The following is a 57,671-nucleotide window of genomic DNA, read 5'->3' on the forward strand; positions in this document are numbered from 1 at the left end:
TCGTCTTCCCGGACCTTGAACCAGGCGGCATACAGGGCCGGCAGGAACAGCAGCGTCAGCGCCGTGGCGACGATCAGGCCACCCATGATCGCCACCGCCATTGGCCCGAAGAAGATACTGCGCGACAACGGAATCATCGCCAACACCGACGCCAGCGCGGTCAGCACGATGGGCCGGAAGCGGCGCACCGTGGCATCGACGATAGCGGTGAAGCGCGCCTGACCGGCACCGATGTCCTGCTCGATCTGATCCACCAGAATCACCGAGTTACGCATGATCATCCCCGACAGCGCGATGGTGCCGAGCATCGCCACAAAGCCGAACGGCTGCCCGAACAGCAGCAGGAACAGTGCAACACCGATGATGCCCAGCGGCGCGGTGAGGAACACCATGGCCGAGCGCGAGAAACTCTTGAGCTGCGCCATCAACAGGGTCAGCACGACGATGACGAACAGCGGCATGCCGGCATTCACCGAACGCTGGCCGCGCTCGGAGTCCTCCACCGTTCCGCCGACCTCGAGCAGATAGCCGCCGGGCAACTGATCCCGGATGTCGGCCAGGGTCGGCTCGATCTCACGCACCAGTGCCGCCGGCTGCTGCTCTCCGTACACATCGGCGCGCACGGTGACCGTCGGCAGGCGGTTGCGATGCCAGATCACGCCCTCCTCGAATCCGTACTCGAGCGTCGCCACCTGCGACAGCGGCACGCTGCGCCCGCTCTCGGTGGGAATCGCCAGGCTCGGCAGCATCGACAGCTCGAGCCGCTCGCGCTCGGTGCCGCGCAGGAGGATCTCGATCAGCTCATTGTCCTCGCGGAACTGGCTGACGCTGCTGCCGGTGAAGGTGCGCCGCAGGAAGCCGGACAGCTCGGCGGTGGTCACGCCCAACGCACGGGCACGATCCTGATCGACGTTGAGCCGGACCATCTTGCTCGGCTCCTGCCAGTCCAGATGGACGTTGGCCACGTGCGGGTTCTCATTGACCTTGGCAGCGACCTGGCGAGCCAGCCCACGCACCACGTCGATATGCTCGCCGGTGACACGGAACTGCACCGGATAGCCCACCGGCGGGCCATTCTCCAGCCGCGTCACGCGACCGCGCAGGCTCGGGAAATCTTCGCGCATGCGTTCGATCAGCCAGGCGCGCAGGGACTCGCGGGACTCGATGCTGTCGGCCAGCACGACGAACTGGGCGAAGCTGGTCGCCGGCAGCTGCTGGTCCAGCGGCAGGTAGAAACGCGGCGAGCCGGTGCCGACGTAGGCCACATAGTTGTCGATGCCGGCCCGTTCCTTGAGCAGCTGTTCCAGCCGCGCCACCTCTGCTTCGGTCGCCTTCAACGAGGCGCCTTCGGCCAGTTTGAGATCGACCATCAGCTCCAAACGGCCGGAAGCGGGGAAGAACTGTTGCGGCACCAGACGGAACAGCACCACCGCGGCGACGAAGATCGCCAGGGTGAGCAGGATAACGGTCTTGCGCCGGCGCACGCAGAAGGTCACCACGCGCCGTACGCGCTGGTAGAACGGCGTTGCGTAAGGATCGTGGCCTTCACTGCTTGCGCCGTGCTTGTGTGCCGATTTTTTGGCCAGGTCCGGCAGCAGCTTTTCGCCGATCAGCGGCACGAACATCACCGCGGCGATCCAGGACGCGATGAGCGAAATGGCGACCACCTGGAAGATCGAACGGGTGTATTCGCCGGTACTGGAATTGGCAGTGGCGATCGGCAGGAAACCCGCCGCGGTGATCAGCGTGCCGGTCAGCATCGGGAATGCCGTGCTGGTCCAGGCGAAGCTGGCGGCCTTGAGGCGGTCGTAGCCTTGCTCCATCTTGATCGCCATCATCTCCACCGCAATGATCGCGTCGTCCACCATCAGCCCGAGAGCCAGGACCAGGGCGCCAAGGGAGATCTTGTGCAGGCCGATGTCCAGATAGCTCATGGCGGCGAAAGTCATCGCCAGCACCAGCGGAATCGACAGCGCGACCACCAGCCCGGTACGCACGCCTAGCGAGAAGAAACTCACCAGCAATACGATCACCAGCGCTTCGATCAACACCTTGACGAACTCACCTACGCTGGTCTTCACCGCAGCGGGCTGATCCGAGACCTTGCGCAGCTGCATCCCCGCCGGCAGCTCCTGCTGCAGGCGGGCGAACTCCTGCTCCAGTGCCTCGCCCAGCACCAGGATGTCGCCACCGCTTTTCATCGAAACCGCCAGCCCCAGTGCCGGCTCGCCCATGAAGCGCATGCGCGGCGCGGGCGGGTCGTTGAAGCCGCGATGTACCTCGGCAACATCACCGATACGGAAGGTGCGGCCAGCAACGCGGATGGGGAAATCACGAATCTCCTTGACCGTCTCGAAGCTGCCGGTGACGCGCAGCTGCACCCGATCGCTGATGGTCTCGACGAAACCGGCAGCCGTTACCGCGTTCTGCGCCTCCAGCGCCTGGCGCACGGCTTCCAGCGGGACGCCAAGCGTGGCCAGTTTGACGTTGGAGAGCTCGATCCAGATCTTCTCGTCCTGCAGGCCGATCAGCTCGACCTTGCCGACGTTCTTGACCCGCTGCAGCTGCAGCTGGATGCGGTCGGCGTAGTCCTTGAGGATCGCGTAGTCGAAACCGTCGCCGGTCAGGGCGTAGATGTTGCCGAAGGTGGTGCCGAACTCGTCGTTGAAGAAGGGCCCCTGCACACCGGGCGGAAAGGTGTGCTGGATGTCGCCGATCTTCTTGCGAATCTGGTACCAGAGGTCGGGAATGTCCTTCGAGCGCATCGAGTCGCGTGCCATGAAGGTGACATTGGATTCGCCCGGTCGGGAGAACGAGACGATGCGCTCGTACTCGCCGGTTTCCATCAGCTTCTTCTCGATGCGCTCGGTGACCTGGCGCGACACTTCCTCGGCGGTAGCGCCCGGCCATTGCGTCTGGATGACCATGGCCTTGAAGGTGAATGGCGGGTCCTCGCTCTGGCCGAGCTTGCTGTACGACAGCGCGCCGACGATCGCCAGCAGCAGCATCAGGTAGACGACGATCTGCCGGTTCTGCAGCGCCCAGGCGGAGAGATTGAAGCGCATCGCGATTACTCCTGGGCGGCCAGCTCGACGGGGCGATTGTGGCGATCCACCGGGCGAACCGGCTGGTTATCGCTGAGCATCTGCACCCCGGCCAGGACAATCCAGTCGTCGGCGCCCAGCCCTTCGAGGACCGGCACCAGCTGTTCGCCGAAGGGCCCGGTCCGAACCTCGACCCGCTCGACGGTGGAATCGGCTCTGAGCCGCCAGACATGCGCCCGGCCCTTTTCCGCACTCAGCGCTGACAGCGGCACCGCCAGCGACACTTCGCCATCGCGGCGAATGCTCACCAGCGCGCTCTGTCCCAGCTCGGCTGGCACCTCCTGTTCGCTGAAGGCAACACGCGCGGAATAGGTCCGCGACTGCGCATCGGCGGCTGGCGAGAGTTCGCGGATCTTGCCGAGATAGTGGCGCCCCGGTTGCGACCAGAGTTCGACCTCGACTTCCTGGCCAACCCGGTAGCGCTCCAGCGACTGCTCCGGCAGATCGATGGCCACTTCCCGCTCGCCATCGGCCGCCAGCACGAACGCGGTCTGCCCCGCGGCGACCACCTGCCCCACCTCGACTCGGCGCTGCGCGATCAGGCCGTCGCTGGTGGCGCGCAGTGCCGCGTAATCGACCTGATTGCTGGCCACATCGAATTCGGCGCGTGCCTGCTGCAGACGGGCAGCCGCGGCGCGATAGGCGTTGTCGGCGTTATCGAACTGCGACTGACTGACCAGCTGGCGACCGAGCAGCGCCTTGTAGCGGTCATGTTCCGCTTTGGCAACGCGCAGATTGGCTTCTGCGGCCGCCACCTGCGCGCGCATGCCGTCCAGTTGCAGCCGCACGTCCTGCGGATCTAGACGTGCCAGGGGCTGGTCCTTGCGTACGCGGTCGCCCGCTTCGACCAGCCGCTCGACGACCTTGCCGCCGATGCGGAAGGCCAGCTCAGGCTCGTAGCGCGCGTGCACTTCGCCGGGATAGCTCTCGCGTGCTTCGCTGGCCGGCTGCGGCTGCACCACCATGACCGGACGAGGCAGTTGCTGCGGCGGCTCGCCATTGCCGCAGGCGACTAGAACAAGTGCACAACCGAACATAGAGGCAAGGGACAAGGCATGTCGGAACACGATGAAGTCTCTCTGTCGCGAAGCGGATTGGAATACTTATACTGCGCGGTATAGTAAAAATACCGTACCAGCCAGTCCACTATTAAAACGCCCATGACAGAAATCCATTCCGTATCGCCTGGCCCCGGTCGCCCGAAGGACCCCGCCAAGCGCGAGGCGATCCTCACTGCCGCGCAGGTGTTGTTCCTCGGCAACGGCTACGAAGGCAGCAGCATGGAGGCCATCGCCGCCGAAGCTGGCGTTTCCAAGCTCACGCTGTACAGCCATTTCAAGGACAAGGAAGCGCTATTCAGCGCAGCCGTGAAGACCACCTGCGAGACACGCTTGCCGAGGCGGCTGTTTCAGGTGGAGGAAGATTGCGATATCGAAGAGCTGCTGCTGGCGATTGGCGGCGCCTTCAATGAACTGGTCAACAGCCCCGAGTCCATCGGCCTGCATCGGGTGATGGTGGCAATGGCGACGCAGAATCCGGGGCTGGTGAAGATGTTCTTCGATGCCGGCCCGCAACAGCTACTGTGCGATCTGCAACAGCTGTTCAGCAGGGCCGACGCGCTGGGCTTGTTGGAGATCGACGACCCACTGCGCGCCGCCGAGCATTTCTGCTCGCTGATCAAGGGTGCCCAGCATTTCCGCCTGCTGGTCGGCTATGCCGAAGCGCCAACCGATGAGGAAGGCAACCTGCACGTGCGGGACGCGGTGAGTGTATTTCTGCGCGCCTACCGCCGCTGAACTGAGCAAGCGAAAGGTTCGCGGACTGCGGAATCAGCCCTGAAGCTTCTTCTTCGGATAGATATCGTAGCGGCTGGATTTTCCTTCCAGACTGTAGCCGGGCTTGGCGCCTTCGATTGCCGGCGCCTTGCGCGGACGCTTGACCACCACACGATGGCTGGCCAGCTCCAGGGCCGCGGCCAGCAGTGCCGGCGCGTCCATATCGTCGCCGACGAAGGGCCGGAACAGGCGCATCTCCTTCTTCACCAGCGCACTCTTGTCGCGATGGGGAAACATCGGGTCGAGGTAGATGACCTGCGGCGCCTCCCCCTGCCACTGCGTCATCAGCTCGATGGCATTGCCCTTGAGCAGGGTCATCCGCGCGGCGATAGCACCCACCTCGGCGTCCCCGGTCGCGCGACCCAGACCATCCTCCAGCAGCGCGGCAATCAGCGGCTGGCGTTCGATCAGGCTCACTTCACAGCCCAGCGTCGCCAGCACGAAGGCATCGCGCCCGAGCCCCGCTGTAGCATCCAGCACCCGTGGCCGGATACCGGGCTGGACGCCCACGGCCTTGGCGATCATCTGCCCACTGCCACCACCGAACTGACGCCGGTGCGCTGCGGCCCCCTCGACGAAATCCACCCGTACCGGCCCCGGTGCCTGCGCCTCGAGCAACTGCAGCTGCAAGCCGTCCGCGCCAATCTGCAAAGCGAATTCGGCCGCGTCCTGAATTTCCGGCAAGTCGAGACGCTGCGCCCATTGATGGGCGGCAGCGGCGAACTGAGGAGTCAGCGGTTCGACTCGAACCACAGGGTTGCATGCGGACATGGGGCATCCAGCGGTGATGGAAAGCCGCGCATTGTGCCAGAGCATTCCAGGCTGCGCGCGAGCGTTCAGCGGCACATGCCGAAGCCGCCCATGTCGACGTGAAAGTGGTCGTGGTGGGCCGCGTTGTATTCCGGCCCGAGCGTCACGTTGAACGCATCGCAGGCCGCATCGCGAACCAGCCGCAGGAAACGCGCCTTGTCGCCCTCGCCCTGCCAGTCCCGAGCCACGGTGATGCGGGTGCCATCCTCAAGGCGAAAGCCCGCCATATCCAGCGCATTGGCGCTGGCGTGCTGGCTGCGGCGGTTGCTGCGGGCGATGTTGCGACAGGCAAAGCTGCCGAAGTGATCAATGCGCACCACCGGCTGCTCGAATACTGCCTGGGCCGCCGGCTGAAGCCCGTGCAACTCGAACATCGCATATGCCGCCGCCAGCGGACAGGTGGCGAGAAAAGGTCCGTTGAACCGCACGTCCGAGCCCTGCACCCGAACGCTGTTCTCGACCGGACAGCCGGGCTCCGGCGTGCTGTCCGGCACGGATGAATAACGCAGCGGCGCCGTGGCGAGCGCCTGTTCGCAGAGCGTTCGGTCCTGCTGCAGGCGCCGTAGCTTGAGTGGCGTCAACAGGTTTGGCGGCTCACGGATATCCAGCGGCGCCCAGGGGTTCCAGCGCGGCGGGATGTCGATCAGATCCTGCCGCACCGCCAGGGCGAAGCCGGCAAGCAGCAGCAACAGGAGAAGAAAGAAGCGGCCAAAGGTCATTCCTTATGGGCAACAGCCAACCCGCGAAGTTGAAAGGGATGTTTTACAAAACTGGTCGAAACCGCTCGCTCAGTCGGTCAGCAAGGACATCTGCGGCGCAGGGCGCAATGCAGGCAGGGCCGGCAGGCCGGGCAAGCGTTCGCTCAACAAGCCGTGAAAACGCATCGCCAGCTCGGGCGCACGATGATTGTCGGGGGTATGCAGATAGACGTGCGGCGTCTTGCCGGCCTCGATCCAACCAGCCACCTTGTCCAGCCAGGGCGCCATGAATGCGTCGTTCGTCTCCAGCTCGGGGTGACCGACGAAGCGCACCTGCGGCGAATCGCTGAATGCCACCGGGCGTACCGGCAGACGCGGCTTCTTGCTCTGCGCATGCAACACGGCGGGGTCGTGAGAGTGGCAGCTGAACAGCGCGCGGGTATCTAGGCAGATGCGCTCGATGCCGCGATCACGCAGCAATCGGTTCAACGCGCGCTCGCCATCCCCTCGGTCGAAGAATCCGGGATGCCGCACCTCGATCGCCAGCGCTGCGTCGAAGCCATCGATGAACGCCGCAAGCTCGCTCAATCTGGATGGCCCAACGCTGGCGGGCAGTTGCAGCCAGAACGGCGTTACCCTTCGCCCCAATGGCAGCAACAGCCGCTGGAAGGCATGTGCCTGCTCCAGCGCCGCACGCAGATCGCCGGCCTGGCTGACATCGCGGGGAAATTTGGCACAGAAGCGGAAGCTCTCGGGCATCTCGCCGGCCCAACGCTGGACCTTCTGCTCCGATGGCCAGGCGTACAGCGTGGTATTGCCCTCGACTGTATTGAAGGTGGAACAGTAGGCGGCAAGGAAATCGGAAGCCGGCGTAGCCGTCTGGTACAACGAGCCGAGCCAGGCACTCTCGTTCCAAGAGGGACAACCGATGTAATAGGGAAGCTCTGGCAGATCGAACCGCCTCAGGCGTAGAGGTCGAGCCCGAGCACCTCTGCGCCGTCGAACTCGACGCTCATGCTGGCGGTGCTGGCGTAGCTGGCCAGCGCCTGGGCCACGCGACTGGTCAGTGGGCGCTCGGGCTGCGGCTCGTCATAGCGGAATGCGGAGTAGCGTTCGACCAGCGCGCTGGAATTGACCCGCTGCTGCGGACGATCAGCCTGGGGCTGGTAATCCTGACCGGAGCGGCTGTCGACCCCGCGCTGCGCCTGCGCGACCCGCTGCGTTTCCCCATAGCTATCCGCCGCCCTGCCGGTACGGGCAGAACGATCCGTTGAATAGGGAACGGGAAAGGAGCTTTCGACGCGCATCATTGGACTCGATCAGAGGCCCGGCGACTCTAACGGGCAGCCAGGAGTTTGGCAACGTTCCTCGTCATTTGATCCCTTTAGGCGTCGCAACATTGTCCCGCAGGTAGACCGGCTGGGCCTGATCGGCCTCCAGCGCCTCGCCTCGGCGCCAGGCGAAACTAGCCAGACTCAGCAGATCTTCGGCATGCGGCAGCATCCCGGCGTCGTGCGCACGTACGGCCGCGGTTATCCGCTCGGCGTAACCCCAGCCGGTACCGGCGCCGAACCAGTCGTCACCTGCATCGCGCGGCAGCACGGCCTGCTCGGGCGGTAGCACGGCCTCACTGCCGACCAGCTGCATCTCCCCGGCCTGCTCGCGATAACAGCCCCAGTAGACCTCGTCCATGCGCGCATCGATGGCCGCCGCGACCTGCGCTGCGCCGTGCTCACGCCAGGCCCGTTGGGCAATGGTCGCGAGGGTCGAAACCGGCAGCACCGGCCGCTGCAACGCGAACGCCAGGCCCTGCACCACACCGATGGCAATCCGCACGCCGGTAAAGGCACCTGGCCCCCGCCCGAAAGCGATGGCATCCACCGCGGACAGCGCAACCCCGGCCTCGCCGAGCAGCGTCTGCACCATCGGCAGCAGCCGCTGGGCATGCAGGCGCGGAATCACCTCGTAGTGACTCAGCACCTTGCCGTCGTGCAACAGCGCGACTGAGCAGGCTTCGGTGGCAGTATCCAGGGCCAGCAGAGTGGTCATCGGGTCGGTCCGGTCGGTAAAAAGGCGCCGATTCTAACGTATTCGCGGAGCGGGTTCTTTCGCGCCTGTCCTGATCTCCGGGCAAAAAAATGCCCGTATCTTTCGATACGGGCATTTCTATCGCTCGTGCCAGGCAGCTTCGATCAGCTCAGTGCAGCGAACACCTTGGCCGTAATCTCGTCCACCGAACCGACACCTTCGATGCAGCTGTACTTCGGCGTGCCTTCCGCGGCTGCCAGGCTCTGGTAAAAGTCCACCAGCGGCTTGGTCTGCGCATGGTAGACGGACAGGCGATGACGCACGGTCTCTTCCTTGTCGTCTTCGCGCTGGATCAGCTCATCGCCGGTTTCGTCGTCCTTGCCAGCAACCTTCGGTGGGTTGTGCTCGGTGTGATAGACGCGGCCGGAAGCCGGATGCACACGGCGACCCGCGATGCGGCCGACGATCTCCTCGTCGTCCACGGCGATCTCGATCACGTTATCGATGCGCACGCCTGCTTCCTTCAAAGCTTCGGCCTGCGGAATGGTGCGCGGGAAGCCGTCGAAGAGGAAGCCATTGGCGCAATCCGGCTGCGCGATGCGCTCCTTGACCAGGTTGATGATCAGGTCATCGGAAACCAGGCCACCGGCATCCATCACGCTCTTGGCCTTGAGGCCCAGCTCGGTGCCCGCCTTGACTGCGGCACGCAGCATGTCGCCCGTGGAGATCTGCGGAATACCGAATTTTTTGGTAATGAAGCCAGCCTGGGTACCTTTTCCGGCACCGGGCGCTCCCAGCAGAATCACACGCATGATGAGTCCTCGAGTTTCTTAGAAGGGGGGCGATCCTGCCAGCGGGCCGGAGTGGCTCTTCGCTGACGAATCAAAAATTCTGGTTTGCCGCCATGCGACAAAAGGTTGAACACGATACACAGCGCACCGAGGCGGCACAAGCCGTCCCGAAAGCGTCTATCGACCCGCATAAATGTCGCGATTCGACGCGAGTTGCGCTCAACGACTACGCATCGCGCAGCCGTTGAGCGCCGGGAACCGCCACTTCAGCCCGTGTTGCGCAAGCCCGCCGCGATACCCGCCACACTGACCAGCAGCGCCTGCTCGAGCGGGCTGTCTGCCGGGTTCTGCTGCTGCCTTGAGCGAGCCAGCAGTTCTATCTGCAGCAGGTGCAACGGATCAAGATAGGTGTTGCGCAGACTGAACGCCTCCTGGGTCTTCGGGCTGTGGTCGAGCAGATCGGCCTGGCCGGTCACGCTCAGCACAGCGCCGACCACCTGCGACAATCGGTCACGCAAATCGCTACCAAGGGAAAGCAGTTCCGGCTGCACCAGGCGCTCATCGTAACGCCTTGCGATATCGGCATCGGCCTTGGCCAGCACCATTTCCAGCATGTCGATGCGCGTAGTGAAGAACGGCCATCGCGCACGCATTTCGGCCAGCCGCTCGCCCTCGCCGCGCGTCAGTGCGCTCTGCAGCGCCTGCTCCCACCCAAGCCAGGCGGGCAGCATCAGCCGCGTTTGCGTCCAGGCGAAAATCCAGGGAATCGCCCGCAGGCTTTCCACCCCACCCTCGCGACGTTTGGAGGGGCGACTGCCCAACGGCAAACGGCCCAGTTCCAGCTCGGGTGTCGCCTGGCGGAAGTAATCGACGAACTGCGGATGCTCGCGTACCACGCCACGATAGGCCGCCACCCCTTCGGTGGACAGGCGATCCATGGTCTCACGCCAGTCGGCCTCGGGCATCGGCGGCGGCAACAGAGTCGCCTCGAGCACCGCGGCGAGGTACAGGTTGAGGTTCTGCTCGGCGATGTCCGGCAAGCCGAATTTGAAGCGAATCATTTCGCCCTGTTCGGTGGTACGGAAGCGCCCGACAACCGAGCCCGGCGGCTGCGACAGAATCGCCGCATGCGCCGGGCCACCGCCACGCCCCACGGTGCCGCCGCGGCCATGGAACAGCAACAGTTCGACGTCGTGCTCCCGGCATACGTCCACCAGCCGTTCCTGAGCGCGGTACTGGGCCCAGGCGGCGGCAGTGGTGCCAGCATCCTTGGCCGAGTCGGAGTAGCCGATCATCACCTCCTGCGGGCCATGCAGACGCTGGCGATACCCGGGCAGCGCGAGCAGGCGGTCGATGATCGGCGCGGCGTTGTTCAGGTCATCCAGGGTTTCGAACAGCGGCACCACACGCATCGGTCGCTGCAGGCCGGCTTCCTTGAGCAGCAACTGCACGGCGAGTACATCGGAGGCCGCATGGGCCATGGAAATGACATAGGAGCCAAGTGACGCCGCTGGCGCCTCGGCGATCACCGCGCAGGTGGCGAGCACCTCGGCGGTATCGGCCGACGGATGATAATGCGCCGGCAGCAGCGGGCGGCGATTGCCCAGTTCAAGCTGCAGCCAGTCCAGTCGCCGCTGCTCGTCCCACGCCTGATAGTCGCCCAGCCCGAGGTAATCGGTGATTTCCGCCAGCGCTGCGGCATGCCGTGCCGCGTCCTGGCGAATGTCCAGCCGTACCAGGAACAGCCCGAACACGGCCAGTCGCCGCAGGCAGTCAAGCAGCGCGCCATCGGCGATCATGCCCATCCCGCGGGCATGCAACGAGCGGTAGCAGAGTTCCAGCGGCCGACGCAGCTCGGCGCAGTCCTGCAGCACTTCCGCCGGAGCCGGCTGGCCATGCTCGATGGCTGCTCGCGCCCACTCCCGGGTCGCCCGCAGGCGTTGACGCAGGGGCTTGAGCAGGACCCGGTACGGCTCGGCCGAATCACCGGTCAGACGCAGCAGTTCCTCACTGGCTTCGCTCATCGACAATGCGGTGATCAACCCTTCGATCTCCCGCAGGTACAGATCGGCAGCCACCCAGCGCGCAGTCAGCAACACTTCGCGGGATACCATCGCGGTCACGTTCGGGTTGCCGTCGCGGTCGCCGCCCATCCAGGAGGCGAAGCGGATCGGCGCGGCCTCCAGTGGCAGGTGCAGCCCGGTCGTCCGCCTGAGCGTCGCATCGGTCTGGCGCAATACATTGGGTACGGCCTTCCACAGCGAGTTCTCGATGGCGGCGAAGCCCCACCGCGCCTCTTCCACCGGCGTCGGTCGGTTGCGACGGATTTCCTCGGTGTGCCAGACCTCGGCGATCAGGCGCTGCAGCTGCAGCTCGATCTTCGCCTGCTCGGCGCCGGAGAGGTCGGTGTGGTCCCGTGCGGCCAGCTGTTCGGCGATGGCGTCGTACTTCTGGATCAACGTGCGCCGTGAAACTTCGGTGGGGTGCGCTGTCAGCACCAGTTCGATTTCCAGGCGGCTGACCTGCCGTGCAATGAACTCGTCGCCGTGTCCGGCGGCCTTGAGGCGTTCGATCAGATCGGCGAACACGCTGGTTTCGAACGGTACCGGCTCGCCTGCCGTACGGCGACGAACCTGATGGTACTGCTCGGCGATATTGGCTAGGTTGAGGAACTGGTTGAACGCCCGTGTCATCGGCAGCAGTTCATTCTCGTCAAGGCTGTCGAGCGTCTCGGACAGCAGTTGCGCACCCTCGGCCGAGCCTTTGCGTGCCGCCTTGGCGCCTTTGCGGATGCGTTCGATCTTGTCGAAGAACTGGTCGCCATGCTGGGCGCGAATGGTGTTGCCGAGCAGTTCGCCAAGCAGGTGTACGTTGTCGCGCAGGCGCGCGTCGATGATTTTCGCCATGACCTTCTTGCTCCTCCTGGGCTGCCGCCTTCACATGAGCGACTCGCCGCTGCTTATCAGACGCGCCGCGGAGAAAACGATCCTGAACGGCTACGCTGAAATTACCTCCAACCAGAGTGCCCACCGCATCCGGTCATGACAAGGCGTCAACGCCGACGACCCTGTTGCGGACAGCACGATTGCACATGTCATCACCGCTCGTAAGCGCGGGCAAAGGAGTAATCATGAGAATTTCCGAGCTGGTCAGCCATTGGGAACGCGACGCCAAGGGTCACATGAGCCAGACAACCTACAGCATTCCGCTGGACGTCGAGAGCGCGGCGCGGCTCGCGGCCCTCGCCGAGATGTACCCCAAGCGCAGCACCGAAGCGCTGCTCGGCGAGCTGGTTGGTGCGGCCCTCGAAGCCGTCGAAACCAGCCTTCCGTATGAGCGCGGCACCCAGGTCATCGCCACTGACGAACAGGGCGACCCGGTCTACGAAGACATCGGGCCCACCCCGCGCTTTCTCGAGCTCTCGCGCAAACATCTCAAGCGCATGCTCGACGAGGAAGCGTCTTCTACCCCACCGGCCTGACCCGAAAGCGCACCCTGTACGCTCGGCGCCCGCTCAGGGCGCCATCACACAGGTCACCCTTGTTGCATACGCCCGCCCTGCCCGCGCAGGCCAGTCCCCACCCCGTTAATACCGCGCTGGTAGCGGATTCCCCGATGACAACCGCTCTAGCCCGCCAACTTTCACTGAACGATTAGCGCCATTTGGCCTCACAAAGATATGTCCCGACATCGGTAGTGCCCTATTCAGCACACTGCCCGGCCAGGGACGGTAGCTATTCGTTGAGCAATTCGAACTGGAGACTGACCATGAACAAAGCTGTCGCAACCCACGCTTCGAGATTTCAGCTACCCAAGCTGGCGGCCATTGCACTTGGTGGCCTGCTGCTGACCGCATGCGCCGGCAACCCACCGACCGAGCAGTTCGCCGTGACTGAATCGGCCGTGCGCAGCGCCGTAAGCGCTGGTGGTACCGAGTATGCCGCAGTGGAAATGCGCGCCGCGCAGGAAAAGTGGAAAGAGGCCGAACTGGCCATGCAGAAAGAAAACTACGAACAAGCCCGCAAGCTGGCCGAACAGGCCGAATGGGATGCCCGCGTAGCCCAACGCAAGGCTGAAGCGGCGAAGGCTCAGAAGGCCGTCGAAGATGCGCAGCAGGGGATTCAGGAATTGCGCGAAGAAGGCATGCGCAACGTTCGCTGATTCCTCGCCACGCCCGCCATTCCGTTTATAGCCAATAGGATGAACTCGTCATGCACAAGCTTGTAACCCTACCTACCATGCTGGCCCTGAGCATCGGCCTAGTGGCCTGCGCCAACCAGCCCAATCAGAACCTTGAAGAGGCGCGCAGCAGCTTCTCCGCTCTGCAGAGCGACGCCCGCTCAAGCAAGGTCGCAGCCCTGGAAACCCAGGACGCCAGCAACATGCTGGACAAGGCCAACAAGGCATATCTGAACGATGCCGACGAAGAAACGGTGGATCAGCTGGCCTACCTGACCAAGCGCCGCATCGAACTGGCCGAGCAGACTATTGCCCTGCGCGCGGCCGAAAAGGATCTCGGCAAGGCCTCCGCGCAGCGCGCCGAAGCCCGCCTCGAAGCCCGGGACGCGCAGATCCGCAAGCTGCAGGAGGACATGCAGGCCAAGCAGACCGAGCGCGGCACCCTGGTGACCTTCGGTGACGTTCTGTTCGACCTGGACAAGGCCGAACTTAAACCGGCCGGTATGCGCGGCATCCAGAAGCTCGCTGAGTTCCTGAACGAGAATCCGGAGCGCAAGGTGGTAGTCGAGGGTTATACCGACAGCACCGGCTCCGACTCTTACAACCAGCAGCTTTCCGAGCGCCGCGCCCAATCCGTGCGCCGCGCATTGACCCACGCGGGCGTCGATCCACAGCGCATCCAGGCGGTGGGCTATGGCGAGCAATACCCGGTTGCGAGCAACGACTCGCCGTCCAGCCGCGCGATGAATCGCCGCGTCGAGGTGACTATCTCCAACGACAGCCAGCGCGTCGCGCCACGTTCGTCGATGGAGTGACCACGGACCGTGGGCATGGCGAGCTGATGCCCTGCCCCTTTAGCAGCCCGTCGCCCTGACGGGCTGTTTTATTTGCTCTCCTGCGGCGCATCCTGACCCATGCAGCGCACGGCGCGCTTCTTCCTGTCGACCAGCACGCCTGTCAGGCCCTTCTGTTCGGTATCGAACAGCACCAGCACACCATCGATGCACTGAGCCACCTGCGACGCCGGCTTCAGCGATACCCGGTAATCCTCGCCGGGAACGGTCTTGAGCATGGTGTAGTCAGCCAGCAGCAACGCATCCTCTGGCTTGGCGATATGCACGTAGCCGTAATAGGACAGCACCGCAACCGTGCCAAGCACGCTGCCGATGGCGGTCAGGATCAGGGGAATGGGATTGCGTTCGGACATGGACGGTCTCATCGAGGCAAAGAGGCGCATTGTGACAAATTCGAAGGTCGCCTGCGGCTCATTTACCGCCGGCGCGGGTTTCACCGCGGGCCTGTGAGGTCGCCTCGTAGACCCGCTCGGCCAGGCGCGAGAAGGGCAGGCTCTGGATCCAGACGCTGCCGGTGCCCTTGAGGGTGGTGAGCAGCAGCCCTTCGCCACCGAACAGCATGCTCCGGAGGCCGCCGGCAAGCTGGATGTCGTAGTCGATGCCCTGCGTGAAGGCCACCAGGCAGCCGGTATCCAGCCGCAGGGTTTCGTTGTTCAGCTCCTTGCGAATCACGGTGCCGCCGGCATGCACGAACGCCAGTCCATCGCCTTCCAGGCGCTGCAGGATGAATCCCTCACCACCGAAAAAGCCTGCGCCGATGCGCTTGCTGAAGCTTATGCCGATGCGCGTGCCATAAGCCGCGCAGAGAAAGGCATCCTTCTGACAAAACAGCTTGCCGCCCACGGCAGCAAGATCAATCGGTACCACTGTGCCCGGATAAGGCGCGGCGAAGGCCACGCGTGCCTTGGCCTTGCTTTCATTGGTGAAGTGAGTGAGGAACAGTGACTCGCCGGTGAACATGCGCTTGCCCGCGCCCCACAACTTGCCGAGCACGCCGCTCGCCGAACCGTCGCCCATGCGCGCTTCGAAACGCACGCCGTCGGTCATGTAGTTCATTGCTCCGGCTTCGGCGATCACCGTCTCGTCTGGATCGAGGATGATTTCCACGCTTTGCGCGGACTGACCGAGGATTTCGTATTCGAGTTCGTGGCTGGACACGGCGAGCTCCTGAAGCGATCGGGTTGCGGCGCTGCAAGGATGCGGCAGCGTCCCGCCGTTGCCTATTTGCGCCCGAGAATGCGCAGGATACGCAGGAACAGGTTGATGATGTCCATATAGAGCGCGGCTGCGCTGTCAATCGCATTGTCCAGCGTCTTGGGGATCTGATTCGCCCGGCCCCAGTCCACGCCGACATAGCCGCAGAAGATCAGCACGACGATCCAGTCGATCACGCCGTGATGAATGCCGAGGATGAACACCTCGACCAACTCGACGACGATCACCAGCAACAACGCCACTGTCAGCGCACCGGCGATGCTGGCGAAGAACTTCGGAAACAGCGTGCCGAGCAGCATCATGCCCAGGGTAACCAGCGCGGTGATGCGTATCGCCTCATGCACCAGAGAGGCGTCGTAGCGGCTCACCACCAGGTTGACGATGAGTCCGAACGGCACCACGACCAGGTTGTAGCCGACAAAACTCACCCAGGGCTGGTTCGAACGATGAAACAGCCAGGCGCCGGTGAGGCAGCTGGCGAAGTAGCCGCCAAAGAACAGCCAGGGATGGATGCTGCGAATGGACTCGACCGGGATGTTGCCGACCATCCACCAGTTGACCCAGAAGCCCCAACAGAGCGTGAGGCCAATGACGAGGTTATACGCAGCGGGGGAGAGTGTGCGATCCATCGGGTTCGCACGCCGGGCAAAGACGGAGTTTTCCATATCGTTACGCTTCCTTGCGTGAGTGATGTCGGATATTCGGGATCAGAGAATGTTCGCGTAGTCGGCTTCGATGCGATCCAGGCTCAGGTGATTGAGAAAGTTGGAGAAGCACATCCAGGCCGACAGCGCATTGAGGTCCTGAAATTGCTGCGGCAGATACTTGGGCGGGACGACCATGCCCTCGTCCACCAGCTGGCGCAGCGTGCGCATGTCCTCAAGCGTGGTCTTGCCGCAGAACAGCAGCGGGATCTGCTCCAGCCGGCCTTTGCGCACGGCTAGCTGGATGTAGTTGTAGATCATGATGAAGCCCTTCAGGTAGGACAGGTCCTTGGTGAAGGGCAAACCATCGGGGGTCGAGCCGCGGAACACCCGGCTGGCATTGCTGTAGCAGTCGTCGTCGCCATATCCCTGCTCGCGGAAGAAGGCGAACACGTCGAGGAAATCCGCGCCCTCCTCGGCCATGTGGATGGCGCGGGTGCGGTTGGTCAGCTTGCGCAGGCGCGTCGGGTAGGAGGCGAAGGCAATCACCTCCATCAGGATTGCCAGGCCTTCCTGGGTAACCGTTGAAGACGGCGGCCCCTTGGCGAGGAAGGTGCAGATCGGCTGGTTCTGCCCGTTGAGCGTGGTGCCGACGTGCACCAGGCCTTCGTGAACCTCCAGCGCGCGCACGTCACGCTCGTTGAACAGCGCGTCGCTGCGGATCTTGATGTAGTCGGCGCCCGCTGCCGCATCGGCGAGGATGCCGTCGGACTCGAAAACACGGATCACGCCCTCGCCTTCGCCGAACACCACATCCAGCCGCTTCTGCAGCAGCTCGACGGCCTGCGGCGCGGTGAGATTCTTCGGCTCGTCACGCAGATCGCCACGGTCGGCGATGTTGTTCAGGTAGTCGGAGAGCATAAGGCCGAGGTCGGCCAGGGTTGGATCGCCAGCATGGAAGGCGTCGGATGCCGCGCCGTAGAGCTCCTGGGAGATCATGCCGAAGTCCGGTGTGCCACGCGCCTCGAGCATGCGGATAACCATGCGGTATTCCTTACACATGCGCCGCATGATCTGCCCGACCGGGTTGAACTGACCGAGCTGACGGGTGATGTCGCGCTCGATGTCCTGGAATTCCTGCTTCTTGGCGCTGGAATCGAAGGCCAGTGGCCGGCCCTCGTAGTAGCCGCGATCGATCTTCGGCAGCTCGCGGCCCTTGGCGGCGAAAAAACCCTGGCGGGTATTCTCGTCCCACTTCACCGCGTCCAGTACGCGCACTGGCGTCTGCGCCTCGACGATGCGGTCGGACAGCCCGCGCACGATGGTCTGATACTCATCCAGGTTGTTACGGCTGTTCATCAGTCCCTCTTCACGGATGACCCGTACCCTTGAGGTTATACCCGCAGCCGCCGAGGCCGGCACACTGCGGTGTCAGTCGACGCTCAGTGGATCAGAGTTCCGGACGCATGTGCGGGAAGAGGATCACGTCGCGGATCGAAGGCGAGTTGGTCAGCAGCATCACCAGGCGATCGATGCCGATACCCTCGCCCGCGGTCGGCGGCATGCCGTATTCCAGCGCACGCACGAAGTCGGCGTCGAAGTGCATGGCTTCGTCATCGCCGGCATCCTTGTCGGCTACCTGCGCGTGGAAACGTTCGGCCTGATCCTCGGCATCGTTGAGCTCGGAATAGGCGTTGGCGATCTCGCGGCCACCAATGAACAGTTCGAAGCGGTCGGTGACGTTGGGGTTGCGATCATTGCGTCGGGCCAGCGGCGAGACCTCGAACGGGTACTCGGTGATGAAGGTCGGCTGTTCCAGCTTGTGCTCGACCAGCTCCTCGAAAATCATCACCTGCAGCTTACCCAGCCCTTCGTGGCCGAGCAGCTTGGCGCCGGCCTTCTTGGCGATGGCGCGAGCCTTCTCGACGTCGTTCAGGTCATCCGCGGAGATTTCCGGGTTGAACTTGAGGATCGAGTCGAACACCGACAGCCGCGCGAAGGGCTCGCCGAAGTGGAACACCTTGTCGCCGTAGGGCACGTCGGTGCTGCCAAGCACGGCCTGGGCCAGCTCGCGGAACAGCTCCTCGGTGAGATCCATATTGTCTTCGTAGTCGGCGTAAGCCTGGTAGAACTCGAGCATGGTGAACTCGGGGTTATGCCGGGTCGAGACGCCTTCGTTGCGGAAGTTGCGGTTGATCTCGAACACGCGCTCGAAGCCACCGACCACCAGACGCTTGAGGTAGAGCTCCGGCGCGATGCGCAGGAACATCGGCATGTCCAGCGCGTTGTGATGGGTCTCGAACGGTTTGGCCGCAGCGCCGCCGGGAATGGTCTGCAGCATCGGCGTTTCGACTTCGAGGAAGTCACGCTCGGCGAGGAACTTGCGGATATGCGAGATGACCTGGGAGCGCACGCGGAACGTTTCGCGCACCTCCTCGTTGACCATCAGGTCGACGTAGCGCTGGCGGTAGCGCTGCTCGGTGTCGGTCAGGCCGTGGAACTTGTCCGGCAGCGGGCGCAGCGACTTGGTCAGCAGGCGCACGCTGTTCATGTAGACGTACAGGTCGCCCTTGCCGGAGCGCGCCAGTGTGCCCTCGGCGGCAATGATGTCGCCCAGGTCGAAGTGCTTGACCGCGTCGACCTGCTCGGCCGGCAGCGTCTTGCGATCGACATAGACCTGGATGCGCCCGCTCATATCCTGCAGCACCATGAATGGCCCGCGGTTGAGCATGATGCGCCCGGCGACCTTGACCGGAATGGCGGCCGCCTCCAGCTCCTCCTTGGTCTTCTCGGCGTACTGTTTCTGCAGGTCGCCTGCATAGCGGTCGCGACGGAAGTCATTGGGGAAGGCATTGCCCTGCTCGCGCACGGCAGCAAGCTTTTCCTTGCGCTGGGCAATCAGCTTGTTTTCTTCCTCTTGGATGGCGTGCTGGTTCAGCGGTTGTTCGCTCATTGCGGGTCGTCCCGGTCAAATCGTTTCAATGGAGGTGCTTGCGGCTTGAGGCTTGCAGCTGCTCTCAGAGCCCCTGTTTCAGGCTGGCTTCGAGGTATCCGTCGAGGTCGCCGTCGAGCACCTTCTGGCAATCGCTGCGCTCCACACCGGTACGCAGATCCTTGATGCGCGAGTCGTCGAGCACGTAGGAACGGATCTGGTGCCCCCAGCCAATGTCCGACTTGCTGTCTTCCAGCGCCTGAGAGGCGGCGTTGCGCTTCTGCATTTCCAGTTCGTACAACTTGGCCCGCAGCATCTTCATGGCGGTGTCCTTGTTGGCGTGCTGGGAACGTTCGTTCTGGCAGGCCACCACGGTATTGGTCGGGACGTGGGTGATACGCACGGCCGAATCGGTGGTGTTTACGTGCTGACCACCGGCGCCGGAGGAACGGTAGGTATCGATGCGCAGGTCGGCCGGGTTGATCTCGATCTCGACCCTGTCGTCGATCTCGGGTGAGGCGAACACTGCCGAGAACGAGGTGTGGCGGCGCGCGCCGGAGTCGAACGGGCTCTTGCGAACCAGGCGGTGCACACCGATCTCGGTGCGCAACCAGCCAAAAGCATATTCACCCTTGATGTGCACCGTGGCACCCTTGATGCCGGCGACTTCGCCCTCGGACAGCTCGACGATCTCGGCAGTGAAACCGCGCTTGTCGGCCCAGCGCAGGTACATGCGCAGCAGGATGTTCGCCCAGTCCTGCGCCTCGGTGCCGCCGGAACCGGCCTGGATGTCCAGGTAGCAGTTATTCGGGTCCATCTCATGGCTGAACATGCGGCGGAATTCGAGCTTTTCGAGGATTCCGCGCAGACGGTCCAGCTCGGCGGCCACATCATCAACGGCGCCTTGATCATCTTCTTCGACCGCCATGTCGAGCAGGTCGCGAGAGTCGGCAAGTCCGCCATCGAGGTCATCGATGGTTTCGACAATCTGCGCCAGGGTGGCGCGTTCACGGCCCAGGCTCTGGGCGTATTCGGGCTTGTTCCAGACGTTGGGGTCTTCGAGTTCGCGGTTTACTTCGACGAGACGATCATGCTTCTGATCGTAGTCAAAGATACCCCCGAATTGACAGGGTGCGCTCGGACAGGTCCTTGATGCTGTTGAGGATCGGGTTGATTTCCATAGGTAGGCAGCTCTCAATCGGACGGTGCAAAAGCCGGCGATTATAACTCAGCCAACCCGCGCTGACAGCCCGCCGGACGTGCCGGCGGACGGTCAGGAAACGGATTTGCCCTCATGACGGTCGATCAGGCACTCACACCGCGTACCTGGCTTTCCAGCTCGGCTTTGAGTTGCGGATCGAGCTGCAGACAGCGGGCAAGTTCATCCAGATAGGCACGCTCCATGAAATGCTCCTCGTCGACCATCAGCACGCTGGCCAGATACATCTCCGCAGCCATCTCGGGGGTACTGGCGGCACTGGCCACGTCAGCCGGGTCCAGCGGCTTGTTCAGTTCGGCCTCGAGCCAGTGCTGCAGATCAGCATCGGCCAGCTTGCCCAGCTCCGCCTCGATCAGCTGACGCTCTCGGGCATCGACATGGCCGTCGGCCTTGGCCGCTGCCACCAGTGCCTTGAGAATGCCCTGGCTGTGCACCTCGACCTCTGCCGGCGGCAGGCGATCGATGGTCTGTGGCGTCTGCTGTTGCGCCCCGCCCTGCTGCGCCTGCCAGTTGCTGTAGGCCTTGTAGGCCAGCACGCCGAGCGCCGCCAGACCGCCGTAGGTCACCGCCTTGCCGCCCATCTTGCGCACCTTGCGGTTGCCCAGCAGCAACCCCATGGCACCGGCCGCCAGCGCGCCGCCACCGGCACCCGACAGGGCATTGCCGAGCGAACCGCCGCCAACGCCGGAAAGCAGGTCGCTCAAACCGCCTTTGCCAGGTTTGCCACCTGCACTGGATTGCTGCTTCTGCAGCAGGTCCTGACCGGACCTGAGCAGTTGATCGAGAAGGCCACTGGTTTTCATCGAAGTCCCCAAACGGATTGAATCAGGATTTGAACAGCAGTGCTCAGTCAAACGACTCGGGCACCTGACGAATCGGCGTGTCGCGATGGGCAGCACGCACGTACTGCGCCGGCCAGGCCACGGAACTGTCACGCAGGTCCTCGGCAGCATGCAGCGGCCAGTACGGATCACGCAGCAGTTCGCGGGCGAGCAGAATCAGGTCGGCCTGGCCGGTGCGCAGGATGTGCTCGGCCTGCACCGCCTCGGTGATCATGCCGACCGTGCCGGTGGCGATACCCGCCTCCTTGCGCACGCGCTCGGCGAACTGGGTCTGGTAGCCGGGCCCGACCGGGATATCGGCGTTGGCAGCAGTGCCACCGGACGACACATCGATCAGGTCGACGCCAATCTCCCTGAGCCGCCGCGCGAGTTCGACGGTTTCGTCGGCATTCCAGCCATCATCGACCCAGTCTGTTGCCGAGAGGCGGACGAACAGCGGCAATTCCTCGGGCCAGACCTGGCGAACAGCTGCCGTAACCTCCAGCAGCAGGCGGATACGGTTGTCGAACGAGCCGCCGTAGCGATCCTGCCGCTGGTTGGATAGCGGCGAAAGGAACTGATGCAGCAGGTAGCCGTGGGCCGCATGTACCTCGGAAACCTTGAAGCCGGCCGCCAATGAGCGCTCGGCCGCCTCGACGAAGGCCTGCACGACGCCCGCGATGCCGGCGTCGTCCAGCGCCGTCGGCACGGCATGTTCAGGCGAGAAAGCAATGGTCGAAGGACCGACCGGGGTCCAGCCGCCAGCGGCGATCGGCACGCTGCCGTGCTTGCCGAGCCAGGGCCGCCAGGTGCTCGCCTTGCGCCCGGCATGGGCCAGCTGCACGCCGGCGAATGCGCCCTGCGCCTCGATGAAGCGGGTGATCCGCCGCAATGGCTCGACATGCTCGTCGGACCAGATACCCAGGTCGTCCGGCGAAATACGCCCCTCAGGGCTGATCGCCGTCGCTTCGATGATCACCAGCCCGGCGCCACCGACGGCCCGACTGCCCAGATGCACCAGATGCCAGTCGTTGGCCATCCCGGCCTTCGCCGAGTACTGGCACATGGGCGATACGGCAATCCGGTTGGGCAGTTTGAGCTGGCGCAGGGTAAGCGGCTGAAAAAGCTGGGACATGTCGGCCTCTACTGTCGGTGATGCGGATTTGACACCCGTCAGTAGAGACCGTTTCGCCGCTCATGCCCAGCCCGACATCGGTGGAACTGTCAGCCTCAGGCAGCGCTGACCTGCACCGGCACACCGTTGAGCGCGGCATTGCCGGATACATCCAACTGGCGCTCGTCAGTCAGGTCGTTACTGCTGGCGCCCGGTTGCTGCCGGGCGATATCCATTTGCACGCCAGGACGGGCGTGGCCCCAGCCATGCGGCAGGCTGACCACGCCGGGCATCATCTCCTCGCTGGCCAGCGCCTCCACCTCGACCACGCCGACCCGGGAATGCACGCGCACCCGCTGGCCATCCTGCAAAGTCCGAGCAGCCATGTCCGCAGGGTGCATCAGCAGCTGATGACGAGGTTTGCCCTTCACCAGGCGCTGGTAGTTGTGCATCCAGGAATTGTTGCTGCGTACATGCCGGCGGCCGATCAGCAACAGCTCGTCGGCACCTGCCTGAGGCTGCGCGGCGAAACGCTGCAGATCGTCCAGCATCAGCGCCGGCGCGGTCTGGATGCGCTTGTTCGGCGTTTTCAGGCGCCGCGCCAGGTTTGGCTTGAGCGGCCCGAGATCCAGCCCGTGGGGATGATCCTCCAGTGCTGCCAGGCGCAGCTTGCGCTCGGACTTGTCGCCGTATGGCCCATGGCGTAGCGCCAGGTCCATCATTTGCTGCGGCGGCATGGTGGGCTTCAGCTCGACGCCGACCCGCGCTGCGTACGCCTTAGCCAGCCCGATGAAGATTTCCCAGTCGTGCAGCGCACCCTCGGGTTTGGGCAGTACCGGCTGGTTGAAGCGGGTAACGTTGCGCACGGCGAGCAGGTTGAAGGTGGCGTCGTAATGGTCGTGCTCCAGCGGCGCGGTCGGCGGCAGGATCACGTCGGCATAGCGAGTGGTTTCGTTGATGTAGAAATCCACACTGAGCATGAACTCCAGCCCATCCAGCGCCTGCTCCAGCTTGCGCCCGTTGGGCGTGGAGAGCACCGGGTTTCCGGCCACGGTGATCAGTGCACGCACCTGCCCTTCCCCGGGTTCAAGCATCTCCTCGGCCAGTGCCGCTACCGGTAGTTCGCCGCCGTATTCAGGCAACTGCGAAACCCGGCTATGCCAGGCGGCGAAGTGGCCGCCGGAGGTGGTCTCCACCAGATCCACCGCAGGCTCGGTACACAGCGCGCCGCCGACCCGATCGAGGTTACCGGTGACCAGGTTGATCAGCTGCACCAACCACTGGCAGAGCGTGCCGAAGGCCTGGGTCGAGACGCCCATCCGCCCGTAGCAGACTGCCTTGTCCGCCGCCGCGAAATCCCGCGCCAGCTGGCGGATCTGCTCGGCCGGAATCCCACAACGGGCGCTCATCGCCTCGGCGGTAAAGGCGGCGATCGCCGTGCGCACCTCCTCGATGCCGTCCAGCGGGAGCTCGCTGGTGCGCGTCAGGCCTTCCTCGAACAGAGTATTGAGCAGGCCAAACAGCAGCGCCGCGTCTTGTCCCGGCCGCACGAACATATGTTGATCGGCGATCGCTGCGGTCTCGCTGCGACGCGGGTCGACCACCACCAGCTTGCCGCCGCGGGCACGGATCGCCTTCAACCGCTTCTCTACGTCGGGCACGGTCATGATGCTGCCATTGGAGGCCAGCGGGTTGCCGCCGAGGATCAGCATGAAATCGGTGTGATCGATGTCCGGCACGGGTAATAGCAGGCCGTGGCCGTACATCAGATGGCTGGTCAGGTGATGCGGCAGCTGATCGACCGAGGTCGCGGAAAAGCGATTGCGCGTCTTCAGCAGCCCGAGGAAGTAGTTGCTGTGGGTCATCAGCCCGTAGTTGTGCACACTCGGGTTGCCCTGGTAGATGGCCACGGCATTGGCGCCGTGGCGCTCGCGGATCTCAGCCAGGCGCTCGGCGACCAGTTCGTAGGCCTCCTCCCAGCTGATCGCCTGCCACTCATCGCCGCAGCGCCGCATCGGGTGGCGCAGCCGGTCACGGTCGTTCTGGATGTCCCGCAGGGCGACAGCCTTGGGACAGATATGGCCGCGGCTGAAGCTGTCGAGGGGGTCGCCCTTGATCGAAAGGATGCGCTCGCCTTCGGTCTGGATGGTCAGGCCGCAGATGGCTTCGCACAGATGACAGGCACGGTGATGGACGCTGATCTCGCTCATTTCGGATTCCCGCATGGCGCTGTTGTTGTCCAGCCACTCTAGGCGCCATGGCCGCGGGCAACAATCAGACGTCTTGACGGGGAATGGCGCTGGATTCAGCCGGCCTATCGTCAGCCGGCATGCATCGATCAGCGCGGGGCGATATGCGCCACCATCAGCTGCACGCTTTCCTGACCGCGGTACTCGTTGACGTCGAGCTTGTAGGCCAGCTCGGCCCAGCGCACCGTCGGATTCGGCCAGATTTCGCGGTCGACGTTGAAGGCAATGCCGTCGAGGGTCAGCGAGCCGCATTCGCTCTTGAGCACCAGCTTCAGATGGCGCTCGCCGACGATACGTTGCTGCACCAACTGGAACACCCCATGAAACATCGGCTCGGGAAAATGCTGGCCCCAGGGCCCGGCGTTGCGCAGCGCACGCGCCAGTTCCAGGTGGAACTCCTCGACGCTGAGCTGGCCGTCGGTTAGCAGCCGGCCGGTGAGATCATCCTCGCACAGCTGGCGGCGCACTTCGGCGTCGAAGGCGGCAGCGAATGCGCCGAAGCTGGCTTGCGGCAGCGACAGCCCGGCCGCCATGGCATGCCCGCCAAACTTGCTGATCAAGCCGGGATGCTTGGCGGCGACCGCATCCAGCGCATCGCGGATATGAAAGCCCGGCACCGAGCGCGCAGAGCCTTTGAGCAGGCCGTCGCCGGCATCGGCGAAGGCGATGGTCGGGCGGTGGTAGCGCTCCTTCATACGCGAAGCCAGGATGCCGATCACGCCCTGATGCCAGTCCGCCTCGAATAGGCACAGGCCGAACGGCAGGTCTTCCAGGGGCAAATCCTTGAGCTGCGCCAGTGCCTCGCGCTGCATGCCCTGCTCGATGCTCTTGCGGTCCTTGTTCAGCTCATCGAGCTGGACCGCCATATCGCGCGCCAGTGCCTCGTCCTCGCAGAGCAGGCATTCGATGCCCAGCGACATGTCATCCAGCCGCCCGGCCGCGTTGAGCCGCGGTCCGAGAATGAAGCCCAGGTCGGTAGAGGTGATGCGTCGATGGTCGCGCCCCGTCACTTCGAGAATCGCCCGCAGGCCCGCCCTCGCCCGCCCCGCGCGAATCCGCGCCAATCCCTGATGGACCAGGATGCGATTGTTGGCATCCAGCGATACCACGTCGGCGACACTGCCCAACGCCACGAGGTCCAATAGCTCAGCCAGGTTCGGCTCTGCCCAGCCCTGACGGATGAACCAGTCCAGCTCACGCAGGCGAGCGCGTAATGCCAGCAGCACATAGAAGATGACCCCGACACCGGCGATGCACTTGCTGGGAAAGGCGCACTCAGGCTGATTGGGGTTAACGATGGCATCAGCCGCCGGCAGTTCGTGACCCGGCAGGTGATGGTCCGTGACCAGCACCTTGAGCCCTGCGGCCTTGGCCGCCGCCACGCCGTCGACACTGGAAATGCCGTTGTCCACGGTCACCAACAGATCGGGCTCGCGCTGCAAGGCAACGGCAACGATTTCCGGCGTCAGACCGTAGCCATATTCGAAGCGATTGGGCACCAGGTAATCGACGTGGGCAGCGCCAAGCTGGCGCAAGCCAAGTACACCCACGGTGCTGGCCGTGGCGCCATCGGCATCGAAATCGCCGACGAACAGGATGCGTTGACGCTTCTCCAGCGCCTCGACCAGCAGCTCGACCGCGGCATCGATGCCCTTGAGCTGCTTATAAGGAATCAACCGCGCCAGCCCCTTGTCCAGCTCCTCTGCGCAGGTCACACCACGGGCCGCGTAGAGGCGCTGCAGCAGCGGCGGCAGCTCGCCAAGGTCGGGCAGCTGCTCGGGCAGGGGGCGGGGTTCGATACGCATCGTCGGATTCCAGACTCGGTGAAACGGATTACAGGGAGGTGGCCGCACGTGCGGCCTGGTCGTACAGGCCCGACATAGCGCGCAGCATGCCCGCCAGGCGGTGGATCTCATCAGGGTCGATATTGAGGTTCTCGAACGAGGCGATCAGGCATTCGCGGCGGATGTCGGCGTACTCCTGACAAAGCGCACGGCCCTTGTCGGTGGTGCGATAGAACATCTCCTTGCCCTGCTTCGCCCCTTCCACCAGGCCGAGCTTGCTCAGCTTCTTCAGCGCGTAAGTCACGGTGTGGGTGTCTTCCACATTGAGCAGCAGGCAGATATCCGCCTGTCGCTTGGCGCGGCCACGGCTGGTGAGATTGTGCAGCACCATGACGTCCAGCGCGTTCATCTCCACCGTGCCGCAGGCCTGCATGCAACGCTCCATCCAGCGCATCAGCGCGGCGCTGGCGACGATGATGCCGTACTCCAGTTCAGACAGTTCCTGGGACTGCTCGGCGAGGTGCGCCGAAGCGACGATCGAAGATCGCAACGGGCGGGGGCTTTTGGCGTCAACCATCTTGAGTTCCTGATTGATGAAGCGGCAGCGCCGTTCGTATCGATGGGGCGGGCAAGGATACAGCAATGTCCGCTCAGGCACTTCAGACGCCCAACGGCAGAAATACGTTGATAATTTATCAATACTTTATCAGTGTATCGACCCTCAACGCCGCCGCAAACGCACCAGTCCATTTCGAAAGGAGCAGCCATCGTGAGTCGTCTCTTACTCAATTGCGATATAGGGGAAAGCTTCGGCGCCTGGACCATGGGCCTGGATGCCGAGGTGATGCCGTTCATCGATTGCGCCAATGTCGCCTGCGGCTTCCATGCGTCCGATCCGCAGATCATGCGGCGCACAGTGGCGTTGGCACGCAAGCATGATGTGCGCATCGGCGCCCATCCGGCCTATCCGGATCTGGTCGGCTTCGGCCGGCGCTCCATGGCCTGCAGCCCGGCCGAAGTGGAGAACATGCTGCTCTATCAGATCGGCGCACTCGACGGCATCTGCCGCGCTGAAGGCACGCAGGTTCGCTACGTCAAACCGCACGGGGCGCTGTACAACGACATGATGCGCCAGCCCGAACTGCTGCGCGCAGTGATGAGCGCCATCAAGGCCTACAGCGCCAACCTGCCGCTGATGCTGATGTCCACCCGCGACAACAGCGCAAGCCAAGCACTGGCAGAGGAAATGGGCATCACCCTGTGGTTCGAGGTGTTCGCCGACCGCGCCTATGACGCCGCCGGCATGCTTGTTTCGCGCAGCCTGCCAGGCGCCGTCCACCACGATGCAGAAACCGTGACCGACCAGGCCCTGCGCCTGGCCAAGGGCGAGGCGCTGATCGCGAGCGATGACAGCGCGCTGATTCTGCAGGCCGATACCCTCTGCGTGCATGGCGACAACGCCGGTTCCATAGCCGCCGTCCAGCGCATCCGCCACGCGCTGCAAGCGCTTCCCGCATGAAGCCGCGGATCGAAGTGGTGGGCGTCGACAGCCTGTTGTTGCGCCTGTTCGATCAGATCGACGAAGGCAACATGCCCTGGATGCTTGCCGCCAGTCAGCGGGTGCGCGACGCCTTCGGCACGGCACTGATCGATCTGGTGCCTTCCTACACCACCCTGCTGGTGCATTACGACCTGATCCAACTGGACGACCTGCAGGCTCGCCAGCACCTTCACCAAGCGCTCGAGGGTCTGCAGCCCGCCGCCGCCGAAACTGCGCGCCAGCATGCAATCCCAGTGTGGTACGACGCCAGCGTCGGCCCCGAGCTACGAGCGCTAGGCAAGCGCAGCGGGCTCGGTGTAGCCGGCGTGATCGAGCAACACAGCGCACACATCTATCAGGTCTTCGCCCTCGGCTTCGCACCCGGCTTCGCCTTTCTCGGGCTGGTCGATGAGCGTTTGGCCAGCCCGCGCCTGGCCACACCACGCAAGCAGGTGCCGGCCGGAAGCCTGGGCATCGCCGATCGGCAGACCGCCATATATCCGCTGGTATCGCCGGGTGGCTGGAATCTGATCGGGCGCAGCCCGGTTCGTCTGTTCGACCGCGAGCCCGACGGCTACAGCCTCTGGCAGCCAGGCGACCGGGTGCGCTTCGTGCCCATCGAGCGCGCCGAATTCATCCGCTTGGGCGGCAACGACAGCCCTTTTCAGGAGACTGCCGTATGAGTCTGCTTATCGAACGCGCCGGCGCATTGGCCAGCTTGCAGGACGGCGGCCGTATGGGCGTCCGCCACCTCGGCGTTACCCAGGGCGGCCCGGTGGACTGGATTTCCCACAGCTGGGCCAACTGGCTGCTTGGAAATCCTGTGCAGGCCGCTACGGTGGAAATCACGCTGGGGAATTTCAGCCTTCGCGCGCAAACCGATACCTGCCTGGCGATCTGCGGTGCCGATCTCGGCGCCGCGCTCGATGACGAAGCCATCGCACCGGGGCGTAGCTTCGAGGTCCGTAAGGGCCAACTGCTTACCTTCACGCACCCAAAGCGAGGCGTTCGCGCCTATCTCGCTGCGCCAGGCGGCTTTCAGGCGACACCGGTATTGGGGAGCTGCGCCACGGTCCGGCGCGAGCAACTCGGCGGCTTGGCCGGTGACGGCCAAGCGCTGGCCGAGGGCGGCCGCTTGCACTGGCTCAGTGGTGTTTCTGCTGCTCGCCGAGAGCTGCCAGTGCCAACCGTCACCCCACTACCGAGCCCGACCCTGGCGGTCGTGCTCGGCGCGCAGATTGGTGATTTCAGCGGCCAGAGCCTGTTCGATGCCTTCAACAGCGACTGGACAGTCGATCAACGAGCCGACCGCATGGGCGTGCGCTTGCTCGGCCCAACGCTTCACAGCACGCGCTCATCCATGATTTCCGAAGGCGTGCCGCTGGGGGCGATCCAGGTTCCGGCCGACGGGCAGCCGATCATCCTGCTCAACGACCGCCAGACAATCGGCGGCTATCCACGCCTCGGCGCGCTGACACCTGCGGCGGTGGCCCAGCTGGCGCAGTGCCTGCCAGGCACCTCGCTCAGGCTCAAACCGATTTCACTGGAGGCCGCGCAACGCGCGCACCGCGAACTGCTCGCCCAGTGGCGGTAGTCGCTCATAAGGAGCCGCTGACCAGCAGCCAGTTATTCCAACAAGAACAACATTGCCGGGTATGACCCGGGCGCATTTCTACCTGCCCCAACGCCAAGAAAAAGAAGGTATCCAATGCAAGCCACACAAGCCGAACGCGGCACTCCCGCCCAGCGCAACGTCCTGCGCGGCGCCATTTTCATCATGGCGACTTCGTCCATCGGACCCGCGTTTCTGACCCAAACGTCGCTGTTCACCGAGAAGTATCTGGCGAGTTTCGCCTTCGCGATCCTGATCTCTTTGCTCATCGACATCGGTGCCCAGCTTAATATCTGGCGGGTGATCACCGTTGCCAACCTGCGCGGCCAGGACGTCGCCAACCGCGTGATACCCGGCGTCGGCCATCTGATATCCGCCTTCATCGTGCTTGGCGGCATTGCCTTCAACATCGGCAACATCGGTGGCGCCGGCCTGGCGATGAATGTGATCTTCGGTATCCCGCCGATAATCGGCTCGTTGATCGCCGCCGTGCTGATCATCGGCATCTTCCTGCTGCGCAACGCCAAGGGCGTGATGGACTCGGTGATGCAAGTCCTTGGCCTGGTGATGCTGTGCATGATCGGCTACGCCATGCTGCAGTCGAATCCACCACTGCTCGAAGCGATGAGTCGCAGCTTCAATCCGGACGACCCATTGATCCTGCTGCTGCCGATCGTGACATTGGTGGGCGGCACGGTCGGCGGCTACATATCGTTTTCCGGTGGCCATCGCCTGGTAGAGGCCGGCATCACCGGTGTAGAGAATGTCAGGCTGGTAACCCGCGCGGCCGTGATCGGTATCGCTACCACTGGCGTCGTGCGCATCTGCCTGTTCCTCGCAGCCCTCGGTGTCGTCAGCCAGGGCCTGACTCTCGACCCGAGCAACCCCGCTGCATCGGTGTTCTCCCATTCGATGGGCACCATCGGCTACAAGATTTTTGGCGTAGTGCTACTGGCCGCTTCGGTTTCATCGGTGATCGGCGCCGCTTATACCAGTGTGACCTTCATGTACTCGCTGCATGACAGCATTCGCCGGCATAACCAGCGAGTCGTAATCGCCTTTATTGCCTGCTCGACGCTCATCTACAGCCTGGTCGGCCAGCCCGTGAAGGTTCTGGTGGTGGCGGGCACACTGAATGCCCTGGTGCTACCGCTGGCGCTGGGCTGCATATTGCTCGCATCGCGCAAATCGAACATCGTCGGCGACGGCTACCGTCACCCCACTTGGATGCTGATGTTCGGCATATTGGCCATGCTGGCTACGGCGGTTGGGGTGGTGATGTCGTTCAATGCGTTCGTGCAGTTCTGGCAGTCTTGATCAAGTAATCGCCGCGCCCTGCGGGACTTATCGGCGAGCGCCTCACCCGCGTTCGCCGATCAACCATTCCAGGGGTATCTCATGCTGGCCGCGCTCATCGGTGATGAACATCGACCCTTCGCTGATCATTACGCTCCAGCTGATCGACCGCGGCAGATCACGCGAGACTGACTCGAGCGCCTCCTGCCCCACCGCTACAACGTTGATTTTCTTCAGGCTGCGTACATTATCGAGCACCTTGGTCTGCCAGACCCGCAGGTTGCCATAGGCCACCAGGCTGAAACGTTCGGCGCGGCGCGAACACCAGGTAATCCGCTCAGCGTCAGGCTGGCCGACCTCGATCCAGTGCAGCACGCGATCATCCAGACTCTTTTCCCACAGTGCAGGCTCATCCACATCCGACAGCCCGCGGCCAAAGGCCAACTGCTCGCCGTACCAGAGCACATAAGCAATCAGCCGCGCGACCATGCGCTCTTCAGTCTCCGATGGATGACGAGCCACGGTGAAGCGCAGATCTTGATAAACATGACGATCGAGATCGGTGAGATTGATTTCAACTTTGTAGGGGGTGGCTTGCAGCGCCATGGCGGGCATCCGGCGAACGAAAGGCGAAGAGTCTACAGAATTATGGCGCCGTGAGCCCGAGAGAGACCAGGTTGGCATTTGTCATGCCCCATCATTGCGCCCTTCCCTGCCCGGCCCTTATAAAGCGCCGCCTGGCCTGCCACGGGTCTTTTAAGAAGCAGAGAGAATGGATTCTCATGGAAGCATTTGTCGTCGTACTGGTGGTACTCATCGGGGTTTTCTTGATTATCGCCATCACTGGCGCTGACCCGAAGCCACATCGGATTCCCGTTGCCGATAGCTCAGCCCGCCTCACCCTTGAGGAGGTGGTGTGGATCAATCGCATCTCGACCCTACGCATTTTGGCCCCCGAAATGGCCATTGATTTGGCTGCACGGCTACAGGGCGATGCCTGGCAGGTGGCCAATGCATCGCTGTGCGCGACCCTGCTCGAGCTGAACCGTGAGGAAGAAGCGCTGGGGCTATATTCGTACCTCGACGCGCACCATCGCCGCGAAGCGCTAGCCAAGATGCTTTACCAGCTGATCGACGCAGGTGAAGCCGAAAGGGCACTGGAGCTGCTAAAGCGCACTGGCGATAAGCGCCCTAGCGATCCGCTGCTACGCATCCCATTGTTGCTTGCCGAGGCCGATCAGGACACAGCCAATAGCGAGCTCGAAACGTTCGCCACCACATCCAACCTGAGCGCACAGCAGTGGCTGGGCCTTGCGCGCCTGCAACGCCAGAGCGGCAAAGAGGATGCCGCACGACATAGCCTCGCGCAGTTCTGGGCACTGCAGCAGACCGTTCCGGCTGAAGACATTGTCGGGTTGGAAATTTTTGCGCGGGAGTTGGCTTCTCTTGGCGATCTCCAACAGCTTCTGGAACTCTCCGATTCGCTTTCGCTGCAACGCGACAATCCCTTCATCACCCCCATGATAGAAGCCGGCTGGCTCGCTCAAGCCCAGCAGCAGATTCAGCGACTGGATGCGAACTGGCGCGACGAACATTACGATCAATTGCTCGACGCCATGCTGCGACATCGCCAGCTTCGCGAGGCCGAGGCGTTGCTGGAGGAGGTCGAAGATGGCGTGCATGACGCCTTACTACTGAGACTGGCCCAATGGTGGATTGACCAGGGCGCCGTGTCTGAAGCCGAGCGGGATTTACAGCGCTTGTCCAGGCACGAAACACAGCGCATCAGCCTGTACTTGTCGCTATGGTCTGTTTATGAGCAAAGCCAGCCAGACTTAGCCACCTCGATGCTTGGCCAGGCCGAGCGCTGGATCGAGTACCTACCAGAGGACACCGATCGCGATCACCTACGGCTGCAGGTTCTGAACGCACGCCTGACATTACAAAGCCGCCTACCGGAGCGCCAACGCACCAGTTACGAAATTCGCCGCGCTCTGGAACAGATTCAGCGCTTGGCAGAACGTCAGCCTCTCTTCGACCGTGCATTCACTGACACACGCCACGCCCTTCTGCTACAGCGCCTGGATCGGCCGGCAGATGCGCGAAGCCTGCTAGACAATGTGCGGGACACGCTGGTCACCGACAACGCCCCAGAGGAAATCGAAGCGTTCGACATGGCCTTGCTGCTCGATGATCTAGCCATCGCATACTTGCGTCTGGGAGATGTCGATAAAGCGGTGGATCTAATCCGACGAATACCTGGAGAAATCAGCTATCCGTCGGACTGGATCGACGCATTACTCGAACAGGACCTACTCGCCCACGCGGTCGATGGCCTTGGCTATCGAGACCTCTTCGACCCACGCAACGGGCCTCAGCGCCTGCTGAAGAAACTCGACGCCGCAGCTACCGATGAAAGCCGCACGCTCAAGCATCGCTTACTCGACAAGGTGTTCAGCGACGATTTCTGGCGGCAGCCCAACGCGGCTTGAAGAAGCTCACCAACTTTAGCGATTAACAATTCTCCGCGTAACGCGACCAGAGCGCCTCGAATTCGCGCGCGTAATCGGCCAGCAATTGTGGATGATCGATCACCAGCAGATTTTCTTCATTGCTGGTGGTCGCGCTACGGGTCCAGTTGAAACTGCCGTTGAGGAGCAGGCGCCCGTCAAATAGCGCGAACTTGTGATGCATGTGATATGGGCCAGAGTCGATACGCAACGGCACGCCCTTATCGCGCAACCACTGGATGTCGCTGCCCGCGTCATACTGTTTCTCGTTGTCGCTGATTACCCGCACAGTTACGCCACGTAGGTGGCACGCCAGAATCTCCTCACTGAGTTGATCATCGGAGATGGTGTAAACACAGATATCCACGCTCTTGCGCGCCTGCCGGCAGAGGTCGCGAATCTTGCGACGGCAGCTCTCGCCCGGACTGAAATGTGCGCTGGCCTGCTCTACCCTGACTGGAGTGGAGCAGGAGTCGAGCGTCTTGATCACCTGCTCCAGCCATTTAAGCGCAGGCTCAACGTTCGCCGGCTCACGGCTAAGCTCGCGCACCAAGGCGAAAGCCCGATTACGCAGGAAGCGTATCTGGTCAACTGTCAGCTCGCTGCCCAGCTGGCGCAACTCGTCGCGCTCTTCGTTGCTCAGGCGCAGATCGGCCAAGCTGTCGCGCAATTGTTGGTCAAGTCGATTGAAATCCACACAAAGTCCTTTTTGTCAGAGGCGCCGGTTACGCGACAGCACAGCGTAAAGCACGCCGCACGACGCACCGGCCAGATGGTATTCGAAGGAAACTCCGTCACGCGGCAATAGCCCGAACAGCCAGCCGCCATAAAACATGAAGACAAGCCCAGCGAGCGCCAGGTCAAGCAGACTGCGATCGAGCCAGGCGCGGGCCAGCAATAACCCCCAAAAGCCGAACAACCAGCCGCTTGCACCGATGTGCACGCCGATACGCCCAAAGCACCACACCAGCACGCCGCTGCCGACGATGATGAAGAGGCTTGCCAGTACGAAATCGCGCCGCGAGCGCAGCAACACCAGTGACCCAAGAATCATGAGGCCGCTGAGGTTGCTCAGCAGGTGCGCCCAGCCGCCGTGCAGCCAGGGCGCGATCAGAATGCCAGGCAGCGCCTGCACCTGACGTGGCACCAACCCCCATACATTCAGCGCACCGCCGGTAAAGCTGTTGGCGAGCTGCACAAGCACCATGCCGCCGGCCAACACGGCCAGAAAGCGCAGCTCACCGAGCGCTCGCTTCAAGACATTCCATCGTAGGGTTCGACGTTGCGTTGCTCCTGGCCGAGATGTTCGCCAAGCTCACGCAGTTGAGCGGATATCTCCAGCATCCGATGGTGGGTACGCAAGTCGATATCGATCTTCTTATCCATGGTTTTGATCAGCGGCAGAAAACTGTTCTGCAAGCTGTCGGCCAGATTCTCCAGCAGCTTCTGTACGGCTGGCTGAGGCGGTGCGACAACTTCTACCTGCGGTCTTAGCCGACCAAGATTATCCAGCCCGCTAATCAGTTGCTCCCAGGGAATACGCGCCTCATCACGGTCGGACTTGCCCGTGCTCAGCCCGCGCACGCTTTCGACCAGATCGTTGAGCTGCGCGACTACGCGGCCCCCGACATCAGTGTCACTGCCGCCCATGGCCTTGTTGCGCATGAAGTCACGCTTGATCTGCGCCCAACGCTCGGCCTGAGCGTCCGTCATATTGCCGCGCAGCTCAGCGAGCTTGAGCAGGTTTTCCTCGGCACCAGTGGTGAGCAACTGCGCTTCACCCTGGTAATGGTCGGCGATCAGCTGCAACAGCTCTGCCTGGTTCATCACCGAACTGATCTTCTCAGCCATCTTGTTCATGTTGCGGTAACTGCCCTGCAACTTGAACGGCGGCTCGCTACGGTACTGGTCGGCCTGCGCGGCGCTGACGATGTACTGCTGGTTGACCCTGCCTACGACATCGCGCACCTGCATCAAGCGTTCAAGCGTAGCGGTGATCTCGTTGATCTCGGCGGCGCTGTAGCTGTACGACAGCTCATTGGCGGAGAACGGCTTGCCCTGGGCCTTGTCGACCAGCCGATAGACATCGGCCATGTCGCGGGTAGCCAGCGGCGCAAGGATCGGATTGGAGGTCAACGCATTCTCGATATAGCTGAGGCTGAAGGCTTCCTGCATGCCTCCAAGCGTGTCGCCGAGGTTGTAGATATCCGCACGGTTGGCAAGCATGTCAGGGATTTTGAAGACGTCACCGGATTCGGTATAGGGGTTGCCGGACATGATTACGCAGAACTTCTTGCCGCGCATGTCATAGGTTTTGGTCTTGCCCTTCCAGACGCCTTCGATACGACGTGTACCGTCGCAAAGCGAGATGAATTTCTGCAGGAATTCTGGATGGGTGTGCTGGATGTCATCGACATACAGCATCACGTTGTTTCCCATCTCAAGAGCCAGATTGAGCTTCTCCAGCTCCTGGCGCGAAGTGGCATCGGGCGCTTGCGCAGGGTCCACCGAACGAACCTCGTGGCCCAACGCCGGGCCATTGATCTTCATGAAGATCAGCCCCAATCGATGGGCGACATATTCCATCAGGGTTGTCTTGCCGTAGCCAGGCGGCGAGATGAGCATCAAAAGCCCCATCAAATCGGTGCGCTTGTTCTCTCCCGCAGTACCCATCTGCTTGGCGAGGTTGTCGCCAATGAACCCCAGATAAACGTCGTTGATCAGCTTGTTGCGCACAAAAGAACTTAGCGGCCGGGGCTTGAACTCGCCAAGGCGCAGCGCCTCACGCTCGCGACCGATCACATCCTGACGCAAGGCCTGGTAACGCCGAAGTTGTGGCAGGAAGCGGCGGCGATGGTTCTCGAGCCGCTCGAAATAGTCATCCAGCGACAGCATCAGCTGCTGGCCTTCAATGCGTGGGTGGTCACCCATCAGCTCTTCAACAGCAAAGCGCAGATCCACTTCAGTGACTCGCCTGCTCTGCCCCTCCGGCAAAAGAGCCAGCGCCACTGCCTCGGGGATGTAGCGAGCAAGGTCGGACAGCTCGCCCTGATCGCAGAGTCCTTGCAACCAATTGTCCACCAGCGCCCACCGTGCTGCTGGGCGACCCTGAAGTCGCTCCAATGTCTGCACATAGCCATCCCAGACACGTGCCGCTTCCAGCTTTGCCTGCAGCGAGCCGAGCAGTTGGCGCGCGTATTTGCTGAAGACGAATTCGATGCGTTCGCCAGCCAGCTCCTGGACCAGATAGCGCGCCGCGTCTAGAGGCAGCCCGGACCGCAGCGTTATGCCTTCATCGGTCGCGAACCGCTCAATCGCCGAAGCGATTTCCGCCTCAAGCTGATCGATCCCATCCCGGCGACCAAAGAGCTGCTGAATATGCCGACTGGTGCGGGCGCGCTCCGGCCACTCCAATGCAATGGCCTGACCCTCAACACTGTTCCAGAAAAAACAGCCAGTGCCTCGCGCCATCGGCGTATGGCTAAGCAGCCCTGCGCTGTCGCGAAGCGGTAGCAGGCGCGCCAGGATCAGCGCCGCGTCGTGATCGTGGATACCCTTTTCGTAACCTTCCCGATAACGAGGGGCGGCAAAGTCTCGAATGCGTCTGGTCAGCGCCTCACGGTCGGCGAGTAGCTGCTTTAGGCTATTGATATCCATGCCATCTTGTCCGGCATCCGCCGCGGCGAGCACTTCGCTGGCCAGGTACTCGGCGCGGTACAACGCCTCCGATTCCGACTCCAGCGACACCTGCCAGAATTCGCGTAACGCTTCGAGTTCGGAATCACGCAACGGCTCGAGAAAGTCGGTCCCGGTCAGGTGCAGATAGAGCTGATCACCACGGGTCAGCAGGGTCAGATCCAACTCCTGCGTGTTGACGCTAAAGCGGTGGCGCGGGCCCAGTCGGATGACGTTGCCACCGGCCTCGAACAGCTCGCTCTTGTCGCGCATCGCCCGCACCGCCTGGTCGCGGGCGCTCTTCAGGCGCGCCTCCACATCGTCTGCCTTGACGCTGTCCTTGAGGTCGCGCAGGCGCCCCACCATCTCACGCAGTTTGAGGATTAGCGGGTCGGCGGCAAAGAAGGCGTTGAGCTCCTCGGTCTGGTTCAGCCGGGCAGTACGGCGACCGAGGCTGTCGAGAATGCGCGACGCAGCATCGAGCACGCCCTGGGCGCGGCGCTGGCGGTCATCAAGCAGGCTCTGCTTGTGCGCCTCGAAGGTCTCCAGCAACTCCTCACGCTTGCTCAGGATGTCGCCGAGGAACTGTTCGTGATCACCGAACTGGCTTTCAAGCTCCTCGAGCTGCACCAGCAGACGTGAGAGCTGCTCGTCGCAGCGCTCCGGGTCCGATGCCTGGGCCAAAGCGTTGGTGATGCCCTGGCTGAACAGTTTGAACTGAGCACCAAACTGGGCCACGGTTTCCGCCGAACCGAGCCCCTTGCGGCGCTGCTCGGCTCGCGCCTTGGCCTGGTTGAGGCGGGCATACACTTCCGAGATCGACTCGACGATGCGGGTGCGCTCGGTGGCATCATCGATCGACAACGACGCCATCAGACCTGAGAGCATATCCAGACCTGCAGCCATCTGCTGCATGCCGGCAAGGGGCTCATTGAGCTGAGTGACGGTGTCCGCCTTCTGTGCGGTCGCATCAAGCTCACTGAGTTCAACCAGATAAGGTTCGAGCGCCGCATCGCTGGCCAGGAACCTCGAAGTCGCCAAGCTGGCCCGCTCCTGTGCTTCGAGCAGTTCGGCCTCCATGGCATCGATGCGAGAGACATCGATATAACGGTAGTCACGAATGGTCAGTAGCTGGCCGCGCTGTGAGTTGATCGCGTTAAGCGCTTCGACGAACTGCTGCACCCTGTCCCAGCTGTCTGTCAACAACCCTGAGAGCAATGCCTTCTGGCGGGTCTGGGCTTCGGCCATCGCACGGCTCGATTGCTGACGAATGCTCTCGACCTTCTCGAACTCATCGAGTACCAGCTCGCCGGTCGCTGCAATCTCGCGCAGCAGCAGGGCAAGCCCCTGGCACTGGGCATCGCCCAGCCAATGGTAGGCATCGAACAGACGGCGGGTGTTCTGGCAGAGCTGGGTATAACGCTGCACCGATATCTGCGGCGCATCGATCTCGCGACTCAGGTTGAACAGGTCGGATACGCCGCGCACCAACTCGGCGTTGCCGATGCGTCCGAAAAACCCGCTGCGCGCAGGCTGCCGTGCGGCGAAGTCATCGGTACAGAATGGCGTCTGCCAGATCTGCATCGGGTGGATGCGTGTGGGCTCACTGCCTTCGGCGGAAAAGATCACCATGCGCCCGTCTTCGAGCCGGGCATAGCCATGACCGAAGATCGGATTCTGTAGTTGGCGGTCGATCATGTTGTAGGTAAATAACGCCGATCGCCCTTCTTCCGGATGGTAGAAGATGTACTGCACATCCTCACCGTTAGGCGAGCGCACCGCGCGCTTGAAGCGCATGCCGTCCATCGACTGCTCGAATGCCTTCGACTCTCCGTTCTGCAGGTAGTAACCGCCAGGAAAGATGATTCCATGGTCTTCTGGCAACTGAACGCAGGCGAGCCCAATTGCATCAAGGCGCTCAACCGTGCGCGTCAGGCTGTTGAAGACCAGATAGCGCCACTGCTCTTCCCGATACGGCAGCACCTTAAGCAGGATCAGGCTACCGAGCCTGGCGTATTCGATCTGTGCATCGTCGAGGGACTGGGTCTTGTCCAGCACCGCCTCGCGGTAGATGCCAAGGCCATCGTCGGTGTTGTTTTCGACCTTGACGGTCAGGTCGCCGCCAATGGTCTCGACGAACAATGTGTCGAGGATATTCAGATGTGGATGTCGGCCATTGACCACCATCTCACGAGAAGTCTTCTGCCATTCGAAATCGAATGGTGCCGGCAACGCGATATCGCGCTCGCCACGGTTGTCGATGTATCGGACATCCTTGCCGTCATTGGAAATCGACCAACGGAATACTCGAATGTCCGTGACCCGCTCGCCAATCTGGAAGCTGGCCAGCAGCTTGCCGTCACGCACTATCAGCTGCAGCAAGCGGGTGTTTTTGTAGTAGGTGTACAGCTCGTTGAAGTCGTTTACGAAGCTGCTCTGGGCAAGAAAGCTGCCCTCAAGCGACACGGCTTGGGCTTCGTAGCCCTCGGCCTGCTCGCTCAATCGATAGAGCGAAAATACGTCCTCGACACGGGTTTCTTTCTTGAGCCCGAGAAAAACGTTGTAGCCAAACAGCAAGCTGTCGCCGACCTGGGCGATGTCACGTGCAGTGCAGTTATTCTCGGTACGGATACGGACTCGCCCCACCACCTCCATTCGGCTGCTGCCGAAGGCCTCCAGGCGCTCTTCGTTCAAGCTCTCGGTGATATGCCGAAGACGTAATCCCTGCTCCTGCAGTCGCTTGTGCAGCACCTCGTAAGCACCGCCTTGCGCGACGGCTTCATCGAGAATGTCCTGGGTATTTTCGGCTTGGACGTCCGACATCATGAGTCTTCCTTGAATCTATGCGGTCTGCAAGCAACGAGCCCCGGTCGCACGGGGCTGCACTAAGTAGCGGGGAACGCCGAATGGCTGGTGATCTGGAGGATGCCTCAAGCTCCGATTTTCTTGGCCACCTCGGCGATCTTGTCGCGCATTGGCTAGTCGATTTCCTCGGGCCGGATGCGTTCGATGATCTTTGTCAGCACACGAGCTTCGTTTTCATCGATATCACCGTCGCGCTCGGCGATGTCCAGCAGAGCACCGAGCTCGTCCACGTCCAGGCGGCCATCATTGGCAAAGCACTGAATCGAGCGGAAGGACATTTCCAGATAATCCCTTGGTTCAGACATAAACACTCCTTGCTGCAGCGGCTCATCAGGTGAGCCAGAACGGGCACTCTGCTTTCAGATGCAGGCGCCCTGGGATCATCAAACTTCGCTGGCGTCAGCGCGCATCGGTTTGGCTTCAGCCGCGCGGCCATTGAGCAGGCGCGCCAGCACGTCCTGAACTACCGGACTCTTGCCAACCACACCTTCGATCGCCTTGCCCACCGACAACGACTTGGCGAACGAATTGAAGAAGTCGCCTTCGCCTCCGACGATTTCGATCTTGGCTTTCGACAGCGCCGCCGACAGCACCTCTGCCTGGTCCTTGGCGATGTCCTTGTTTGCCGCGATCGAGGCCATCGCCTCTTCGAAGCTCTTCTCCAGCTGCATGCGGAACTCTTCGTGTTGACGGGCACCGTCGCTGAGCGAGTCCAGCGCACCGAACTTTTTGCCCAAGCCTTCGGCCTCGGCGTTCAGACGTTCCAAGAGCACGTGCGCCTCGGCCATACCCAGATCCTGGGCCGCCTTGGCCTTGGCACTGCCCAACTGCTCCTCGCCGCGGGCCTGAGCAGTGAGTTTTTCTTCCAGCACCTTGGCCTCGGCCAGACCGTCCTTCTCCTTGGCGCCTGCTTTGGCCTCAATCACCCGTGCCTCGGCCAGACCCTTCTCCTGCTCGCCTTTGGCAGCTGCGATCAGTTGCTCTGCCTGCACGCGTGCTTCGGCCAGCCCTTCCTTCTCTTTCGCTGCCGCGGTGACTTCACGCACGCGCGCATCAGCGAGGCCCGGTGCTGCACGCTCGGCTTCGACGCCTTCGGCAAGCTTCTTCTTCGCTTCTGCCTGCTTGGCAGCTGCCTCCAGTTCGGCCTGCGCCAGCGTATTGATTTCCACAGCCTTGTGCTTGGAGCGTGTTTCGTCCGCCTCGGCCTGCTTGACCTGACGCACCAGCTCCTGTTCTGCCTCGGCCTGGGCATTGAGCACCACGACCTGCTTCATTCGCTCGGCCTCGGAGACCTCGCGGACTTCCTTGATGCGTTCCTCTTCCTGGGCAACGGTTTTCTCGACCGCAACGCGCTCACGAATAACTGAAGCAATATTCTTGCGCTCTTCTTCCAGCGCCTTTTCCTTTTCGATTCGCTGCAGTTCGACTTCACGCTCGCGAGCCACGATCTCCAGATCCTTGGCACGCGTCACTTTCTCGACTTCGATGACCACCGCACGCTGGCGGTTCTGCTGCGCCACTTCGACTTCACGCTGGTGGTTCTCGGCGCGGATATCCAGCTCCTGCTGGGTTTGAATGCGGGCCTGCTCGGCCTTCAACCGCTCCTCTTCCTGCACCTTGAGCGTTTCAGCATGCTCACGCGCACGAATGGTCTCGATCTCTCGCTTCTGCCTAGCAACCGCATCAGCCTCCTGACGCTCGAGCGCCAAAGTAGCCTCACGGGTTTCGACGTTCTTCTTCTTGATAGCCAACTCTTCGTTGCGCTCGAAGTCGTTGGTGATGATGTTCTGCGCAGCCGTCAGCTGGGTGATCTTGCGAATACCTTCAGCATCGAGAATGTTGTTTGGGTCCAGGGAGCTTTTGGGCGTTTGCTCCAGGTAATCGATCGCGACGTCTTCAAGGACGTAACCATTCAGATCGTTGCCGATCACTTCAACGATACGGTCACGAAAGCTCTGGCGTTCTTCGAACAGCTGGACGAAATCGAAGCGCTTACCCACGGTCTTCAATGCTTCGGAGAACTTGGCATTGAACAGCTCATTAACCGCTGCACGATCGGAGGCACGATCCACGCCGATCGCCTTGGCTACCTTCAGCACATCCTGCTGGGTCTCATTTACCCGTAGATAAAAGGCGACGGTGATATCGGCACGCAGGTTGTCCTGACAGATCAAACCATCCTTACCGCGGCGATCGACTTCAAGCGTCAGCAAGGAGATCTTCATGAACTCCTTTTTGTAGATCACCGGATAGACCAGGGCGCCAGTGAAGTGGACCTTGGGCATTGACGACATGTCGTTGACGATCAGCGCCGTGCCTTGCGGGACTTTTATATAGAAAGCTTTGAACAGGACAAAAAAGCCCATGATCAAGAGGAAGAACACGCCCAATCCAATCAGGAAAGGCATCACCAGTTCGAGGCTCATTACATCAACTCCTTTTAAAAAGCGGGCTAGACGCCCTTGAATTCACTTTCGGTAATGACCCGATAGGCATTCTCGGCCTCCAGGTACTCCAGCAAAACCACGCGGTCACCGCGTTTGAACCCGCCCTGCTCCTCCGCCCTGACACGCAGGATCAGCCCTGCACCGCCATCTTCCAGCGTGGCCTCGCCAAAACTCGACGTCACTGTACCGCTGCGCACGACAGCTACCTGACCGAGCAACGAACGATGAGTGGGTGCGTGAAGCTTCAGAAACAGCGGGCGAAGTGGACGGACCAGCGCGCCGCAAATCGGCACCGCAAGCAGCAGTGCAACCACAGTCAGCACCAGGCCAAGTGGGTAACGCAAAATGCCGAGCGGCAGGAGACGCAGCACCAGCAGCTGAGCGAAATAACAGAACAGCCAGGAAAAGAAGAACAGCAGGGTCAGCACCAGCGTGACTGGAACCCCGGATAGACCGAATTTGAGCAACAGGCCAGCCAGGCCTTCCGGCTGAAACGACGTATCTTCGAGAGAAGACTCCATCTCGACGTCGAGTACGTCCACGTCGATCATGCCGAGCGCTGCCACGCACCAGTACAGAATGGCTATACCTAGCACGAAGCTGAGTAGCACCACCGGAAAGCTCAAAGCAGTCTGTATGAACAAATCCATGGATCACTTCCTTGTGTTGTGGCGCCTGCCCCGCCAACTCCGCGAGACGGGCTCCACCGGCGTCGGGGTCAGCCCTTGGCCTTGTCCTTCAGGCGCGCGAGCACGCTGTCTGCACTGGCATCGTCGGCAACGATCCCCGCGGCGCGCAATTTGGCGTCAAGTGATTCGTCGACGTGGGACGCTTCTGCCAGCTCGGCCGTTGCCTCCATCTTCGCTGCGCGCTCGGCCTGTTGCTGCTTGATCCGCTCGAGCGACTCAACCGCGGTGTGCAATTTGGCCTGGGAACCACCGTAGCGCTTAGCGACGGCCATCTGCGCCTTTTGCACACTCTCCGTAGCCTTGACCGTATCAACCTGCTGCTTGAGCCGCTTGATATGTGCTTCCGCCTGACTGACGGCCTTGCGCAGTTGCGCCACGCTCTCAGCGTAATTTTCGGCCTGTTCGCGCTCGGCGATCTGCTCAGCCTCAAGATTGGCAATCTTTGCGGCCACTTCCTTGGCCAACGGCTCATCACCGGCCTCGAGCGCTTTCAACGCATATTGCTCGTATTCGCTGATCGCTTTAGCTGCCCTGTTGACACGCTCAGCAGCCAACTTCTGCTTGGCCATTATTTCAGCCAATGCCTCTTTGGCTTTGCGCAATTCGGAATCGGCATCGCGAATTTCCTGATCAAGAATACGCAGCGCTTGGCTATCCACTACCGCCTCGCCCGCCTCATTGACGCCACCGCGCAGGGCGGTGAGCAGCTTGCTCCATACATTCATCTCAGATCTCCTTTAGAGCTCAAGCGCCGGCCTTGAGAAAGCCTTCGTACGCCTCGGTAGCCTTGATCACGTTATCGCCAAGCAACTCGATCTCCAGCACCACATCCGAAAGCGTGGACGCCGAACTCAATGCACCGAACATGGTGTAGCAAGGCTGACCATCCGGAAGCGACTCGATGCCGATGCACGAAAGCGGAAACAACTTGTGGGTGCGCAATATCTGCTCATTGAATGCGTTCGGATCCTGCACATCCGAAACCGGCCAGAGCAGTGCCTCGACGATGATTTGCTCGCCAATCACCGCGACGTAGATCGGCAAATCACCATACTCACGCATAGTGACGCGCAAACTGGCGTCAGCCCCCTCGATCAGCTCGAGTGCGATCTGACCACTTTTGCAGAGTTCAGTGGTTTCAATAGCGTCATGCAACGCCTGGGCGGTCCATAGCTGCGGCATATTCATACCTTCTTCCATTTCACATGAAGCCAGCCCCTGAAGTGGCTGGCGCATTCTCTTCTCCATCGCCGCAAGCCGCGCTGAATATTCAGGCAGGATCCAAACTTCCTTCTTCACCAACCCCTGATCACGAAGGCGTTGCCGGAAGAGGCGCTGATAATGTGCGGACGATTTCGTTTCCATAGCGGCCAAGATAGCACCACATGTAATAAGCACAACGCAATCACATGTAATTTTCACGAAACGTGAAGCAATGCGTATGCGTACCTTGCTGAAGGGCGGCACGACCATTCAAACATTGTCGCCCAGGCCTACCATTTACTGCCGCCAACTACCACACGCACTGGAGATCCCACGAGGCGACGAACGAACTTTGACAATTATTCTCATTCTGATTAGCATCCCAACCGTCAACGAATTCAACGGGTAGTGCTTCTATGTACGTCTGTCTTTGCCAGGGTGTCACCGACGGCCAGATTCGCGATGCCATCTACGAAGGCTGCTGCAGCTACCGTGAAGTACGGGAAACGACCGGCGTCGCCACCCAGTGCGGCAAGTGTGCCTGCGTCGCCAAGCAGGTCGTGCGCGAGACGCTCAGCAACGTGCAAAGTGCCCAGGCCTCCCTCGCCTACCCTGCCAGTTTTGTTCAGGCTTGACAGACTGAAGTCATGAAGCCGGGCCATGCCCGGCTTTTTTTTGCCTGCAAATCAGCAAGTTGCTCAGAAGGATGCGGAACGGAACTATTCTCGCTAGGGTTTAGCTTTAGCATTCAATGACTTAGGTTTGACAGGTCGCCTGAGCGTGGCCAGACTGCTTGCATTCCCACCGCGTCAGGCAGGCTAACTACATGAAAGGCGACAAGCTGGTCATTCAGCACCTCAACAAGATCCTCGGCAATGAGCTGGTAGCCATCAACCAGTACTTCCTGCACGCGCGCATGTATGAGGACTGGGGTCTCGGCAAGCTCGGCAAGCATGAGTACGAAGAATCCATCGACGAGATGAAGCATGCGGACAAGCTGATCAAGCGCATCCTGTTCCTGGAAGGCCTGCCGAATCTGCAGGATCTGGGCAAGTTGCTGATCGGTGAGAACACTCGCGAGATGCTCGAGTGCGACCTCAGGCTGGAGCAAGGTGGCGTGCAGGATCTGAAGGTCGCCATCGCATACTGCGAAAGCGTCGGCGACTACGGCAGTCGCGAGCTACTGGAAGACATCCTCGAATCCGAGGAGGAACACATCGACTGGCTGGAGACGCAGCTGAGCCTGATCGACAAGGTGGGCATGGAAAACTACCTGCAGTCGCAGATGGACGACTGATTCAGTCGCAAGCCCATATAAAAACGCCCCGACTAGATCGGGGCGTTTTCGTTTGCAGCGAAGAGAACCGCTTATTCCTGCTCGGCTGCTTCAGCAGGCTGCTCGGCTGCGGGCTGCTCGGCCTCGCCACCCTTGATATCCAGCAGCTCGAGATCGAAGACCAGCACCGAGTTGGCCGGGATCAGCGGGCTCGGGCTTTGCTCACCGTAGGCCAGTTCGCTCGGGATGTAGAGCTTGTACTTCTCGCCCACATGCATCAGCTGCAGACCTTCGACCCAACCTGGAATCACACCGCCGACCGGCAGATCGATCGGGCTGCCGCGCTTGATCGAGCTATCGAAGACGGTGCCGTCGGTCAAGCTGCCCTCGTAGTGCACGGTCACCACGTCGTTCTCGGTCGGTTGACGGCCTTCGGCCGCCTTGACGACTTCGTACTGCAGACCGGATTCGGTGGTCTTCACACCTTCACGCTTGGCGTTGTCTTCGAGGAACTTCTTGCCAGCCTCGACCGCCTTGGCATTCATCTCAACCATGCGCTCTTCGGCACGGGTCTGCAGGAAGGTGAAAGCCTCCATCAGCTGCTCATCGGTGAGCTTCTGCTCCTTCTTGCCGATGGCATCTTCAATACCCTGCGCAACAGCCTGGGAGTCGAGATCATCCATACCCTCCTGCGCAAGGCTCTTGCCCATGTTCAGGCCGATACCATAGGACGCCTTCTGCGCCGGAGTGTCCAGTTTGACACTGGTCTGCGAGTCGCAGCCGGCCAGCACCAGGCCAACCAGGGCAACCGCAGGCGCCAAACGATGATGTCTCAGTCTCATGCTGTTTCCTTAAATACGCTGTTGGGCATTCTAAAAACCGATGGTCGAGCTTAGCAGCGCATCCCGGCACTGGCTACCGCACCCCAAGGCAAGGACCGTAAAGAGATTGCAAAGAACGGACGCGCGTAGCAATCCGATAGCAGGATCGAGCCGAGCGAGAAGCGGCACCCGCAGCTTCAGCCCACAAAAATTCAGGCAAAAAAAAACGGCCTATAATGGCCGTTTCTTTCGTTGCTTCAGGGCGTTCAGTGGACCCGTGAAGCGAATATGGCGCAGCGGACGGGACTCGAACCCGCGACCCCCGGCGTGACAGGCCGGTATTCTAACCGACTGAACTACCGCTGCGCTAAACCTCGAGTGGTGGGTGATGACGGGATCGAACCGCCGACCCTCTGCTTGTAAGGCAGATGCTCTCCCAGCTGAGCTAATCACCCGTTTGCTCTCGAAGTGGGGCGCATTCTAGAGAGGGTTCCGCACCTTGGCAACCCCCTTTCGAAAAAAAAATTGCAGAAGTTCCAAAGACTTAGGAAAACCCTCGATTTACCAGCCGATTTTTCTCGTCCGCCGTGCATTAACATCCCGCAGGGTTGGCCTGAACTGGCCAGGCAGGAATAATGCACCCCTTTGCTTTCCGGAGATCTACCCCGCCATGTGGTTTCGTAACCTGCTCGTTTACCGTCTCACCCAGAACGTCGCTCTAGATGCCGAGACACTCGAAGCTGCACTGGCCGCCAAACCTGCCCGCCCCTGCGCCAGCCAGGAGCTGAGCACCTACGGCTTCGTCGCCCCCTTTGGTAAGGGTGAAGACGCCCCCCTGGTGCACGTCAGCCAGGGTTTCCTGCTGATCGCCACGCGCAAGGAAGAACGCATTCTTCCGGGCAGCGTCGTCAAGGATGCGCTGAAGGAAAAGGTTGACGAGATCGAAGCCGAGCAGATGCGCAAGGTCTACAAGAAGGAGCGCGACCAGATAAAAGACGAGATCATCCAGGCCTTTCTGCCGCGCGCCTTCATCCGCAAATCCGGCACCTTCGCCGCAATCGACGCCGAGCGCGGGCTGATCCTGGTGAACTCGGCCAGCCCGAAGAAGGCCGAGGACCTGCTGTCCACCCTGCGTGAAGCGATCGGCTCGCTGCCGGTGCGCCCGCTGACCGTGAAGATCGCGCCAAGCGCCACCCTGACCGATTGGGTCAAGACGCAGAAGTCCGCAGACGATTTCTTCGTGCTCGACGAATGCGAGCTGCGCGATACCCACGAGGACGGCGGCGTGGTGCGCTGCAAGCGCCAGGACCTGACCAGCGATGAGATCCAGCAGCATATGGAAGCCGGCAAGCAGGTCACCCAGCTGTCGCTGGCCTGGCAGGACAAGCTGTCCTTCGTGCTGGACGACAAGTTGATCATCAAGCGCCTGCGCTTCGAGGAACTGCTGCAGGACCAGGCCGAGCAGGACGGTGGCGAAGACGCCCTTGCCCAGCAGGACGCCAGTTTCCTGCTGATGATGATGACCTTCCGCGAGTTCCTGCCTGCGCTGTTCGAGGCGTTCGGTGGCGAAGAAGTCCCCCAGGGCCTCTGACACCCGCCCGGGGCGCTGATCGGCGCCCCGCTCCCCTCAACGCACCTTCAGCTGCAACGCCAGCGCCCCGCCCAATCGCTCCCCCAGCGACCAGACCAGAAAACGCTCGATGAACTCCGGCGCATCGACGAACAGCGCCCCGCAGACCAGCACGCTGAGCAACGAAACAGTCAGGAAAAGCTGCGGTATCGAGAGCTTCAGCAGCACCAGCAGGACAATGGCGATGATCGCCGACGCGACCATGAACAGCGCATTGAGAATGTTGTTCGCTGCCACCACTCGCGAGCGCTCGTGAACCACACTGCGTGACTGGATCAGGGCATACAGCGGGACGATGTACAGCCCACCAAAAATCCCCAGCCCGAGGATATCCATCAGTACCCACCAGGCAGAAGGCTCGCCGAGCAGCGCAAGCCAGTCGACCGTACCCACAGGCTCCACGTGGCCGCTCGCATGCCACCACAGCAGCACTCCGCAAAGGCTCAGGCCAATGGCTCCGAACGGGACCAGGCCGATCTCCACGTGATGCCGCGACAGCCGCTCGCAAAGCAGCGATCCCAGCGCGATGCCGACCGAAAACAGCGTCAGGACCAACGTCACCACGCTTTCATCGCCACCGAGATAGTCCTTGGCAAACGCCGGGATCTGCGTCAGGTAGGTCGCACCGAGAAACCAGAACCAGGAATTGCCCAGCATGGCCCGGGACACCGCCCGCTGCTGACCGAGCCCCAGCCGCAGAATGCGCCATGACTGACGCAGCACGCGCCAATCCATATGCAGGGCCGGCAGCGCTGCCGTACCGGCTGGAATGGCCAGACTGGCGAGATAACCGATGAGCGCGATCAGCACCACGCTGATCGCCACCAGCTCGGCGTAGCCCTCGCTCGCCATCAACACACCCGCACCGATGGTGCCCCCGAGAATCGCCAGGAACGTTCCCATCTCCACCAGCGCATTGCCTCCCACCAGCTCATCCTCGGCGAGCTGCTGCGGCAGGATCGAGTATTTGACCGGACCAAACAGCGCCGACTGGGTGCCCATGCAGAACAGCACCGCAAGCAACACTGGCAGGTTGCCGAGCAGCATGCCGAACGCCCCGACAAGCATGATCAGGATCTCAGCGAACTTGATTCGGCGAATCAGCCAGGCCTTCTCGAAGCGCTCGCCGAACTGGCCACCCAGCGCGGAGAACAGAAAGAACGGCAGGATGAACAGCAGCGCACAAAGATTGATCAGCAGACTCTTGTCGGCGCCAGTGCCGATCTTGAACAGAATCGCCAGGATCAACGCCTGCTTGAACACGTTGTCGTTGAATGCACCGAGCAGCTGCGTGCAGAAAAAAGGCAGGAAGCGACGCTTGCCGAGCAGGCGAAACTGCGAATGCGTATTCGCCGGCCCGCCAGCTGGCACACGCCTTGTCGAGCTAGCCCCGGTCGATTCCTGATTCATATCGGCAACTGCCCGAAAGCCCAGCGCAGCAGAAAGAAGCTCAGCAGTCCGCCGGCGATAGTCGCCAGCAGGTTGCGGCTAAACGCGGCTATGAGGATCGCCAACAGCCCCGCGAGCAGATAGGCATTGTCCGGACGCAACGCCCACTGCCCTTCCGGCATCAGCATTCCCGGCACCACGATGGCAGTCAGTACCGCCACCGGCACGTAATGCAGTCCCTGCTCGATAGCGCGGGGAAAGCGCAGGTTGGGCCAGGCGAAAAAGCTGTAGCGGATCACGAAGGTGATCGCCAGCATGCCGAAGATCAGCAACCAGGTCGTCATAGCGCCCCCTGCATGCGCGCAGCCGCTTCGGCGCGACGTTCGAGCCAGACGCCGACGACGATGCCGGCCATGGCGGCGGCGATCAGTCCGAGCTTGTAAGGCAGCTCCCAGGTCAGCAAGGCCACCGCGCCAGCCACCAGCGCCGAGGCCACCTGCGGGCGCGTCCGCATCATCGGCACCGCGATGCCGATGAAGGTGGCGATCATGGCGAAGTCCAGCCCCCAGCTGGCGATATCCGGAACCGCCTGACCGAAGGCGACCCCCACCAGTGTCGACAACTGCCAGTTGATGTACATGGTCAGCGCGGCGCCGAGAAAGAACCAATGCTTGTACGGCGACTCATCGTCGCGGGCATAGCGGTTCTGCACCACGGCGAAGGCCTCGTCCGTGAGCCAGAACGCCAGAGGGGCGCGCCAGCGGCCGGGCAGATGACGAACGAATGGCTGCAGCGCGGCGCTGTACAAGGCATGCCGCAGATTGACCACGAAGGTGGTCAGCAGTACCACGGCTGCGCCTACGCCACCGGTTATCAGCGTGATCGCGATGAACTGTGCGGAACCGGCGAAGACCAGCGAAGACATGCCCATGGTCTGCCAGGGCGTCAATCCGGCGCCGACGGCCAGCGTGCCGAAGATGACGCCGAACGGAATCGCACCGAGGATCAACGGCAGAATGTCACGGCATCCGTGAACGAACTCTTGCGAGCGGGACATTGGAACTCCTGTAGCCAATTTCGCACCGAACCTTGCGTTGCCTATCGACCTCGTAGCGAAAGGCGTGGGGGGCGGACAGATCGACGCAAGACATGCGGCAAAGCACCGCACGATAACCGAACTGAGACGCCCAGGCGATGCGTCGCAGAGCAGTCAGTCGGCCGCGAGCTGCTGCTTGAGCTGCGGCCAGTCACGGTCGGTGATGCTGTACAGCACGGTATCGTCCAGGCGACCGTCTGCCAGTCGCCGATGGTTACGCAGCAATCCTTCGCGTAGGGCACCTAGCTTTTCGATGGCCCGCTGCGAGCGGAGGTTACTGGCGGCAGTCTTCAGCTGCAGGCGAACCAACTGCCATTCTTCGAATGCGTGACGCAGCAGCAGGTACTTGATCGAGGCATTCAGCCCGGTGCCATGCTCCGCCTGATCCAGCCAGGTCCAGCCCAATTCGGCCGCCGGCAGGCTCAGGTTGAAGTCGGCGAAGCGCGTGGTGCCGACCAGCTGCTCGGCCATGCGCACACTGAAGACAACCGCGCGCCCCTCGCGCTGTTCCGCCAGCGCATGGCGGTACCAGTCCGGCCGTAGCGGCCCGCTCATATATGTCAGCTCGGCGCGGTTCCGCTCTGCCAGGGCAACCAGCTCCGGGATATCCGCTTCCATCAGCGGCTCCAGGCGCAGCGCCCCGCGTTGCAGGGTTACCGGATGGGGGCTGAGCATGACATTCTCCTGTTATTGCGTCCGGGCAAATCGGCGGTTACCAGACAGTAACCCATGGCGCAGGAAACGCCGTACTTCGCGGACGACCGGCGATATTGCTGGCGGGCCCGCGCTAGACGCATGCGACCTTGGTCGCAACCCTGCACACGGGGTGACCATTGCTGCGAAACTTCGCGAACTCAGCATATTAACGAGTCACCAGGGCTGATTGAATTCGGCACCGTTACCGGCCCGCCGAGGCCTGCCTGGCACTCACCTTTCGTTTTCTGGAGTTTGCATGACGCTGTCAGGCGGGCTGATCGCCGCGGTCGCCCTCGTCTATATGGCCATTCTGTTCGCCATCGCTTTCTACGGCGACCGCAACAGCGCTTCCATGTCGCCGCGCCTGCGGCCTTGGGTCTATAGCCTTTCACTGGCGGTGTACTGCACCAGCTGGACCTTCTTCGGCGCTGTTGGCCAATCCGCCGAGCAGCTCTGGGCGTTCCTGCCGATCTATCTGGGCCCGATCCTGCTGATGCTGTTCGCACCGCATGTGATCCAGAAGATGATCATGATCAGCAAGCAGGAGAACATCACCTCCATTGCCGACTTCATCGCCGCCCGCTATGGCAAATCCCAGCTGCTGGCAGTGGTTGTTACGCTGATCTGCCTGGTTGGCGTACTGCCGTACATCGCGCTGCAGCTCAAAGGCATCGTACTCGGCGTCAACCTGCTAAGCGGCATCAACATCGAGGCAGCCGGCACCGGCACGCGCGACACCGCGCTGATCGTCTCGATCGTGCTGGCGCTGTTCACCATCCTCTTCGGCACGCGCAACCTCGATGTGACCGAGCATCACCGCGGCATGGTCCTGGCAATCGCTTTCGAATCGCTGATCAAGCTGCTGGCATTCCTGGCGGTGGGCGCCTTCGTCACCTTCGGCCTGTTCGACGGCTTCGGCGATCTGTTCAATCAGGCCTATGATTCGCCGGACCTTGCCGGATTCTGGAGCGAAGGTGTCAACTGGTCAGCCATGCTGGTCCAGACCACCGTCGCGATGATGGCGATCGTCTGTCTGCCGCGGCAGTTTCACGTTTCTGTGGTGGAAAACATCGAGCCGCGAGACTTCCGTATGGCCCGCTGGGTGTTTCCGCTCTATCTGGTACTCGCCGCGGTGTTCGTCATCCCGATCGCGCTGGCCGGACAGATGCTGCTGCCGCCTGGCGTAACGCCGGACTCTTTCGTCATCAGCCTGCCGTTGGCCGAACTGCATCCCTGGCTCGCCCTGCTCGCCTTCATCGGCGGCGCCTCGGCGGCAACCGGCATGGTAATCGTCGCCAGCGTCGCACTGTCGACCATGGTTTCCAACGACATGCTGCTGCCCTGGCTGCTGCGCCGCCAGGAAACCGAGCGCCCATTCGAGGCGTTCCGTCACTGGATGCTCTCGGTACGTCGCATCAGCATCGTCGTGATCCTGCTGCTCGCCTATGTCAGCTACCGCCTGCTCGGCTCCACGGCATCGCTGGCTACAATCGGCCAGATCGCCTTCGCCGCCATCACTCAGCTGGCCCCGGCGATGGTTGGTGCGCTGTATTGGAAGCAGGCCAACCGTCGCGGCGTGTTCGCCGGCCTGACCGCCGGCGCGGCAATCTGGTTCTATACGCTGATTGTTCCTCTGCTGGGCTGGCCGCTGGAAATGTTCCCGGGCCTGAGCTGGATGTACAACGGCGGCCTCGGTTTCGGCCTCAGCGGACTGACCCTGGGCGTGACCCTGTCGCTGATCGGCAATGCCACGCTGTTCTTCTGGGTATCCATCCTCACCCAGACCCACGTGGCCGAGCATTGGCAGGCCAGCCGTTTCATCGGTCAGGAGATCGCCTCCCCGACCGGTGCCCGCCGTCTGCTCGCCGTACGCGTCGAAGACCTGCTGGTCCTGGCATCCCGCTTCGTCGGCGCCGAGCGCGCCGAGCAGAGTTTCCAGCGCTTTGCCCGTCGCCACGGCCAGGACTTCTCGCCCAAGCTGCAGGCCGATGGTCAGTGGATCGCCCATACCGAACGCCTGCTGGCGGGCGTGCTCGGCGCGTCGTCCACCCGTGCGGTGGTCAAGGCAGCGCTGGAAGGCCGCGACATGCAGGTCGACGACGTCGTGCGCATCGTCGGCGAAGCGTCGGAGGTGCTGCAGTTCAACCGCGCACTGCTGCAAGGCGCGATCGAGAACATCACCCAGGGCATCAGCGTGGTCGATCAGTCGCTGCGCCTGGTGGCATGGAACCATCGCTATCTCGAACTCTTCGAGTACCCGGACGGGCTGGTCTACATCGGCCGCCCGATCGCCGACATCATCCGCTACAACGCCGAACGCGGACTATGCGGTCCCGGTGATCCCGACACCCACGTGGCCAAGCGCCTGTACTGGATGCGCCAAGGTCGCGCGCATACGTCCGAGCGGCTGTTCCCCAACGGCCGCGTCGTCGAGCTGATCGGCAACCCGATGCCGGGCGGCGGCTTCGTCATGAGCTTCAGTGACATCACCGCCTACCGCGAAGCCGAACGCGCCTTGAAAGATGCCAACGAAGGTCTCGAACAGCGCGTCAGCGAGCGGACCCAGGAACTGTCGCAGCTCAACCAGGCGCTGATCGAAGCCAAGAGCACCGCGGAAGCGGCCAACCAGTCGAAGACCCGCTTCCTCGCCGCCGTCAGCCACGACCTGATGCAGCCGCTCAACGCCGCACGGCTGTTCTCCGCCGCGCTGTCGCACCAGCAGAGCGCCCTGCCCAGCGAGGCCCAGGAACTGGTGCAGCATCTCGACAGTTCGCTGCGTTCGGCCGAAGACCTGATCACCGACCTGTTGGACATCTCACGCCTGGAAAGCGGTCGGGTGACTCCGGATCGCAACCCCTTCCCGCTCGCCACGCTGTTCGACACGCTGGGCACGGAGTTCACCGCACTGGCCCGCGAACAGGGGGTCAACTTCCGCGTGCACGGCAGCAAGCTGCGCGTCGACAGTGACATCCGCCTGCTCCGTCGCGTGCTGCAGAACTTCCTCACCAATGCCTTCCGTTACGCCAAGGGCCGCGTGGTACTCGGCGTGCGCCGGCAAGGCGCATCACTGCGGCTCGAAGTCTGGGACCGCGGCCCGGGCATCCCGCATGACAAGCTGAAGGTGATCTTCGAGGAGTTCAAACGCCTGGACAGCCACCAGACCCGCGCGGAGAAGGGTCTGGGCCTGGGCCTGGCCATCGCCGACGGTCTCTGCCACGTACTCGAACACCCGCTGGAAGTGCGCTCCTGGCCGGGCAAGGGCAGCGTGTTCAGCGTCACCGTGCCGGTCGCCCGTGCATTGAGCCAGCCGCGCCCGGCAGCCAAGCGTGGCGAGCCGCAGCACACCGCGTTGACCGGCACTCAGGTGCTTTGCATCGATAACGAGGACAGTATTCTGGTCGGCATGAACAGCCTGCTCACCCGCTGGGGTTGCCAGGTATGGACCGCCAGCAACCGCGCCGAATGCGAAGCGCTGCTGGCCGAGGACATTCGCCCGCAACTGGTGCTGGTCGACTACCACCTCGACGAGGGCCAGACCGGCACCGAGCTGATGGCCTGGTTGCGCACTCGGCTGGGCGAGCCGGTGCCCGGCGTGGTGATCAGTGCCGATGGCCGCCCGGAACTGGTGGCGGCGATTCACGCAAGCGGCCTGGATTTCCTCGCCAAGCCGGTCAAGCCTGCGGCGTTGCGCGCCCTGATGAGCCGGCACCTGACGCTTCAGTAGACAGGCGACCTCGGCCAGCGGGTGAAACAATCGCGGCCGAGGCCGGTTACACTGCTGGCAATTTGCACACTTGGCGGCAAGGTGGCCGATGACGCTCGAGCTTTTTCTCAACCTCGCCACGGCGCTTGCCGTCGGGCTACTGATCGGCACCGAACGTAGCTGGAGCGGCAGAGACGGCCCCGGCCAGGAGCTGGTCGCCGGGGTCCGCACCTTCGGCCTGTCGGGCCTGTTCGGCGGGCTCGCGGCGGTTAGCGTCAGCCATCTCGGCGGCTCTGCCTGGGTGGCCATGTTCGCCATGCTCGCGCTGCTGGTCATTGCCGGCTATCTGATCGATGCGCGTCGCAGCGGCGACCATGGCATGACCACCGAGGTCGCCATGCTGCTGACCTTTGTTCTCGGCAGCCTGGCGGTCGCGGAGAGCCGGCAGCTCGCCGCCGCATGCGCCATCGTCGTGGCGCTGCTGCTGAGCCTGAAAGCCCCGCTGCATCAGGCGCTGAAGCGGCTCAGCGAGGCGGAACTGGGCGGCGCGCTGAAGATGCTGTTCATCTCCGTGGTGCTGCTGCCCACGCTGCCGAACCAGGGCTATGGCCCCTGGCAGGCACTCAATCCCTACACGACCTGGATGATGGTGGTACTGATCGCCGGAATCGGTTTCGCCGCATACGTGGCGATCCGTATCCTTGGCCCTCGTCACGGCCTCTTCGTCACGGCGCTGCTTGGCGGCATCGTCTCCTCCACTGCGATGACCATCACGCTGGCGCGGCTGAACGCGCCGAAGCTGCGTGCCGCGCTCGCAGCCGGCCTGCTGGCGACGTCGGCGCTCATGTTTCCTCGCGTTCTACTGGAGGTGGGACTGGTCAATCCGGCGCTGCTTCCTGGCCTGATCCTGCCTCTGGCGTGCGCCGGCGCCATCTATACAGCAGGTGCAATCTTCTATTACCTGCTGGCAGCCAAAACGCCCACAGACACTGCCGAGCCCCTGCTGAAGAACCCGTTCGAGCTGGGACCGGCGCTACGCTTCGCCGCCTTGCTGGTGTTGATCCTGCTACTGGTCGAGGGGGCACGGCGCTGGCTGGGCGATGCCGGCATCTACATGGTGTCGCTGGTCGCAGGTCTGACCGATGTGGATGCGATCACCCTCTCGCTGGCCAACAATGCCCGCGACGGGCTCAGTCATGAGGTCGCGTCGCGCGGCATCGTATTCGCCGCGCTGAGCAACAGCCTGGTCAAGGCCATGCTGATCGCCTTCATCGGTGGCCGTGAACTGGCTATCCGTACCCTGCCGATCATGTTCGCCGGGCTGCTGACTGCGCTCGCCGTGCTGCTGTTGCGTTAGCGCCGTGATCTAGTCGCCCGCCTCGCTGAGTTCCTCGGCACCGGCACGCTCCAGCCAGTCGCCCGGCAAGCGCTTGCTGGCCCGTGCACCGAGCGACTTCAATTGCTCGGCTCGACCAACAAGGTTGCCGCGACCATCGCTAAGCTTGTTGCGCGCCGCCAGGTAAGCACGATCCACCTGCTGCAATCGGCTGCCGATCTCATCGAGATCCTGAATGAAGGCGACGAACTTGTCGTAAAGCCCGCCGGCTTTCTCGGCGATCTCCCGGGCGTTCTGGCTTTGCCGTTCCTGCCGCCAGAGGCTGTCGATGACCCGCAGGGTGGCGAGCAAGGTCGTCGGACTGACGATCACGATGTGCCGCCCATAGGCTTCCTGGAACAGATCGGGATCTGCCTGCAGCGCGGCCGCGAAAGCCGCCTCGATCGGCACGAACAGCAGCACGAAGTCGAGGCTCTGCAAGCCATCGAGGCGCTGGTAGTCCTTCAGCGAGAGCCCCTTGAGGTGGCTGCGCAGCGATTGCACATGCTGCTTGAGCGCCAGCGCCCGGCTGCCTTCATCCTCGGCGCAGGTCAGCGCCTGATAGGCGGTCAGACTGACTTTGGCATCAACCACGACCTGTTTGTCCCCGGGCAGATGGATCAGCACATCCGGCTGAAAACGCTCACCGTCCGGGCTCTTCAGGCTGACCTGCGTATGGTACTCGCGGCCCTTCTCCAGCCCGGCATGCTCCAGCACCTTTTCCAGCACCAGCTCGCCCCAGTTGCCCTGTGTCTTCTGCCCTTGCAGCGCACGGGTCAGGTTGGTCGCTTCATCACCAAGGCGTTGGTTCAGCTGCTGCAGGCGCTCCAGCTCGCGAGCCAGGGAGAAGCGCTCGCGCGCTTCGTTCTGGTAGCTCTCCTCGACTCGCTTCTCGAACGACTGGATGCGTTCCTTCAGCGGTTCGAGCAGCTGTCCCAGGCGCTCATGGCTGGACTCGCTGAAACGCTGCTCACGCTCGTCGAAGATCTTGCCGGCCAGCTCGGCGAACTGTGCCCGCAGGTCGTCACGCGCTGCCTGCAGGTCTGCCAACCTTTGCTGATGGGCGTTGTGCTGTTCGCGCAGTTCGGCTTCGAGCGCGGCATGGGTCGCGCTCAACCGGCGCAGTTCACCTTGCTGGGCGTCGCGCTCGGCTTGCAGGTCGGCAATGGTTTCATCATGGCCGTCACGCTGCGTGCGCAACAGTTCGGCCTCGCGGCGCAGCGCAGCCAGCTCGGCCTGCTGCGCTGATTTGATGCCACTCAACTCCGCCAGCTCGATCCGACAGCTCTCCAGCTGCGCCGTCAGCCCCTCCTGCGCCAGGGTGGCCTGTCGGAGCCGCTCATCGAGCAACGCCTGTTCGGACTCGCTGGCGGACAGGCGGCGCTGCAGATAAAGGCTCAGCCCAGCCAGGGCAGCCAGGCCGAGCGCCAGACCGATCAATAGATGAAGAGGATCAAAGGACATGAAGGGCTCCGGCAAAAGTGCCGGGCAGTATAGCGAGCCGCAGGTGGGTGGTCAGGCGGGTGCCGTCAGCCCTTGATCCGCTGAAGGAAGCTCGCAGCCTCCTGGGA

The 57,671-nt window shown here is 62.4% G+C and carries 50 protein-coding genes and 2 tRNA genes (1 of these 52 running past the window's edge); 14 read left to right on the forward strand and 38 right to left on the reverse strand.

From position 1 onward, the window contains the following. Positions 1 to 3,065, reverse strand: a 3,065-nt coding sequence (locus tag LO50_RS12805) for an efflux RND transporter permease subunit (protein WP_044315246.1), incomplete at its 3' end; no start/stop codon positions are given. 5 nt (positions 3,066 to 3,070) lie between these two features. Continuing rightward, the gene (locus LO50_RS12810) at positions 3,071 to 4,171 is read right to left on the reverse strand and encodes an efflux RND transporter periplasmic adaptor subunit (RefSeq protein WP_044315247.1); all 1,101 of its coding nucleotides are present in this window, start codon (positions 4,169 to 4,171) and stop codon (positions 3,071 to 3,073) included. A gap of 93 nt (positions 4,172 to 4,264) precedes the next feature. Here LO50_RS12810 and LO50_RS12815 point away from each other — a divergent pair, with 93 nt between their 5' ends. Next, a complete protein-coding gene (locus LO50_RS12815) occupies positions 4,265 to 4,900 on the forward strand; it encodes a TetR/AcrR family transcriptional regulator (RefSeq protein ID WP_044315248.1) in 636 nt (211 codons plus the stop codon). 33 nt (positions 4,901 to 4,933) lie between these two features. Here the strand turns inward: LO50_RS12815 and LO50_RS12820 are convergent, their stop codons facing one another. The 7 genes from LO50_RS12820 to ppc all read right to left on the reverse strand — a co-directional run bounded on the left by LO50_RS12820 (position 4,934) and on the right by ppc (position 12,172). After that, a complete protein-coding gene (locus LO50_RS12820; RefSeq protein ID WP_044315249.1) occupies positions 4,934 to 5,710 on the reverse strand; it encodes a class I SAM-dependent methyltransferase in 777 nt (258 codons plus the stop codon). 65 nt (positions 5,711 to 5,775) lie between these two features. Next, positions 5,776 to 6,468 carry an extensin-like domain-containing protein gene (locus tag LO50_RS12825; RefSeq protein ID WP_044315250.1) on the reverse strand — a complete coding sequence of 231 codons (693 nt, stop codon included), beginning with the start codon at positions 6,466 to 6,468 and terminating at the stop codon, positions 5,776 to 5,778. Between the two features lie 69 nt (positions 6,469 to 6,537). Further along, positions 6,538 to 7,335 (reverse strand): DUF72 domain-containing protein, encoded by a 798-nt coding sequence (locus tag LO50_RS12830; protein WP_044315251.1) that lies wholly within the window; start codon positions 7,333 to 7,335, stop codon positions 6,538 to 6,540. Between the two features lie 74 nt (positions 7,336 to 7,409). Beyond that, the gene (locus tag LO50_RS12835; protein WP_014820981.1) at positions 7,410 to 7,754 is read right to left on the reverse strand and encodes a hypothetical protein; all 345 of its coding nucleotides are present in this window, start codon (positions 7,752 to 7,754) and stop codon (positions 7,410 to 7,412) included. 64 nt (positions 7,755 to 7,818) lie between these two features. Beyond that, positions 7,819 to 8,496 (reverse strand): tRNA (adenosine(37)-N6)-threonylcarbamoyltransferase complex dimerization subunit type 1 TsaB, encoded by a 678-nt coding sequence (gene tsaB / locus LO50_RS12840; protein WP_044315252.1) that lies wholly within the window; start codon positions 8,494 to 8,496, stop codon positions 7,819 to 7,821. A 143-nt stretch (positions 8,497 to 8,639) separates the two neighbouring features. Beyond that, on the reverse strand, positions 8,640 to 9,287 hold the full coding sequence (gene adk / locus LO50_RS12845) for an adenylate kinase (RefSeq protein ID WP_041014541.1): 648 nt from the start codon (positions 9,285 to 9,287) through the stop codon (positions 8,640 to 8,642). A 245-nt stretch (positions 9,288 to 9,532) separates the two neighbouring features. Continuing rightward, a complete protein-coding gene (gene ppc, locus LO50_RS12850; protein WP_044315253.1) occupies positions 9,533 to 12,172 on the reverse strand; it encodes a phosphoenolpyruvate carboxylase in 2,640 nt (879 codons plus the stop codon). A gap of 224 nt (positions 12,173 to 12,396) precedes the next feature. Here ppc and LO50_RS12855 point away from each other — a divergent pair, with 224 nt between their 5' ends. From LO50_RS12855 to lptF, 3 genes are all read left to right on the forward strand, one after another. Further along, positions 12,397 to 12,747 (forward strand): hypothetical protein, encoded by a 351-nt coding sequence (locus LO50_RS12855; protein WP_044315254.1) that lies wholly within the window; start codon positions 12,397 to 12,399, stop codon positions 12,745 to 12,747. Between the two features lie 287 nt (positions 12,748 to 13,034). Next, positions 13,035 to 13,427 (forward strand): DUF4398 domain-containing protein, encoded by a 393-nt coding sequence (locus LO50_RS12860; RefSeq protein WP_014820986.1) that lies wholly within the window; start codon positions 13,035 to 13,037, stop codon positions 13,425 to 13,427. A gap of 50 nt (positions 13,428 to 13,477) precedes the next feature. Continuing rightward, on the forward strand, positions 13,478 to 14,260 hold the full coding sequence (gene lptF, locus LO50_RS12865; RefSeq protein ID WP_044315255.1) for a lipotoxin F family OmpA-related lipoprotein LptF: 783 nt from the start codon (positions 13,478 to 13,480) through the stop codon (positions 14,258 to 14,260). A 68-nt stretch (positions 14,261 to 14,328) separates the two neighbouring features. Here the strand turns inward: lptF and LO50_RS12870 are convergent, their stop codons facing one another. The 11 genes from LO50_RS12870 to LO50_RS12925 all read right to left on the reverse strand — a co-directional run bounded on the left by LO50_RS12870 (position 14,329) and on the right by LO50_RS12925 (position 26,854). After that, positions 14,329 to 14,652, reverse strand: a complete 324-nt coding sequence (locus tag LO50_RS12870; RefSeq protein WP_014820988.1) for a PA3694 family proteiin — start codon at positions 14,650 to 14,652, stop codon at positions 14,329 to 14,331. A gap of 58 nt (positions 14,653 to 14,710) precedes the next feature. Continuing rightward, positions 14,711 to 15,457 carry a TIGR00266 family protein gene (locus LO50_RS12875; RefSeq protein ID WP_042926247.1) on the reverse strand — a complete coding sequence of 249 codons (747 nt, stop codon included), beginning with the start codon at positions 15,455 to 15,457 and terminating at the stop codon, positions 14,711 to 14,713. A 62-nt stretch (positions 15,458 to 15,519) separates the two neighbouring features. Next, positions 15,520 to 16,179 carry a Bax inhibitor-1 family protein gene (locus LO50_RS12880; RefSeq protein WP_044315256.1) on the reverse strand — a complete coding sequence of 220 codons (660 nt, stop codon included), beginning with the start codon at positions 16,177 to 16,179 and terminating at the stop codon, positions 15,520 to 15,522. A 42-nt stretch (positions 16,180 to 16,221) separates the two neighbouring features. Then, the gene (locus tag LO50_RS12885) at positions 16,222 to 17,517 is read right to left on the reverse strand and encodes a flavohemoglobin expression-modulating QEGLA motif protein (protein WP_003283839.1); all 1,296 of its coding nucleotides are present in this window, start codon (positions 17,515 to 17,517) and stop codon (positions 16,222 to 16,224) included. 91 nt (positions 17,518 to 17,608) lie between these two features. Then, the gene (gene lysS / locus LO50_RS12890; RefSeq protein WP_044315257.1) at positions 17,609 to 19,111 is read right to left on the reverse strand and encodes a lysine--tRNA ligase; all 1,503 of its coding nucleotides are present in this window, start codon (positions 19,109 to 19,111) and stop codon (positions 17,609 to 17,611) included. Between the two features lie 64 nt (positions 19,112 to 19,175). Next, positions 19,176 to 20,271, reverse strand: a protein-coding gene (gene prfB / locus LO50_RS23860; RefSeq protein ID WP_102832577.1) for a peptide chain release factor 2 whose coding sequence is annotated in 2 segments (ribosomal slippage) — positions 19,176 to 20,198 and positions 20,200 to 20,271 — 1,095 coding nt in all. Because the reading frame shifts where the segments join, the coding sequence is not laid out codon by codon here. Between the two features lie 124 nt (positions 20,272 to 20,395). Continuing rightward, entirely contained in the window at positions 20,396 to 21,112 is a 717-nt protein-coding gene (locus LO50_RS12905; RefSeq protein ID WP_044315258.1) for a tellurite resistance TerB family protein, read from the reverse strand. 43 nt (positions 21,113 to 21,155) lie between these two features. Next, positions 21,156 to 22,265 carry an NADH:flavin oxidoreductase/NADH oxidase gene (locus tag LO50_RS12910; RefSeq protein WP_044315259.1) on the reverse strand — a complete coding sequence of 370 codons (1,110 nt, stop codon included), beginning with the start codon at positions 22,263 to 22,265 and terminating at the stop codon, positions 21,156 to 21,158. A gap of 95 nt (positions 22,266 to 22,360) precedes the next feature. Continuing rightward, the gene (locus LO50_RS12915; RefSeq protein ID WP_044315260.1) at positions 22,361 to 24,454 is read right to left on the reverse strand and encodes a molybdopterin oxidoreductase family protein; all 2,094 of its coding nucleotides are present in this window, start codon (positions 24,452 to 24,454) and stop codon (positions 22,361 to 22,363) included. A 128-nt stretch (positions 24,455 to 24,582) separates the two neighbouring features. Then, positions 24,583 to 26,298 carry a single-stranded-DNA-specific exonuclease RecJ gene (gene recJ, locus LO50_RS12920; protein WP_044315261.1) on the reverse strand — a complete coding sequence of 572 codons (1,716 nt, stop codon included), beginning with the start codon at positions 26,296 to 26,298 and terminating at the stop codon, positions 24,583 to 24,585. Positions 26,299 to 26,326: 28 nt separating this feature from the next. Next, a complete protein-coding gene (locus LO50_RS12925; RefSeq protein WP_038658189.1) occupies positions 26,327 to 26,854 on the reverse strand; it encodes a winged helix DNA-binding protein in 528 nt (175 codons plus the stop codon). Between the two features lie 192 nt (positions 26,855 to 27,046). On the opposite strand from LO50_RS12925, the gene LO50_RS12930 reads away from it, so the two are divergent. The 4 genes from LO50_RS12930 (at position 27,047) to LO50_RS12945 (ending at position 30,746) form a co-directional block, all read left to right on the forward strand. Then, positions 27,047 to 27,796 carry a 5-oxoprolinase subunit PxpA gene (locus LO50_RS12930; RefSeq protein WP_044315262.1) on the forward strand — a complete coding sequence of 250 codons (750 nt, stop codon included), beginning with the start codon at positions 27,047 to 27,049 and terminating at the stop codon, positions 27,794 to 27,796. Continuing rightward, the gene (pxpB, locus tag LO50_RS12935) at positions 27,793 to 28,500 is read left to right on the forward strand and encodes a 5-oxoprolinase subunit PxpB (RefSeq protein ID WP_044315263.1); all 708 of its coding nucleotides are present in this window, start codon (positions 27,793 to 27,795) and stop codon (positions 28,498 to 28,500) included. Before LO50_RS12930 ends, pxpB begins: the two co-directional genes overlap by 4 nt. Then, on the forward strand, positions 28,497 to 29,411 hold the full coding sequence (locus LO50_RS12940; protein WP_044315264.1) for a 5-oxoprolinase subunit C family protein: 915 nt from the start codon (positions 28,497 to 28,499) through the stop codon (positions 29,409 to 29,411). The genes pxpB and LO50_RS12940 overlap by 4 nt, the downstream gene beginning before the upstream one ends. 114 nt (positions 29,412 to 29,525) lie before the next feature. Continuing rightward, positions 29,526 to 30,746, forward strand: a complete 1,221-nt coding sequence (locus tag LO50_RS12945) for an NRAMP family divalent metal transporter (RefSeq protein WP_044315265.1) — start codon at positions 29,526 to 29,528, stop codon at positions 30,744 to 30,746. 42 nt (positions 30,747 to 30,788) lie between these two features. Here the strand turns inward: LO50_RS12945 and LO50_RS12950 are convergent, their stop codons facing one another. After that, positions 30,789 to 31,331 carry a YaeQ family protein gene (locus LO50_RS12950; RefSeq protein WP_044315266.1) on the reverse strand — a complete coding sequence of 181 codons (543 nt, stop codon included), beginning with the start codon at positions 31,329 to 31,331 and terminating at the stop codon, positions 30,789 to 30,791. A gap of 176 nt (positions 31,332 to 31,507) precedes the next feature. Between LO50_RS12950 and LO50_RS12955 the strand changes: the two genes are divergently transcribed. Further along, positions 31,508 to 33,217: a hypothetical protein gene (locus LO50_RS12955; RefSeq protein WP_042919390.1), complete on the forward strand. Its 1,710-nt coding sequence runs from the start codon at positions 31,508 to 31,510 to the stop codon at positions 33,215 to 33,217. A gap of 22 nt (positions 33,218 to 33,239) precedes the next feature. On the opposite strand, the gene LO50_RS12960 is transcribed toward LO50_RS12955, so the two are convergent. The 8 genes from LO50_RS12960 to bacA form a co-directional block, all read right to left on the reverse strand. Then, positions 33,240 to 33,932, reverse strand: coding sequence for a phospholipase D-like domain-containing protein (locus LO50_RS12960; RefSeq protein WP_003283855.1), 693 nt, complete (start codon positions 33,930 to 33,932; stop codon positions 33,240 to 33,242). 15 nt (positions 33,933 to 33,947) lie between these two features. Further along, positions 33,948 to 34,442: a rhomboid family intramembrane serine protease gene (locus LO50_RS12965; protein WP_052816824.1), complete on the reverse strand. Its 495-nt coding sequence runs from the start codon at positions 34,440 to 34,442 to the stop codon at positions 33,948 to 33,950. A 47-nt stretch (positions 34,443 to 34,489) separates the two neighbouring features. Further along, positions 34,490 to 39,733, reverse strand: a complete 5,244-nt coding sequence (locus tag LO50_RS12970) for a DNA repair ATPase (RefSeq protein ID WP_044315282.1) — start codon at positions 39,731 to 39,733, stop codon at positions 34,490 to 34,492. A 155-nt stretch (positions 39,734 to 39,888) separates the two neighbouring features. After that, entirely contained in the window at positions 39,889 to 40,080 is a 192-nt protein-coding gene (locus LO50_RS12975; RefSeq protein WP_044315267.1) for a hypothetical protein, read from the reverse strand. A 78-nt stretch (positions 40,081 to 40,158) separates the two neighbouring features. Then, positions 40,159 to 42,201, reverse strand: coding sequence for a flotillin family protein (locus LO50_RS12980; protein WP_042919389.1), 2,043 nt, complete (start codon positions 42,199 to 42,201; stop codon positions 40,159 to 40,161). A 26-nt stretch (positions 42,202 to 42,227) separates the two neighbouring features. Then, complete coding sequence (locus tag LO50_RS12985) at positions 42,228 to 42,872, reverse strand: OB-fold-containig protein (protein WP_042919388.1); 645 nt, start codon at positions 42,870 to 42,872, stop codon at positions 42,228 to 42,230. Between the two features lie 68 nt (positions 42,873 to 42,940). After that, a complete protein-coding gene (locus LO50_RS12990; protein ID WP_042919387.1) occupies positions 42,941 to 43,636 on the reverse strand; it encodes a PspA/IM30 family protein in 696 nt (231 codons plus the stop codon). Between the two features lie 19 nt (positions 43,637 to 43,655). Continuing rightward, a complete protein-coding gene (gene bacA, locus LO50_RS12995; RefSeq protein WP_042919386.1) occupies positions 43,656 to 44,276 on the reverse strand; it encodes a biofilm formation regulator BacA in 621 nt (206 codons plus the stop codon). Positions 44,277 to 44,530: 254 nt separating this feature from the next. On the opposite strand from bacA, the gene LO50_RS13000 reads away from it, so the two are divergent. Both LO50_RS13000 and bfr read left to right on the forward strand, forming a co-directional pair. Then, positions 44,531 to 44,749 (forward strand): bacterioferritin-associated ferredoxin, encoded by a 219-nt coding sequence (locus tag LO50_RS13000; RefSeq protein ID WP_014821003.1) that lies wholly within the window; start codon positions 44,531 to 44,533, stop codon positions 44,747 to 44,749. Positions 44,750 to 44,940: 191 nt separating this feature from the next. Next, positions 44,941 to 45,411 (forward strand): bacterioferritin, encoded by a 471-nt coding sequence (bfr, locus tag LO50_RS13005; RefSeq protein ID WP_003300730.1) that lies wholly within the window; start codon positions 44,941 to 44,943, stop codon positions 45,409 to 45,411. A gap of 71 nt (positions 45,412 to 45,482) precedes the next feature. On the opposite strand, the gene bamJ is transcribed toward bfr, so the two are convergent. The 3 genes from bamJ to LO50_RS13020 form a co-directional block, all read right to left on the reverse strand. Next, a complete protein-coding gene (bamJ, locus tag LO50_RS13010; RefSeq protein WP_044315268.1) occupies positions 45,483 to 46,232 on the reverse strand; it encodes a BamJ family beta-barrel-assembly machinery protein in 750 nt (249 codons plus the stop codon). Positions 46,233 to 46,500: 268 nt separating this feature from the next. After that, positions 46,501 to 46,577, reverse strand: a tRNA-Asp gene (locus tag LO50_RS13015). Positions 46,578 to 46,590: 13 nt separating this feature from the next. Continuing rightward, positions 46,591 to 46,666: transfer RNA gene (locus tag LO50_RS13020), tRNA-Val, on the reverse strand. Positions 46,667 to 46,881: 215 nt separating this feature from the next. On the opposite strand from LO50_RS13020, the gene rdgC reads away from it, so the two are divergent. Then, positions 46,882 to 47,802: a recombination-associated protein RdgC gene (rdgC, locus tag LO50_RS13025; RefSeq protein WP_003300724.1), complete on the forward strand. Its 921-nt coding sequence runs from the start codon at positions 46,882 to 46,884 to the stop codon at positions 47,800 to 47,802. Between the two features lie 36 nt (positions 47,803 to 47,838). On the opposite strand, the gene LO50_RS13030 is transcribed toward rdgC, so the two are convergent. The 4 genes from LO50_RS13030 to LO50_RS13045 form a co-directional block, all read right to left on the reverse strand. Further along, positions 47,839 to 49,251, reverse strand: coding sequence for an MFS transporter (locus tag LO50_RS13030; RefSeq protein WP_044315269.1), 1,413 nt, complete (start codon positions 49,249 to 49,251; stop codon positions 47,839 to 47,841). Next, positions 49,248 to 49,574 carry an AzlD domain-containing protein gene (locus LO50_RS13035; protein ID WP_014821006.1) on the reverse strand — a complete coding sequence of 109 codons (327 nt, stop codon included), beginning with the start codon at positions 49,572 to 49,574 and terminating at the stop codon, positions 49,248 to 49,250. Before LO50_RS13035 ends, LO50_RS13030 begins: the two co-directional genes overlap by 4 nt. Beyond that, positions 49,571 to 50,287, reverse strand: coding sequence for an AzlC family ABC transporter permease (locus LO50_RS13040; protein ID WP_014821007.1), 717 nt, complete (start codon positions 50,285 to 50,287; stop codon positions 49,571 to 49,573). The genes LO50_RS13035 and LO50_RS13040 overlap by 4 nt, the downstream gene beginning before the upstream one ends. 153 nt (positions 50,288 to 50,440) lie before the next feature. After that, positions 50,441 to 51,001, reverse strand: a complete 561-nt coding sequence (locus LO50_RS13045) for a GNAT family N-acetyltransferase (protein WP_044315270.1) — start codon at positions 50,999 to 51,001, stop codon at positions 50,441 to 50,443. 277 nt (positions 51,002 to 51,278) lie between these two features. Here LO50_RS13045 and LO50_RS13050 point away from each other — a divergent pair, with 277 nt between their 5' ends. Then, complete coding sequence (locus LO50_RS13050) at positions 51,279 to 54,746, forward strand: hybrid sensor histidine kinase/response regulator (RefSeq protein ID WP_044315271.1); 3,468 nt, start codon at positions 51,279 to 51,281, stop codon at positions 54,744 to 54,746. An 88-nt stretch (positions 54,747 to 54,834) separates the two neighbouring features. After that, positions 54,835 to 56,082 (forward strand): MgtC/SapB family protein, encoded by a 1,248-nt coding sequence (locus tag LO50_RS13055; protein ID WP_023446240.1) that lies wholly within the window; start codon positions 54,835 to 54,837, stop codon positions 56,080 to 56,082. A gap of 9 nt (positions 56,083 to 56,091) precedes the next feature. On the opposite strand, the gene LO50_RS13060 is transcribed toward LO50_RS13055, so the two are convergent. Continuing rightward, complete coding sequence (locus tag LO50_RS13060) at positions 56,092 to 57,564, reverse strand: DNA recombination protein RmuC (RefSeq protein ID WP_044315272.1); 1,473 nt, start codon at positions 57,562 to 57,564, stop codon at positions 56,092 to 56,094. A 65-nt stretch (positions 57,565 to 57,629) separates the two neighbouring features. Next, positions 57,630 to 57,671: the final stretch of a tetratricopeptide repeat protein gene (locus LO50_RS13065; protein WP_014821012.1), read on the reverse strand. It continues 306 nt past the right edge of the window; 42 of the gene's 348 nt are visible here — the last part of the coding sequence; its start codon lies off the right edge, out of view; the stop codon is at positions 57,630 to 57,632.

It is taken from the genome of Stutzerimonas stutzeri (genome assembly GCF_000935215.1).
In the GTDB taxonomy this organism is placed as follows: domain Bacteria; phylum Pseudomonadota; class Gammaproteobacteria; order Pseudomonadales; family Pseudomonadaceae; genus Stutzerimonas.

Coding starts and splice junctions, on each gene's coding strand:
- adk (WP_041014541.1), bottom strand. CDS start 9,287: ATGCGTGTGATTCTGCTGGGAGCGCCCGGTGCCGGAAAAGGTACCCAG.
- lysS (WP_044315257.1), bottom strand. CDS start 19,111: ATGAGCGAACAACCGCTGAACCAGCACGCCATCCAAGAGGAAGAAAAC.
- LO50_RS13050 (WP_044315271.1), top strand. CDS start 51,279: ATGACGCTGTCAGGCGGGCTGATCGCCGCGGTCGCCCTCGTCTATATG.
- LO50_RS13030 (WP_044315269.1), bottom strand. CDS start 49,251: ATGAATCAGGAATCGACCGGGGCTAGCTCGACAAGGCGTGTGCCAGCT.
- LO50_RS12975 (WP_044315267.1), bottom strand. CDS start 40,080: ATGTCTGAACCAAGGGATTATCTGGAAATGTCCTTCCGCTCGATTCAG.
- bacA (WP_042919386.1), bottom strand. CDS start 44,276: ATGGAAACGAAATCGTCCGCACATTATCAGCGCCTCTTCCGGCAACGC.
- LO50_RS12825 (WP_044315250.1), bottom strand. CDS start 6,468: ATGACCTTTGGCCGCTTCTTTCTTCTCCTGTTGCTGCTGCTTGCCGGC.
- LO50_RS12820 (WP_044315249.1), bottom strand. CDS start 5,710: ATGTCCGCATGCAACCCTGTGGTTCGAGTCGAACCGCTGACTCCTCAG.
- LO50_RS12985 (WP_042919388.1), bottom strand. CDS start 42,872: ATGGATTTGTTCATACAGACTGCTTTGAGCTTTCCGGTGGTGCTACTC.
- LO50_RS12980 (WP_042919389.1), bottom strand. CDS start 42,201: ATGAGCCTCGAACTGGTGATGCCTTTCCTGATTGGATTGGGCGTGTTC.
- LO50_RS12835 (WP_014820981.1), bottom strand. CDS start 7,754: ATGCGCGTCGAAAGCTCCTTTCCCGTTCCCTATTCAACGGATCGTTCT.
- LO50_RS12945 (WP_044315265.1), top strand. CDS start 29,526: ATGCAAGCCACACAAGCCGAACGCGGCACTCCCGCCCAGCGCAACGTC.
- LO50_RS12855 (WP_044315254.1), top strand. CDS start 12,397: ATGAGAATTTCCGAGCTGGTCAGCCATTGGGAACGCGACGCCAAGGGT.
- LO50_RS12870 (WP_014820988.1), bottom strand. CDS start 14,652: ATGTCCGAACGCAATCCCATTCCCCTGATCCTGACCGCCATCGGCAGC.
- LO50_RS12970 (WP_044315282.1), bottom strand. CDS start 39,733: ATGTCGGACGTCCAAGCCGAAAATACCCAGGACATTCTCGATGAAGCC.
- LO50_RS12990 (WP_042919387.1), bottom strand. CDS start 43,636: ATGAATGTATGGAGCAAGCTGCTCACCGCCCTGCGCGGTGGCGTCAAT.
- bfr (WP_003300730.1), top strand. CDS start 44,941: ATGAAAGGCGACAAGCTGGTCATTCAGCACCTCAACAAGATCCTCGGC.
- LO50_RS12910 (WP_044315259.1), bottom strand. CDS start 22,265: ATGTCCCAGCTTTTTCAGCCGCTTACCCTGCGCCAGCTCAAACTGCCC.
- LO50_RS13035 (WP_014821006.1), bottom strand. CDS start 49,574: ATGACGACCTGGTTGCTGATCTTCGGCATGCTGGCGATCACCTTCGTG.
- LO50_RS12940 (WP_044315264.1), top strand. CDS start 28,497: ATGAGTCTGCTTATCGAACGCGCCGGCGCATTGGCCAGCTTGCAGGAC.
- pxpB (WP_044315263.1), top strand. CDS start 27,793: ATGAAGCCGCGGATCGAAGTGGTGGGCGTCGACAGCCTGTTGTTGCGC.
- LO50_RS13055 (WP_023446240.1), top strand. CDS start 54,835: ATGACGCTCGAGCTTTTTCTCAACCTCGCCACGGCGCTTGCCGTCGGG.
- LO50_RS13045 (WP_044315270.1), bottom strand. CDS start 51,001: ATGCTCAGCCCCCATCCGGTAACCCTGCAACGCGGGGCGCTGCGCCTG.
- LO50_RS12950 (WP_044315266.1), bottom strand. CDS start 31,331: ATGGCGCTGCAAGCCACCCCCTACAAAGTTGAAATCAATCTCACCGAT.
- LO50_RS12815 (WP_044315248.1), top strand. CDS start 4,265: ATGACAGAAATCCATTCCGTATCGCCTGGCCCCGGTCGCCCGAAGGAC.
- LO50_RS13060 (WP_044315272.1), bottom strand. CDS start 57,564: ATGTCCTTTGATCCTCTTCATCTATTGATCGGTCTGGCGCTCGGCCTG.
- bamJ (WP_044315268.1), bottom strand. CDS start 46,232: ATGAGACTGAGACATCATCGTTTGGCGCCTGCGGTTGCCCTGGTTGGC.
- LO50_RS12885 (WP_003283839.1), bottom strand. CDS start 17,517: ATGAACAGCCGTAACAACCTGGATGAGTATCAGACCATCGTGCGCGGG.
- LO50_RS13000 (WP_014821003.1), top strand. CDS start 44,531: ATGTACGTCTGTCTTTGCCAGGGTGTCACCGACGGCCAGATTCGCGAT.
- rdgC (WP_003300724.1), top strand. CDS start 46,882: ATGTGGTTTCGTAACCTGCTCGTTTACCGTCTCACCCAGAACGTCGCT.
- ppc (WP_044315253.1), bottom strand. CDS start 12,172: ATGGCGAAAATCATCGACGCGCGCCTGCGCGACAACGTACACCTGCTT.
- LO50_RS12860 (WP_014820986.1), top strand. CDS start 13,035: ATGAACAAAGCTGTCGCAACCCACGCTTCGAGATTTCAGCTACCCAAG.
- LO50_RS12915 (WP_044315260.1), bottom strand. CDS start 24,454: ATGAGCGAGATCAGCGTCCATCACCGTGCCTGTCATCTGTGCGAAGCC.
- LO50_RS12905 (WP_044315258.1), bottom strand. CDS start 21,112: ATGAAAACCAGTGGCCTTCTCGATCAACTGCTCAGGTCCGGTCAGGAC.
- lptF (WP_044315255.1), top strand. CDS start 13,478: ATGCACAAGCTTGTAACCCTACCTACCATGCTGGCCCTGAGCATCGGC.
- LO50_RS12965 (WP_052816824.1), bottom strand. CDS start 34,442: ATGGTGCTTGTGCAGCTCGCCAACAGCTTTACCGGCGGTGCGCTGAAT.
- LO50_RS12880 (WP_044315256.1), bottom strand. CDS start 16,179: ATGGAAAACTCCGTCTTTGCCCGGCGTGCGAACCCGATGGATCGCACA.
- tsaB (WP_044315252.1), bottom strand. CDS start 8,496: ATGACCACTCTGCTGGCCCTGGATACTGCCACCGAAGCCTGCTCAGTC.
- LO50_RS13040 (WP_014821007.1), bottom strand. CDS start 50,287: ATGTCCCGCTCGCAAGAGTTCGTTCACGGATGCCGTGACATTCTGCCG.
- LO50_RS12925 (WP_038658189.1), bottom strand. CDS start 26,854: ATGGTTGACGCCAAAAGCCCCCGCCCGTTGCGATCTTCGATCGTCGCT.
- recJ (WP_044315261.1), bottom strand. CDS start 26,298: ATGCGTATCGAACCCCGCCCCCTGCCCGAGCAGCTGCCCGACCTTGGC.
- LO50_RS12955 (WP_042919390.1), top strand. CDS start 31,508: ATGGAAGCATTTGTCGTCGTACTGGTGGTACTCATCGGGGTTTTCTTG.